Source organism: Isoptericola nanjingensis, from assembly GCF_050311635.1.
In the GTDB taxonomy this organism is placed as follows: Bacteria; Actinomycetota; Actinomycetes; order Actinomycetales; family Cellulomonadaceae; genus Isoptericola; species Isoptericola nanjingensis.
Genome location: NZ_JBNOZL010000008.1, coordinates 1 through 56,644, shown reverse-complemented (window position 1 = coordinate 56,644; position 56,644 = coordinate 1). Strand labels below are relative to the sequence as shown.

At 73.3% G+C, this 56,644-nt stretch carries 49 protein-coding genes and 1 pseudogene (1 of these 50 cut by a window edge); 37 read left to right on the top strand and 13 right to left on the bottom strand.

Features of this window, described 5'->3' with window-relative positions; all coding sequences use genetic code 11:
- On the top strand, window positions 1–802 hold the 3' portion of the coding sequence (locus ACQP6G_RS16510) for a benzoate/H(+) symporter BenE family transporter (protein WP_429765859.1). The gene continues 434 nt to the left of window position 1, outside the view; only the last 802 of its 1,236 coding nucleotides appear in the window; the start codon falls outside the window, past its left edge; the stop codon is at window positions 800–802.
- The gene (locus ACQP6G_RS16505; protein WP_429765858.1) at window positions 784–1,095 is read left to right on the top strand and encodes a DUF3467 domain-containing protein; all 312 of its coding nucleotides are present in this window, start codon (window positions 784–786) and stop codon (window positions 1,093–1,095) included. The genes ACQP6G_RS16510 and ACQP6G_RS16505 overlap by 19 nt, the downstream gene beginning before the upstream one ends.
- A gap of 9 nt (window positions 1,096–1,104) precedes the next feature.
- Here ACQP6G_RS16505 and ACQP6G_RS16500 read toward each other — a convergent pair whose 3' ends face one another.
- Together ACQP6G_RS16500 and ACQP6G_RS16495 are read right to left on the bottom strand one after the other, a co-directional pair.
- Window positions 1,105–2,514, bottom strand: a complete 1,410-nt coding sequence (locus ACQP6G_RS16500) for an FtsX-like permease family protein (RefSeq protein WP_429765856.1) — start codon at window positions 2,512–2,514, stop codon at window positions 1,105–1,107.
- Complete coding sequence (locus ACQP6G_RS16495) at window positions 2,511–3,248, bottom strand: ABC transporter ATP-binding protein (protein ID WP_429765854.1); 738 nt, start codon at window positions 3,246–3,248, stop codon at window positions 2,511–2,513. The genes ACQP6G_RS16500 and ACQP6G_RS16495 overlap by 4 nt, the downstream gene beginning before the upstream one ends.
- A 158-nt stretch (window positions 3,249–3,406) precedes the next feature.
- Between ACQP6G_RS16495 and def the strand changes: the two genes are divergently transcribed.
- Window positions 3,407–4,093 (top strand): peptide deformylase, encoded by a 687-nt coding sequence (gene def / locus ACQP6G_RS16490; RefSeq protein WP_429765852.1) that lies wholly within the window; start codon window positions 3,407–3,409, stop codon window positions 4,091–4,093.
- A 22-nt stretch (window positions 4,094–4,115) separates the two neighbouring features.
- On the opposite strand, the gene ACQP6G_RS16485 is transcribed toward def, so the two are convergent.
- Together ACQP6G_RS16485 and ACQP6G_RS16480 are read right to left on the bottom strand one after the other, a co-directional pair.
- Entirely contained in the window at window positions 4,116–5,408 is a 1,293-nt protein-coding gene (locus ACQP6G_RS16485; protein ID WP_429765850.1) for an ABC transporter substrate-binding protein, read from the bottom strand.
- Between the two features lie 130 nt (window positions 5,409–5,538).
- Window positions 5,539–6,120, bottom strand: coding sequence for an alpha/beta hydrolase family protein (locus ACQP6G_RS16480; protein ID WP_429765849.1), 582 nt, complete (start codon window positions 6,118–6,120; stop codon window positions 5,539–5,541).
- 413 nt (window positions 6,121–6,533) lie between these two features.
- On the opposite strand from ACQP6G_RS16480, the gene ACQP6G_RS16475 reads away from it, so the two are divergent.
- The 7 genes from ACQP6G_RS16475 (at window position 6,534) to ACQP6G_RS16445 (ending at window position 15,066) form a co-directional block, all read left to right on the top strand.
- A complete protein-coding gene (locus ACQP6G_RS16475; RefSeq protein WP_429765848.1) occupies window positions 6,534–7,157 on the top strand; it encodes a pentapeptide repeat-containing protein in 624 nt (207 codons plus the stop codon).
- A 192-nt stretch (window positions 7,158–7,349) separates the two neighbouring features.
- Window positions 7,350–8,366 (top strand): glycoside hydrolase family 43 protein, encoded by a 1,017-nt coding sequence (locus ACQP6G_RS16470; protein ID WP_429765847.1) that lies wholly within the window; start codon window positions 7,350–7,352, stop codon window positions 8,364–8,366.
- Window positions 8,366–9,688, top strand: a complete 1,323-nt coding sequence (locus ACQP6G_RS16465; protein ID WP_429765845.1) for an oligosaccharide MFS transporter — start codon at window positions 8,366–8,368, stop codon at window positions 9,686–9,688. The genes ACQP6G_RS16470 and ACQP6G_RS16465 overlap by 1 nt, the downstream gene beginning before the upstream one ends.
- A gap of 67 nt (window positions 9,689–9,755) precedes the next feature.
- A complete protein-coding gene (locus tag ACQP6G_RS16460) occupies window positions 9,756–10,226 on the top strand; it encodes a hypothetical protein (RefSeq protein ID WP_429765844.1) in 471 nt (156 codons plus the stop codon).
- 134 nt (window positions 10,227–10,360) lie between these two features.
- Window positions 10,361–12,391: an ABC1 kinase family protein gene (locus ACQP6G_RS16455; protein ID WP_429765842.1), complete on the top strand. Its 2,031-nt coding sequence runs from the start codon at window positions 10,361–10,363 to the stop codon at window positions 12,389–12,391.
- A 28-nt stretch (window positions 12,392–12,419) separates the two neighbouring features.
- Window positions 12,420–13,823, top strand: coding sequence for a cystathionine beta-synthase (locus ACQP6G_RS16450; protein WP_429765840.1), 1,404 nt, complete (start codon window positions 12,420–12,422; stop codon window positions 13,821–13,823).
- Window positions 13,824–13,848: 25 nt separating this feature from the next.
- The gene (locus ACQP6G_RS16445) at window positions 13,849–15,066 is read left to right on the top strand and encodes a cystathionine gamma-synthase (protein ID WP_429765839.1); all 1,218 of its coding nucleotides are present in this window, start codon (window positions 13,849–13,851) and stop codon (window positions 15,064–15,066) included.
- A gap of 18 nt (window positions 15,067–15,084) precedes the next feature.
- On the opposite strand, the gene ACQP6G_RS16440 is transcribed toward ACQP6G_RS16445, so the two are convergent.
- Window positions 15,085–15,963 (bottom strand): universal stress protein, encoded by an 879-nt coding sequence (locus ACQP6G_RS16440; RefSeq protein WP_429765837.1) that lies wholly within the window; start codon window positions 15,961–15,963, stop codon window positions 15,085–15,087.
- 119 nt (window positions 15,964–16,082) lie between these two features.
- Window positions 16,083–16,769, bottom strand: a complete 687-nt coding sequence (locus ACQP6G_RS16435) for a hypothetical protein (protein WP_429765836.1) — start codon at window positions 16,767–16,769, stop codon at window positions 16,083–16,085.
- A 230-nt stretch (window positions 16,770–16,999) separates the two neighbouring features.
- On the opposite strand from ACQP6G_RS16435, the gene ACQP6G_RS16430 reads away from it, so the two are divergent.
- The 6 genes from ACQP6G_RS16430 (at window position 17,000) to ACQP6G_RS16405 (ending at window position 25,226) form a co-directional block, all read left to right on the top strand.
- A complete protein-coding gene (locus tag ACQP6G_RS16430; protein WP_429765835.1) occupies window positions 17,000–19,567 on the top strand; it encodes an ATP-dependent Clp protease ATP-binding subunit in 2,568 nt (855 codons plus the stop codon).
- Between the two features lie 407 nt (window positions 19,568–19,974).
- Complete coding sequence (locus ACQP6G_RS16425; RefSeq protein WP_429765834.1) at window positions 19,975–21,081, top strand: ABC transporter substrate-binding protein; 1,107 nt, start codon at window positions 19,975–19,977, stop codon at window positions 21,079–21,081.
- Window positions 21,078–21,965, top strand: a complete 888-nt coding sequence (locus ACQP6G_RS16420; protein ID WP_429765833.1) for an ABC transporter permease — start codon at window positions 21,078–21,080, stop codon at window positions 21,963–21,965. Before ACQP6G_RS16425 ends, ACQP6G_RS16420 begins: the two co-directional genes overlap by 4 nt.
- Window positions 21,941–22,729 carry an ABC transporter ATP-binding protein gene (locus tag ACQP6G_RS16415; protein WP_429765832.1) on the top strand — a complete coding sequence of 263 codons (789 nt, stop codon included), beginning with the start codon at window positions 21,941–21,943 and terminating at the stop codon, window positions 22,727–22,729. Before ACQP6G_RS16420 ends, ACQP6G_RS16415 begins: the two co-directional genes overlap by 25 nt.
- The gene (locus ACQP6G_RS16410; protein WP_429765830.1) at window positions 22,726–24,129 is read left to right on the top strand and encodes an LLM class flavin-dependent oxidoreductase; all 1,404 of its coding nucleotides are present in this window, start codon (window positions 22,726–22,728) and stop codon (window positions 24,127–24,129) included. Before ACQP6G_RS16415 ends, ACQP6G_RS16410 begins: the two co-directional genes overlap by 4 nt.
- The gene (locus tag ACQP6G_RS16405) at window positions 24,126–25,226 is read left to right on the top strand and encodes an LLM class flavin-dependent oxidoreductase (RefSeq protein ID WP_429765828.1); all 1,101 of its coding nucleotides are present in this window, start codon (window positions 24,126–24,128) and stop codon (window positions 25,224–25,226) included. Before ACQP6G_RS16410 ends, ACQP6G_RS16405 begins: the two co-directional genes overlap by 4 nt.
- 6 nt (window positions 25,227–25,232) lie before the next feature.
- Here the strand turns inward: ACQP6G_RS16405 and ACQP6G_RS16400 are convergent, their stop codons facing one another.
- Both ACQP6G_RS16400 and ACQP6G_RS16395 read right to left on the bottom strand, forming a co-directional pair.
- Window positions 25,233–25,913 carry an HAD hydrolase-like protein gene (locus ACQP6G_RS16400; protein ID WP_429765826.1) on the bottom strand — a complete coding sequence of 227 codons (681 nt, stop codon included), beginning with the start codon at window positions 25,911–25,913 and terminating at the stop codon, window positions 25,233–25,235.
- A gap of 50 nt (window positions 25,914–25,963) precedes the next feature.
- Window positions 25,964–26,968, bottom strand: a complete 1,005-nt coding sequence (locus ACQP6G_RS16395) for an NAD-dependent epimerase/dehydratase family protein (protein ID WP_429765825.1) — start codon at window positions 26,966–26,968, stop codon at window positions 25,964–25,966.
- A 160-nt stretch (window positions 26,969–27,128) separates the two neighbouring features.
- On the opposite strand from ACQP6G_RS16395, the gene ACQP6G_RS16390 reads away from it, so the two are divergent.
- From ACQP6G_RS16390 to ACQP6G_RS16365, 6 genes are all read left to right on the top strand, one after another.
- Window positions 27,129–28,193, top strand: coding sequence for a TRAP transporter substrate-binding protein (locus tag ACQP6G_RS16390; RefSeq protein WP_429765823.1), 1,065 nt, complete (start codon window positions 27,129–27,131; stop codon window positions 28,191–28,193).
- The gene (locus tag ACQP6G_RS16385) at window positions 28,190–28,693 is read left to right on the top strand and encodes a TRAP transporter small permease (RefSeq protein ID WP_429765821.1); all 504 of its coding nucleotides are present in this window, start codon (window positions 28,190–28,192) and stop codon (window positions 28,691–28,693) included. Before ACQP6G_RS16390 ends, ACQP6G_RS16385 begins: the two co-directional genes overlap by 4 nt.
- A gap of 10 nt (window positions 28,694–28,703) precedes the next feature.
- Window positions 28,704–30,008 carry a TRAP transporter large permease gene (locus tag ACQP6G_RS16380; protein ID WP_429765819.1) on the top strand — a complete coding sequence of 435 codons (1,305 nt, stop codon included), beginning with the start codon at window positions 28,704–28,706 and terminating at the stop codon, window positions 30,006–30,008.
- 59 nt (window positions 30,009–30,067) lie between these two features.
- Window positions 30,068–30,907, top strand: coding sequence for a 5-dehydro-4-deoxy-D-glucuronate isomerase (gene kduI / locus ACQP6G_RS16375; protein ID WP_429765817.1), 840 nt, complete (start codon window positions 30,068–30,070; stop codon window positions 30,905–30,907).
- A 37-nt stretch (window positions 30,908–30,944) separates the two neighbouring features.
- A complete protein-coding gene (locus ACQP6G_RS16370) occupies window positions 30,945–31,694 on the top strand; it encodes an IclR family transcriptional regulator (protein WP_429765815.1) in 750 nt (249 codons plus the stop codon).
- Window positions 31,695–31,806: 112 nt separating this feature from the next.
- Complete coding sequence (locus tag ACQP6G_RS16365) at window positions 31,807–32,556, top strand: SDR family oxidoreductase (RefSeq protein ID WP_429766285.1); 750 nt, start codon at window positions 31,807–31,809, stop codon at window positions 32,554–32,556.
- Between the two features lie 65 nt (window positions 32,557–32,621).
- Here ACQP6G_RS16365 and ACQP6G_RS16360 read toward each other — a convergent pair whose 3' ends face one another.
- Complete coding sequence (locus ACQP6G_RS16360; protein WP_429765813.1) at window positions 32,622–33,392, bottom strand: IclR family transcriptional regulator; 771 nt, start codon at window positions 33,390–33,392, stop codon at window positions 32,622–32,624.
- 67 nt (window positions 33,393–33,459) lie between these two features.
- On the opposite strand from ACQP6G_RS16360, the gene eda reads away from it, so the two are divergent.
- On the top strand, window positions 33,460–34,113 hold the full coding sequence (eda, locus tag ACQP6G_RS16355) for a bifunctional 4-hydroxy-2-oxoglutarate aldolase/2-dehydro-3-deoxy-phosphogluconate aldolase (protein WP_429765811.1): 654 nt from the start codon (window positions 33,460–33,462) through the stop codon (window positions 34,111–34,113).
- A 30-nt stretch (window positions 34,114–34,143) separates the two neighbouring features.
- A complete protein-coding gene (locus ACQP6G_RS16350; RefSeq protein WP_429765809.1) occupies window positions 34,144–35,250 on the top strand; it encodes a sugar kinase in 1,107 nt (368 codons plus the stop codon).
- A gap of 115 nt (window positions 35,251–35,365) precedes the next feature.
- Here the strand turns inward: ACQP6G_RS16350 and ACQP6G_RS16345 are convergent, their stop codons facing one another.
- Entirely contained in the window at window positions 35,366–36,394 is a 1,029-nt protein-coding gene (locus ACQP6G_RS16345) for a LacI family DNA-binding transcriptional regulator (protein ID WP_429765807.1), read from the bottom strand.
- Window positions 36,395–36,653: 259 nt separating this feature from the next.
- Here ACQP6G_RS16345 and ACQP6G_RS16340 point away from each other — a divergent pair, with 259 nt between their 5' ends.
- The 9 genes from ACQP6G_RS16340 to gap all read left to right on the top strand — a co-directional run bounded on the left by ACQP6G_RS16340 (window position 36,654) and on the right by gap (window position 47,146).
- Complete coding sequence (locus ACQP6G_RS16340) at window positions 36,654–37,649, top strand: ABC transporter permease (protein WP_429765806.1); 996 nt, start codon at window positions 36,654–36,656, stop codon at window positions 37,647–37,649.
- Between the two features lie 5 nt (window positions 37,650–37,654).
- A complete protein-coding gene (locus ACQP6G_RS16335; protein WP_429765805.1) occupies window positions 37,655–38,563 on the top strand; it encodes a carbohydrate ABC transporter permease in 909 nt (302 codons plus the stop codon).
- 76 nt (window positions 38,564–38,639) lie between these two features.
- Window positions 38,640–40,310 carry an ABC transporter substrate-binding protein gene (locus ACQP6G_RS16330; protein ID WP_429765804.1) on the top strand — a complete coding sequence of 557 codons (1,671 nt, stop codon included), beginning with the start codon at window positions 38,640–38,642 and terminating at the stop codon, window positions 40,308–40,310.
- A 3-nt stretch (window positions 40,311–40,313) separates the two neighbouring features.
- Window positions 40,314–41,864 carry a GH39 family glycosyl hydrolase gene (locus tag ACQP6G_RS16325; RefSeq protein ID WP_429766283.1) on the top strand — a complete coding sequence of 517 codons (1,551 nt, stop codon included), beginning with the start codon at window positions 40,314–40,316 and terminating at the stop codon, window positions 41,862–41,864.
- Window positions 41,864–42,550, top strand: coding sequence for a DUF624 domain-containing protein (locus ACQP6G_RS16320; RefSeq protein WP_429765803.1), 687 nt, complete (start codon window positions 41,864–41,866; stop codon window positions 42,548–42,550). Before ACQP6G_RS16325 ends, ACQP6G_RS16320 begins: the two co-directional genes overlap by 1 nt.
- A gap of 33 nt (window positions 42,551–42,583) precedes the next feature.
- Window positions 42,584–44,662: a beta-galactosidase gene (locus ACQP6G_RS16315; protein ID WP_429765801.1), complete on the top strand. Its 2,079-nt coding sequence runs from the start codon at window positions 42,584–42,586 to the stop codon at window positions 44,660–44,662.
- 94 nt (window positions 44,663–44,756) lie between these two features.
- Window positions 44,757–45,041 carry a response regulator transcription factor gene (locus ACQP6G_RS16310; protein WP_429765799.1) on the top strand — a complete coding sequence of 95 codons (285 nt, stop codon included), beginning with the start codon at window positions 44,757–44,759 and terminating at the stop codon, window positions 45,039–45,041.
- 29 nt (window positions 45,042–45,070) lie between these two features.
- Window positions 45,071–46,042: a GlxA family transcriptional regulator gene (locus tag ACQP6G_RS16305; RefSeq protein ID WP_429765798.1), complete on the top strand. Its 972-nt coding sequence runs from the start codon at window positions 45,071–45,073 to the stop codon at window positions 46,040–46,042.
- A 105-nt stretch (window positions 46,043–46,147) separates the two neighbouring features.
- Window positions 46,148–47,146: a type I glyceraldehyde-3-phosphate dehydrogenase gene (gap, locus tag ACQP6G_RS16300; RefSeq protein WP_429765796.1), complete on the top strand. Its 999-nt coding sequence runs from the start codon at window positions 46,148–46,150 to the stop codon at window positions 47,144–47,146.
- Window positions 47,147–47,169: 23 nt separating this feature from the next.
- Here gap and ACQP6G_RS16295 read toward each other — a convergent pair whose 3' ends face one another.
- From ACQP6G_RS16295 to uxaC, 3 genes are all read right to left on the bottom strand, one after another.
- On the bottom strand, window positions 47,170–49,317 hold the full coding sequence (locus ACQP6G_RS16295) for an alpha-glucuronidase (RefSeq protein WP_429765794.1): 2,148 nt from the start codon (window positions 49,315–49,317) through the stop codon (window positions 47,170–47,172).
- An 81-nt stretch (window positions 49,318–49,398) separates the two neighbouring features.
- Window positions 49,399–50,532, bottom strand: coding sequence for a mannonate dehydratase (locus ACQP6G_RS16290; protein ID WP_429766281.1), 1,134 nt, complete (start codon window positions 50,530–50,532; stop codon window positions 49,399–49,401).
- Window positions 50,533–50,642: 110 nt separating this feature from the next.
- On the bottom strand, window positions 50,643–52,061 hold the full coding sequence (gene uxaC, locus ACQP6G_RS16285) for a glucuronate isomerase (protein WP_429765793.1): 1,419 nt from the start codon (window positions 52,059–52,061) through the stop codon (window positions 50,643–50,645).
- Window positions 52,062–52,241: 180 nt separating this feature from the next.
- Here uxaC and ACQP6G_RS16280 point away from each other — a divergent pair, with 180 nt between their 5' ends.
- The 4 genes and pseudogenes from ACQP6G_RS16280 to ACQP6G_RS16265 all read left to right on the top strand — a co-directional run.
- Window positions 52,242–53,255 (top strand): LacI family DNA-binding transcriptional regulator, encoded by a 1,014-nt coding sequence (locus ACQP6G_RS16280; RefSeq protein WP_429765791.1) that lies wholly within the window; start codon window positions 52,242–52,244, stop codon window positions 53,253–53,255.
- A gap of 58 nt (window positions 53,256–53,313) precedes the next feature.
- Complete coding sequence (locus tag ACQP6G_RS16275) at window positions 53,314–54,795, top strand: mannitol dehydrogenase family protein (protein WP_429765790.1); 1,482 nt, start codon at window positions 53,314–53,316, stop codon at window positions 54,793–54,795.
- Between the two features lie 324 nt (window positions 54,796–55,119).
- Entirely contained in the window at window positions 55,120–56,436 is a 1,317-nt protein-coding gene (locus ACQP6G_RS16270; protein ID WP_429765789.1) for an ABC transporter substrate-binding protein, read from the top strand.
- Window positions 56,433–56,644, top strand: a pseudogene (locus ACQP6G_RS16265) (ABC transporter permease); the annotation flags it as partial. The gene ACQP6G_RS16270 and the pseudogene ACQP6G_RS16265, both read left to right, overlap by 4 nt.

Genomic DNA, 56,644 nt, shown 5'->3' with positions numbered 1-56,644 from the left:
CGCGCCGCTGCTCGTCGGGCCGGTGATCGTCGTGTGGCTCGTCCTCGCCCGCCTGGCGCCGCGGTGGGCCACGCCCGTCGCCTTCGGGCTCGGCGTCGTCCTCGTCCTGGCGGCGGTGGCCGCGGGGGACGCCACGCTCGGGCTCCGGCCGCCGGGCCTCGTGCTGACGCCGCCCGAGCTCACGCTGCCCGCCGTCGTGGGCATCGCCCTCCCGCTGTACGTCGTGACGATGGCGTCGCAGAACGTGCCCGGGGTCAGCGTCCTGGCCTCCTTCGGCTACGCGGTCCCCTGGCGCGAGACGCTGCTGGTCACCGGGGCCGGAACGATGGTGGGGGCGTTCGCCGGCGGCCACGCGGTCAACCTGGCCGCCATCACGGCGGCGCTGCCGGCGTCGGCCGAGGCGCACCCCGACCCCCGGCGTCGCTGGGTCGCGACGCAGAGCGCCGGGTGGGCCTACCTCGTCCTCGCCGTCCTGTCGCCGCTGGTCACGGCGCTCGTCGCGGCGTCCCCGGCCGGGGTGTTCGAGACGGTCGCCGGCCTCGCGCTGCTCACCACCCTCGGCACCGCCCTGGCGGCCGCCCTCCGCGACGAGTCGCACCGGGTCGCCGCGACGGCCACGTTCCTCACGGCGGCCAGCCCCCTCGTGGTGCTCGGTGTCGGGTCCGCCTTCTGGGCCCTCGTCGTCGGGCTGGTGGTGTGGGCGCTGCTCGTCGCGCGGCCGCCGCGGCGCGCCCGTCGCCGGGTTGTTGGCGACCGGGCCGCAGGGGGACGACAGTGGGGGCCATGGCGAACAACGAGGTGAAGTTCAAGATCGACGTCCCCGCCGAGCTCGAGGGAGGTGTCCCGGCGGACTTCGCGTCGCTGTGGCACACGTCGACGTCGTTCGTCATCGACTTCGTCGCCGCCACCAAGCCGCCGCAGCCGGTGACCGACCCCGACACCGGGGCGGTCACCGGCCGCGTGGTGCCGGGCAAGGTGGTCTCCCGGGTACGCATCCCGCCGCAGCAGGTGTTCGAACTGGCGCGGGCGCTCACCCAGCAGCTCGACGCCTGGGAGCGGGAGACCGGGAAGAAGACCGACGGCTCCGCCGGCTGACCCGCGACGTCAGAGCGCGCGCTCGGGCCGGGCGAGGATCCCCGGCACGAGGCGGGCGCTGAGCGCCGCCGCGCCACGGACGGACAGGAACCCGAGCGCGAAGACGGCCAGCGCGGTGACGATCGCGACGGGCTGGACGAAGATCGCCATCCCGACCAGCGGGAAAAGCAGCACGGCCGCGCAGAGCGCCGAGCCGCCGGCCACCATCCACAGGGCCGACATCACGGCGCGCCGCGCGGCCTCGCTCATCACCTCGCGCGGCACGCCGAGCCGGTCGAGCGAGACGTGCACGGCGGCCCGGTCGAGCGTCGAGGCGGCCTGGTTGATGCCCACCGAGCACGCGACCATGAGGAACGACACCGCCACGGTGACGAGGACGCCGGTGGAGACGTCCTGCATGAGCCACCGCTCGTCGGGGTCCATGCCCTCGGTCGACGTCATGTCCGCCATGGCGAGCCCGACGGCGCCGAAGACGCCGACGAAGCTGGTCATCGCCACGCCGCTGACCTGCCGCCACGCCGCCTTCGGGTCCTCGAGCACCATGCGCGCGGCGAGCAGGCGAGGCACCGTCTGCGCCTTGCGCGCCTGGCGCCGCGCCCGCACGCGCACGAACCACGGGCCCAGGGCGTCGAGGGCGAGCAGCATGCCGCCGAAGATCGCCGCGAGCGTGCCGACGATCGCGACGATGCCGCCCATCTCGCCGAGCACGCCCAGCACCTGCATGAGCCCCAGCCCGACGACGAGCACGCCGACGGCGATCACGACGCGCACCCAGTGCGCGGTGCCGGCCTTCTGCCGCGTCCGCACGCCCAGCGGCGTCACGACGACGGCGCGCAGGCCGACGACGGCGCTCGCCGCGGCCAGCAGCGCCACGCCGAGCACGGCGAGCGGCAGCCACCACCAGGGCACCCACATCTGCGCGCCGAGCGCCTCGCCGCGGAAGTGCAGCAGCCCCACGAGCGGCGCGAGGACCGCGTAGAGCACGACGCCGAGGACGGCGCCGGCCAGCGCCGTCACCGCCGCCTCGAGCACGGTGAGCGCGGTGATCGTGCCGGTGGTCGCGCCGAGCAGGCGCAGGGACGCGAGCCGCTCGTCGCGCCGTCGGGCGGCGAGGCGGGCGGCGGACGCGCCCACCGTGGCGAGCGGCACGAGGAGCAGCACGACGGCGATGACGGCGAGCGTCTCGTAGGTGGAGGCGAGCTCGTCGTCCCAGCCGAAGAAGGCCTGCGCACCGCCCAGCACCACGAGCAGCAGGGCCGTGACCACGGCGAAGCTCGCCACGGGCAGCGCGGTGGCCAGGCGGTCGTCGTCGCGTCGCCGCCGGAACAGCGGGGCGAGGTGGACGGCCGTCGCGAGGGCTCCGGTCGGCCGCGCGCCCGGCACGGCGGTCGGCGCGGGTGCCGGGGCGGTGGCGGTCATCGCGACACCTCGGCGGCGGGCGCGGGGGTGCCCGAGGTGGCGGCCGGGGCCGCCGTGTCGGAGACGACGCGGCCGTCGCGCAGGACGACGGTGCGGGCGCAGCGGCGCGCGACGTCGGCGTCGTGCGTGACGACGACGAGCGTGCGGCCCTGCGCGGTGGCGGAGAGCAGCAGGTCGAGCACCTCGACGGACGTGGCGGAGTCCAGGGCGCCGGTGGGCTCGTCGGCGAAGATCAGCCGGGCGCCCGTCACCTGGGCGCGCGCGATCGCGACGCGCTGCGCCTGGCCGCCCGACAGCTCGCCGAGGCGCCGCTGCTCCAGGCCCGCGAGGCCCAGGTACTGCAGCCACTGCGCGGCCTCCGCCTCGGCCTGGCCGCGCGGCACCCCGCCGAGCATCCGGGCCACGGCCACGTTCTCGAGCGCCGTGAGCTCGTCGAGCAGCAGGCCCTGCTGGAACACGAAGCCGAGCTCCTCGCGCCGCAGTCGCGACCGGGCCGCGTCGTCCAGCGACTCGACCCGCACCAGCCCCTGCCCCGACGCGAAGGTCACCGACCCGGCGGTCGGCCGCAGGATGCCCGCGAGGCAGTGCAGCAGCGTCGTCTTGCCGGAGCCGGACGCGCCCATGATCGCCACCGACTCGCCCGCGGCGATGTCGAGGTCCACGCCGTCCAGGGCGGGCGTGACCCCGCCGGGGTACTGCATCGTCAGGCCACGCGCGCTCAGCAGAGGTGTCATGACACCTACGGTGCCCGCGGCGGGCCGCCGGCCGCGTCGGACCATGAGCGGATTCCTCCCGGACCGGGGTCCCCCTGGGGTATGACGCGCCTCCGGGGGACCCCGGAGGTCAGGCGGTGGGGGGCCCGGCCCTGCCGCCCTCGCCTAGGCTCTGTCCCATGGCTTGGAGCTTCGGTCGACGTCGGCCCACCACGTACCTGCTGGGGGAGCCGGCCGACCCGTACCCGGCCCAGGCGCCGGAGGCGGCGCGCGGCCGCGTGCTGCGGATCACCGAGATCGGCGAGCCCGTGCTGCACGCGCCGGCGGCGACGGTCGAGGAGTTCTCCACCCCGGAGCTCGCGCGCCTGATCGACGACATGTTCGCCACGATGGAGAATGCCGAGGGCGTGGGGCTGGCGGCGCCGCAGGTCGGCGTCGGGCTCCGCCTGTTCGTGTACGACGTCACGGACGAGCGCGGCGACCGGCACGTGGGGCACGTGGTCAACCCGGTGCTCGAGGTGGACGCGGACGCCGACCCCGAGACCGAGGACGAGGGCTGCCTGTCCGTGCCCGGCGCGTACGAGCCGCTGGAGCGGCCCGGCGCCGCCACCGTGCGCGGCGTCGACCAGCACGGCGGGCCGGTGCAGCTCTCGGGCCGCGGGTTCCTGGCCCGCGCCTTCATCCACGAGGCGCAGCACCTGGACGGCACCCTGTACTGGGACCACCTCTCGCCCGAGCTCCAGGCGGACGCGCTGCGCCAGCGCGACGAGGAGCGCCCGGACATCCTCGCCGGCCGGCACGAGCTCGCCGTCGAGCTGGGCAAGCGGCCCGCCGAGTACCCGGAGAGGCCCGCGGGCGGCCGCTGAGCGACCGTCCGCGGGCGGTCGCTCAGCCCAGCATCCCCGGGGCGATGGAGAAGAACTCCTTGACGCCGTCGTCCAGGCTCGTGCTGCCGAACCCGATGTCCTGCGCGATGCGGGTGAACTCGACCTCCACGGCGCCGGCGCCCTCGGGCGGCGGCGGGGGAGTGTCGCCGGCCACCTCGGACAGCTGCGTCCAGTAGTCGAGGATCTCCTTGTCGAGCCCCTCCGGCTCGAGCGCGTCGAGCGCCGGCTGCGAGATGGGCGCACCGCGCGACAGGCCGAACTCCTTGCTCACGGCGGGGTCGTTGGCGATGAAGTCGATGAACTTCGCCGCCTCCTGCGGGTGCTCGCTGCTCGCCGACATCGACAGCTCGAGCGACGGCTTGAGGTAGAGCCCGCGGTTGCTCGCGTCGTCGGCCGGGGGGAGCGTCATCGCGAAGTCGCCGGCCGCGCTGCCCTCCGAGAAGCGGACGAGGAAGTTGTAGAAGCTCAGCTCGCTGGCCGTGATGCCTGAGCCGAGGGGGTCCGCGCCGTTGAGCTGCTCGGCCCGCTTGGGGTCGATGAACCCGCCGTCCTCGAACAGGGGCGTCGCTCGCTCCCACCAGGTCGCGAGGTCCGCCTCGGTGAAGCCGAGCGCCCCGTCGGCGGTGAACAGCGCCTTGCCCTGCTGCGCGAGCCAGATCTCGAACACCGTCCAGATCTGGGTGTACTGCACCGAGCCGCTCACCTGCGGGTCGGCGTCCGCGCCGGCCTTGCCGACCTGCGACAGGACCGCGTCGTACTCGTCCCACGTCAGGTCGCCGGTGGGCACGTCCACGCCCAGGTCCCCGAGCAGCCCCGTGTTGAAGAAGGTCGCGATGCCGCCCGTGCTGGTCGGGATGCCGACGATCTTCCCGTCCACCTTGGCGGCCGGCATGACCGTCTCGGGGAACGTGGAGATGTCGATCGTGCCGTCCTGCGTGAACTCGTCGAGGGGCGCGATCTGGCCGCTGCTGCCGTACTGCGACAGATAGGTCACGTCCATCTGGAACACGTCCGGCAGGCTGCCGCTCGCGGCCTCCGTGTTCCGGGAGGTCCAGTAGTCGGCGAACGACGCGTACGACGACTGGACGGTGACGTGCGGGTTCTTCTCCTCGTACAGGTCGATCGCCTTCTCGTACCGCTCGGCGCGCGACGCGTCGCCCCACCACGCGAAGGTGAGGGTGACGTCCTCACCGTCGCCGCCCGAGGCGTCGCCGCCGCTGCAGGCGCCGAGCGCGGCGACGGCGCCGACGGCGAGGAACGCGACGCCGGAGCGTCGGAGCTTTCTCGTGGACATGAGGGCCTCCTTGCACACATGTGCCGTCGGTCGACGGTCGTGACGTGTCAGATGCTGGCAGGCCGACGGTCGTGCCGAGCGCGAGCGGACAAAAGCGCGCATCGGTGGACATGCGAGCGGGAGGGGACGGTCAGAGCGTGCGCGCCCAGTCCGCGACGGCGGCCGCGACGTCGTCGTCCTTGCCCCGGACGTCGTGCGCGCCGGGCAGGATGACGGCCGTGACGGGACCGGGGATGGCCGCGGCGTGCTCGGCCAGCTCGTCGGGGCTCCCGAACGGGTCGCGGTCGCCGGAGACGAACAGCACCGGCACCGCGAGGTCGGGGAAGTGGTCGACGCGCAGCTTCTCGGGCTTGCCCGGCGGGTGCAGCGGATAGCTGAGCAGCACCAGCCCTGCGGCGGGCAGGCCCTCGGCCACCGCCATCGAGCACATCCGCCCGCCGTACGAGCGGCCGCCCAGCAGGAGCGCGTCGGTCCCGACGCCGAGCGACCCGGCGAACCGTTCCGCCTCGGCCCGCAGGTGCGCGACGGCGACGGGAGGCCGGTCCGGCATCCGCTTGCCCGCCAGCCGGTACGGGAAGTCCAGACGCTCCGTGGGCAGCGGCGGGTCGAGCGCGGCCAGCCGCCGCTCCACCGCCACGAGCGTGTGGTGGTCGCGGCTCGCGCCCGCGCCGGGCGTCAGGACCAGGCCTCGGGGCGTCGTCGTGTCGGGCACGGGACCAGTGTCACCCGCGCCGCCGAGGGACCACCCGTCCACCGCGGGGGAGTGCGGAACCCCGCGAGGTAGTACGGGACCTGCCGAGGTAGTACGGAACCCCGCGAGGTAGTACCGGACCTGCCGAGGTAGTACGGAACCCCGCGAGGTAGTACCGGACCTGCCGAGGTAGTACGGAACCCCGTGAGGTAGTACTGGTGCCCGCGAGGTAGTCCCGGGCGGGCCGTGCCGTGCGCGCGATGTCGGATCGAGACGCGAGGTCAGGTACTACCTCGCCGGTTCCGGTACTACCTCGCCGGTTCCGGTACTACCTCGCCGGTTCCGGTGCTACCTCGCCGACTCGGGTGCTACCTCGCGGAGGCCCCTGGCCGGCTCGTGCAGGGGGTGTCGCCGGGGCGGGCTAGCGTGCGGGGATGAGCGACGTCGAGCGGGGGCCCGTACCGGACGCGATCGAGCCGGGCAGCACCGTGCGGGGAGAGGACTGGTACGGCCGGGACCTGTCCGGCGGCACCTTCGAGCGGGTGGAGCTCGTGGAGGTCGACCTCACCGAGGTGACGGCCACCGGCGCCACCTTCGTGGAGTGCACGTTCCGCGGTGCGCGGTTCAACGCCTCGGTGTGGCGCGAGACCGCGTTCACGGGGTGCACGTTCAGCCGCACCAACCTGTTCGACGCGTCGTTCGAGGGCTGCAAGCTCGTGGGCTCGCGCTTCGACGACTGCCGCTTCGACCTGCTGCGGGCGGAGCGCGGCGACTGGTCCTTCGTCACGCTGCGGCGGGCGGCGATGGACGGCGTCCACCTCGAGGGCCTGCGGATGCGCGAGGCCGACCTCGACGGGGCGCGGCTGGCCGGTGCCACCGTGATCGGGGTGGACCTGTCCGGCGCGGAGCTGGGCGACGTCGACCTGCGCGGCGCCGTCCTGCGGGGCACGGACCTCTCGGCCCTGGACCCGCGTGCGGCGCGCCTGACCGGTGCGGTGATCGACCACGCCCAGGCCGTGGTCCTCGCCGAGTCGCTGGGGCTCGTCGTCACGCCCTAAGCCGCCTCGGGCGCGCGCGACGCGTGGGCCTCGTCACACCGCGCTCCCCTTCGTCCAGGTCATGGCGCCGTTGTCGGCGCCGACGTCGCGGACGTCACTCCGGTCACTGGTTTACATCGTTTACATTCTTGGTGGAGCAGCGCTCGATGCGCTCTGCCGGACCAGTGCAGGACACCGGAGGATGAGACACCAATGACGGACCAGGTCACGGTCAACCCGATCGTGCTGCAGCGCGCCGACCCGTGCGTGCTCCGGCACGAGGGGACCTACTACTTCACGGGCTCGCACCCCCGGTACGACCGCATCGTGCTCCGGCGCGCCGACCGCCTCGAGGACCTGCAGAAGGCCGAGGAGGTGACCGTCTGGGAGCGGCACGCCACCGGGCCGCAGTCGCAGCTCGTCTGGGCGCCCGAGATCCACCGCGTGCACGGCGCCTGGTACATCTACTACGCCGCCGCCCCCGTGGACCACGGCACCGTGGACGCGCCGAGCGAGAACGAGACGTTCAACCACCGCGTCTTCGTGCTGGAGAACACCGCCGACGACCCCTTCGAGGGGGAGTGGGTGGAACGTGGCCAGGTCGACACCGGCTGGGAGTCGTTCGCCCTGGACGCCACGAGCTTCGTGCTCGGCGGCGAGCAGTACCTCGTCTGGGCGCAGCAGGACCTCACGGTGCGCGGCCACTCCAACCTGTACATCGCCCGCATGGCGAACCCGTGGACGCTCGCGACCCCGGCCGTCGAGCTGACCCGTCCCGAGTTCGACTGGGAGACCAAGGGCTTCTGGGTCAACGAGGGCCCGTCCGTCCTCGTGCGCGGCGGCCGCGTGTTCCTCACCTACTCCGGCGCCGCCACGGGCATCGACTACGCGATGGGCCTGCTCACCGCCGACGCCGACGCCGACCTCCTCGACCCGGCGTCGTGGACCAAGAGCACCGAGCCCGTGTTCGTCAGCGACCCGTCCGCGGGCCAGTACGGGCCCGGCCACAACTCGTTCACCGAGACGCCCGACGGCGACGCCGTCCTCGTCTACCACGCACGCACCTACACCGAGATCTCCGGCGACCCGCTGTGGGACCCGAACCGCCACGCCCGCGCGCAGGTGCTGGCCTTCGACGCCGACGGCGACCCCGTGTGGGGCACGCCGGTGCCCGACACCCGCCCCACCCCCACCTCGACCGAGGTCCTCCCCGCTGACGGAGCGTTCTGATGAGCACCACCACCGCGACGCCCGACGGCGCCACCGCCACGCCTCGCGCCCGCGACTCCCTGAAGAAGCTCGCGTTCTGGAACTTCGGCGGGCTGTTCTTCTTCTACTTCGCCATCTGGCAGCTCGTGATGACGTTCCTCGCGCCCTGGCTCGAGGAGCAGCTGGGTATGTCGTCGGGCAACATCGGCCTCCTCCAGTCGATGATGGCGCTCACGGCCCTGTGCCTGCAGCCGTTCTACGGCTACATCCAGGACCGGCTCGGGTTCCGCAAGAACCTGTTCGCGTTCGTCGTCGTCATGGGCGCGCTCATGGGCCCCTTCTTCGCGTTCGTCTTCCCGGCGATCGTGGACGCCAACCAGGTGCTGGGCGCGCTCGTCGGCGGCGTCTTCCTGTCGCTGGTGCTCAACTCGGGCGTCGGCGTGGTGGAGGCGTTCAACGAGCGCAACTCCCGGGCCAACGGGTTCGAGTACGGGCACGTGCGGCTCTTCGGCTCGCTGGCCGGCGCGACGGCGTCGCTCGTGGGCGGCTTCATCTGGGCGGCCAACCCTGACAACATCTGGTGGGTCGGCACGTTCTCCGCGATCGTCCTCGGGGCGCTGCTGTTCGCGGCCCGCACGCCGAAGGCGGACTCCGCGGCGCAGGCCCAGGTGGCCGCCGAGACCAAGGAGCGGCCGAAGGTCAGCAAGGACACGCTCAAGCACCTGCTGCGCGACCGCTCGTTCGTCGGCTTCATGGTGCTGATGTTCGGCACGGCCGCGCTCTACGACGTCTTCGACGGGCAGTACGCGATCTACTTCGGCCACCACGTGACCGGCTCGGGCGACCCGCAGGTGCTGTTCTCCCGCGTCGTGTTCGTGCAGATCCTGCTCGAGGCCGCCGTCATGGTGGCGATGCCGTTCATCATCAACAAGATCGGCGCCAAGCGGGGCCTGCAGATCTTCGCCCTCGTCCTCGTGGTCCGCGTGGTGGGCTCGGCCCTCTTCACGTCGACCGAGATGCTCATCGTGTGGCGCCTGCTGGCCTCGATCGAGATGCCGCTGATGCTGGTCTCGGTGATGAAGTACATCACCCGCATGTTCGACGTCCGGATCTCCGCCACCGCCTACATGGTCGGCTTCAACACGGCCAAGCAGGTCGGCGTCTTCATCTTCTCGTGGGTCTTCGGCCTGTCGTACGACGCGATCGGGTTCTCCTCGTCATACCTCGTCATGGGGGCCGTGGCCCTGGCCGTCCTCGTCGTCGCGAGCTTCCTGATGCGCAACGACAAGGGGCGCCCCGACCCCGTGGGCCCCGCCGCCGAGCCGGCCGCCCTCCCCGCCTGACCGGGTCCGACCTGTTCGGCGTCGGCGGCGGCGGGCGGCAGAGGCCCGGCGGTGCCAGGGTGGGCGCATGACCGCACCGCTCGTCGTCCGCTCGCTGGCGCTGGGGGTGGCCGCGGGGTCGCGCGCGACGCTCGGCGTCGCCGGCCCGCTGCTCGGCCCGGTGCCGGCGCACCGGCCGCCCACGCACCGCCTCCGCCGACCGGCCACGCTGCCGCGCCTGCTCGCGGGGCTCGCCGTCGCCGGCGAGCTCGTGGGCGACAAGCTGCCCACGACCCCGAGCCGCCTCGACCCGCCCGGGCCCGACGTCCGGGCGGCGAGCGGCGCCACCGGCGGGCTGCTGCTGGCGCTCCGGCACCACGCCCCGGCGCCGTCGGTCGTGGCGGCGATCGTCGCCGGGGCGGCGGGAGGCGTCGTCGGCACCGGCGCGGGGGCGGCGTGGCGCGCCGCCGTCGCGCGCCGCGGCTGGCCGGACCTGCCCGCCGCGCTCGCCGAGGACGCCGTCGCCCTCACCCTCGCCACCTGGGCCACCCGCGCCTGACCCGCCCCGATGTCGACCATGCAGCGGCGCACGTCCTCCGCCATGAGAACGAGCGCCACCGCATGTTCGGCACGACGGGCCGGGGCCGGGTCCGGAAGAGTGGGCGTCATGGTGCGGGTGACGACGGGGCGGTCATGGACGCGGTAGGCGGCGTGGTGGGCGCGATCTTCGCGTTCGTGTCGACGGTGGCGATGCTGGCGCTGCTCGCCTGGACGGCGCGGCGGGTGATGGGCGCGCCGGTCGGCTGGGTCAGGGCAGGGCTCGTCTCGCTGGTGGCGATCTCGGTCGCGTCGGCGGCGCTCACCAGCGGGCTGCGCGCGGCGGGCTGGTGGAGCGGCGACGGCGCGCTGGAGGTCGACCCGTGGGTCGCCCTCGTCGGGATCGTCCTCGTCTTCTGCTGGGCGTTCGTGCTGGGCCTGTGCGTGCTGCTCGTGCTGGAGCTGCTCGTGCCCACGGGCACGCTGCCCACCCCCTGGCGCGCCGCCCGGCGGCTCCGGCAGGGGCGCCGCGAGACGCGCCGGTACGCGCAGGTCGTGGCGATCGGCGTCCGGCACGGCCTCGGCGGCGCGTTCGGCCGGAACCGGCGCGACGGCGCGACGTCGCGATCGGACGTCCGCCGCCTCGCGGTCGGGCTGCGCGACACCCTGTCCGACGCGGGGGTCACGTTCGTGAAGTTCGGCCAGATGCTCTCCACCCGGCGCGACCTGCTGCCCGACGCCGTCACCGAGACCCTCGCGACGCTGCAGAGCGACGTGCCGCCGGCGCCGTGGGACCAGGTGGAGGCCGTCGTCGAGCGGTCGCTCGGGCGCCCCGTGGCGGAGGTCTTCGGGTCCTTCGACCCGCAGCCGCTCGCCTCCGCGTCGGTAGGGCAGGTGCACGCCGCTCGCCTGCTCGACGGACGCGACGTGGTGGTGAAGGTGCTGCGCCCCGGCGCCCGCGAGCAGGTCGCCGTCGACCTCGCGATCCTCGGCCGGCTCGCCCGGCGCCTCGAGCGGGACACGGCGTGGGGCCGCAGCCTCGGCGTCGTCGCGCTGGCCGACGGCTTCGCCGCGTCGCTGCGCGAGGAGCTCGACTACGCCGTCGAGGCGGAGAACACGCGCGCCCTGCGCACCGCGCTGGACGTCGTGACGCACGACGGCGCGTCGTCGGGCCCGCTGGTCGTCGTGCCGCAGGTGGTCGACGGGCCGTCGAGCGACACGCTGCTGGTGCTGGAGCGCCTGGACGGCACGCCGGTCGGCCAGGCCCGGGAGGTGCTGGCCGGGCTCGACGACAGGGCGCGCGCCGCGCTCGCCGACCGGCTGCTGCGCGCCGCGCTCGACCAGCTGCTCGTGGCGGGCACGTTCCACGCCGACCTGCACCCGGGCAACGTGCTCGTGCTGGCCGACGGTGGCCTCGGCCTGCTCGACATGGGGTCGGTCGGGAGGCTCGGCGAGCCCGAGCGCATCGCCCTCGGCGCGCTGCTGCTGGCGATCGACAGCGACGACGCGATCGCCGCCACCGACGCCCTGCTCGAGCTGCTCGACGCGCCGCCCGGGCTCGACGCGCGCCGCCTCGAGCGCGAGGTCGGCCGGCTGGTGCTCCGGTTCCGGGCGGGAGCGGGGGCGGGCGCGGCGTTCGCCGGCCTGGTCCGGGTCGTGACGTCGGCCGGCATGGCGGTGCCGCCGCAGGTCGCGGCCGCGTTCCGCACCTTCGCGTCGCTGGAGGGCACGCTCGACCTGCTCAGTCCCGGCTACGACCTGGTGGCCGGCGCCCGCGACCACGGCCGACCCCTGCTGCACCGGCTCGTCACGCCGGAGGCCGTGCGCCGGAAGGCCACGCAGCAGCTCCTCGGCTTCGCGCCCGAGCTGGAGCGGCTGCCCCGCCGCGTGACCCGCCTCGTCCGGGACCTGGAGGAGGGACGGTTCACCGTCACCGTGCGCGCGTTCTCCGACCCCGCCGACCGGGCGTTCCTGTCCGGCCTGGTGCAGCAGGTCATCATGACCCTCGTGGCTGTGGGCGCCGTCGTCGGCGCGGTGGTGCTGTTCGTCGCCGACGGCGGGCCGATGCTCGCTCCGCAGCTGCCGTGGTTCACGGTGCTCGGCGCCGCGCTGGGCTTCGTCGGCACCGTGCTCGCGGTGCGGGTGCTCGTCGTGGCGTTCCGCGGCACCACGCGGGACCGGTGGTGAAAGCCCCACAGAGGGGCATGATCGGCTCATGAGATACGCGGAGCACATCTCGGAGCTCGTCGGGCACACCCCGCTCGTGCGGCTCACCCGGGTCACGGACGGCCTCAGCGCGACGATCCTCGCCAAGGTCGAGTACGTGAACCCCGGCGGGTCGGTCAAGGACCGCATCGCGCTGAAGATGGTCGAGGCGGCGGAGGCGTCCGGGGAGCTGCGGCCCGGCGGCACGATCGTCGAGCCGACGTCGGGCAACACCGGCGTGGGCCTCGCGCTCGTCGCGCAGCGGAAGGGCTACGACTGCGTCTTCGTCTGCCCGGACAAGGTGAGCGAGGACAAGCGCGACGTGCTGCGGGCGTACGGCGCGCGCGTCGTCGTGACGCCGACCGCCGTCCCGCCCGACCACCCCGACTCCTACTACTCGGTCTCCGACCGGCTCGTGCAGGAGATCGACGGGGCCTGGAAGCCGAACCAGTACGCCAACCCGAACGGCCCGCTGTCGCACTACGAGTCCACCGGGCCCGAGGTGTGGACGGACACCGACGGCCGCGTGACCCACTTCGTCGCGGGCGTCGGCACGGGCGGCACGATCACCGGCACCGGCCGCTACCTCAAGGAGGTCTCGGCGGAGCGGGCCGACGGCGGCCCCGTGCGGGTCGTCGGCGCCGACCCGGCGGGCTCGGTCTACTCCGGCGGCGACGGCCGGCCGTACCTGGTGGAGGGCGTCGGCGAGGACTTCTGGCCGGGCGCCTACGACCCGACCGTGCCGGACGAGGTCATCGCCGTCACCGACGCGGACTCCTTCGCCATGACGCGCCGGCTCGCGCGCGAGGAGGGCCTGCTCGTGGGCGGGTCGTGCGGGATGGCGGTGGAGGCGGCGCTGCGGCTCGCGCGCCGGCTCGAGGACGAGGACGCGGCGGCGGCGGCGGAGGCCGTGATCGTCGTCCTGCTGCCCGACGGCGGTCGCGGCTACCTGTCGAAGATCTTCTCCGACACGTGGATGCGGTCGTACGGGTTCCTGCCCGACGAGGAGGGCGTCACCGCGGGCGACGTCCTGCGGGCCAAGGACGGGCGGCTGCCCGACCTGGTGCACACCCATCCCAGCGAGACGGTGCGCGACGCCATCGAGATCCTGCGGGAGTACGGCGTCTCGCAGATGCCCGTCGTCGGGGCGGAGCCGCCCGTGAAGATCGGCGAGGTCGCGGGGTCGGTCACCGAGCGCGCGCTGCTCGACGCCGTGTTCTCCGGCCGCGCCACCCTCGCCGACCGTGTCGACGCGCACATGGAGGCCCGCCTGCCGCTCATCGGCGCCGGCGAGGGCGTGGAGGCCGTGCGCGCCGCGCTCACCGACGCCGACGCGCTGCTCGTCGTCGAGGACGGCGACCCCGTCGGCGTCCTCACCCGCCACGACCTCCTCGGGTTCGTCGCGGGCCGGTGACCACGCTCGTGCGTAGTCTGACCGGGTGAGCAACAGCGAGCACAACGACTGGACCCGCACCGGCTTCTCGACCCGCGCCATCCACGCGGGCCAGGACCCGGACCCGACGACGGGCGCCGTCGTGCCGCCGATCCACCAGGTCTCCACGTACAAGCAGGACGGCGTGGGCGGCCTGCGCGGCGGGTACGAGTACTCCCGCTCCGCCAACCCGACGCGCACCGCGCTGGAGGAGGCGCTCGCGGCGGCGGAGTCCGGGGGCCTGGACCCGGCGCAGGGCTTCGCGTTCGCCTCCGGCCTGGCGGCGGAGGACACACTGCTGCGCGCGGTGCTGCGCCCGGGCGACCACGTGATCGTGCCCGACGACGCGTACGGCGGCACGTACCGGCTGATCGCTCGGGTCTTCGGGCCGTGGGGGATCGCGCACACCCCGGTCGACCTGTCCGACGTCGAGGCGGTCCGGGCCGCGGTCCGGCCCGAGACCAGGGTGCTGTGGGTCGAGACGCCGACCAACCCGCTGCTCGGCATCAGCGACGTCGCTGCGCTCGCCGGCGTCGCGCGGGACGCCGGCGCGCTGCTCGTCGTCGACAACACCTTCGCCACCCCGTACTTGCAGCAGCCGCTCGCGCTCGGCGCGGACGTCGTCGTGCACTCGACGACCAAGTACATCGGCGGGCACAGCGACGTCGTCGGGGGAGCGCTCGTCGTCGCGGCGGGCGCGGTGCTGCCGGGCGGGCTCGAGTCGCCCGCGGGCGGCACGGACGTGGCGGGCGCCGTCGGCTTCCACCAGAACTCGTCGGGGGCCGTCGCGGGACCGTTCGACGCGTGGCTGACCCTGCGCGGGCTCAAGACGCTCGCGGTCCGGATGGACCGCCACCAGGCCAACGCGGCCGCGGTCGCGGCCTTCCTCGTCGACCACCCGGCCGTGACCGAGGTGCTCTACCCGGGCCTCGCGTCGCACCCGGGGCACGACGTCGCCGCCCGCCAGATGACCGGGTTCGGCGGCATGGTGTCGTTCCGGGCGGGCAGCGAGGCGAAGGCTCTCGACGTGTGCGCGCGCACGCAGGTGTTCACGCTCGCGGAGTCCCTGGGCGGGGTGGAGTCCCTGGTCGAGCACCCGGGGCGCATGACGCACGGCTCGGTCGCGGGCACGTCGCTCGAGGTGCCCGACGACCTCGTCCGCCTGTCCGTCGGGATCGAGGACGTCGAGGACCTGGTCGCCGACCTCGGGCAGGCGCTCGCCTGACGAGGGCGGGTACGGCGGTCAGCCGCGGACGACGGTGACGGGGCAGGGCGCGAAGTCGAGCACCTGCCGGCTGACCGAGCCGAGCAGCAGCCGGTCGAAGCCGCCGAGGCCGCGCGCCCCGACGACGAGCCGCTCGGCGCCCTGCGCCGCGAGCACGAGCTGCTTGGCGGCCTGGCCGTGCACCACCCGGCGGGTCAGCCGCTCGGGCGGCAGCGTCACGCCGGCCGCCCGTACCGCCTCGGCGAGCGAGTCGGCCGCGAACTTCTCGTAGTCGTCGACGGGCGGCGCCCAGCCCCACGACCCCGGCAGCGGTGCCAGCGTCGTGATCTGCCACGCGAAGACGGCGTCGATCGACGCCCCCGTGCGGCCCGCGACCTCGCACGCGTGCCGCAGCGCGGCGACGCTCGGGGCGGACGTGTCGACGCCGACGACGATGCGCGGCGCCGCCTCGGCGGGCACGTCGTCCTCCGGGGCGCCGTCGGGGTTGCCGTGGCGCACCACCGTGACGGGGACGACGGCGTGCTCCACGACCGTCGTCGACACCGAGCCCAGCACGGCCCGGCCGAGCCGGCCCCGCCGGCGGCGGCCGAGGACCAGCATGTCGGCGTCGGCGCCGAGCTCGAGCAGCCGGTCGGCCGCCGGGCCGGGGAGGGCCGAGACCGTCCCGTCGACGTCGACCCCCGTGCGGGCGCGGGCCGCGTCGAGCAGCCCCTGCGCCTCCTCGCGCACCGGGGCGAGCGCCGCCTCGTGCGCGGCGGCGTCGGCGCCCTTCCCGGCGCCCGCGTCGACCATGACCAGCGTGAGCGGCACGGCGGCCGCGGCGGCTTCCCGCAGCGCCCAGTCCAGCGCCTCGTCCGACTCGACCGAACCGTTGACCCCGACCACGATGCCGCGCATCGGCCACCCCGACTCTCTCGTCGTGCGTCCGCCGCCCCCGCCACGACCCGCGGGACGGCCCTGGCTTGCAGCATAGGTCGGGCGTCGTCGCCCGTCAGGGCGAGGTCACGGGACGTCGATCACGCGCCGCCGTCAGCACGACGTCGGCCCGACAGGAGGGCGTCGACGGGCCGGGTCACGACCTCCACCCGGTCGACGAGGTCGGCGGGGCCCGTGACCACGAGGGCGCGGTCGGCCGCCGCCACGTACACGGCGGTGGTCTCGCGGGCGGTGACGCGCACGCAGCCCGCGTCGTCGCCGTCCACGACGAACGTCCCCGTCGTCAGCGGGGCCTCGTCGACCTCGGCGACGAGGGCCCGCATGGCGCTGCGGTAGTCCTGGAACGAGTCCGCGAAGTCCGACCCGTCGTCCGCCGCGGCCTCGTCCCCGCCGTCGGACGGCGCGGCCTCGACGGGTGCGGCGATGTCGGCGTGCAGGGGTGCGGCGAGGGCGCCGCTGCACGCGGCGCGGACGACGTCCTCGACGTCGGCGTCCGCGACCCGGGTGCGCAGGGTCTCGACCTCCAGCGCCTCACCCGTGAACGACCGGTAGGCGCGCACGAACCGCTCGGACGTCGGGTCGTCGGAGTCGGCGGGCCCGGTGAGCGACTGGTCCTCCAGGTCGAGGCCCCAGGTCAGCGGGTCGTGCACCTCGCCGAGGACGCCGGAGAACTGCGCCAGCCGCGCGTCGTCACCGTTCCAGGCCCGCCGGCCCGCGTCGTGGCCCGCCCCGCCCGTGGCTCCAGGCTGCTGCTCGATCTCGTCCATCGGTACCCCCTGGGTGGAACCTCTGCGGCGACCTCCGCGGCGGCGACCGCCTTTCCCCGAGCCTGGACCGCCTCGCCCGCGGCTGGCAATCCGGCACGCCGTCACGCCCCTGGCGAACATGGGCTTACCGAGGGGTGTCGGCGAGTTGGGAGCGCATAGAGTCGTAGCGGTCAGGCTGTAGCCGTCAATCCGACGGGGTGCAGGTAACGCCGCTCGTGAGGGAGCAGCACATGTTCGAGAGATTCACCGACCGAGCCCGTCGGGTGGTCGTCCTTGCTCAGGAAGAGGCAAGGATGCTCAACCACAACTACATCGGCACCGAGCACATCCTGCTCGGACTCATCCACGAGGGTGAGGGCGTCGCCGCGAAGGCCCTGGAGTCGCTGGGGATCTCGCTCGACGGCGTCCGCACCCAGGTCACCGAGATCATCGGCGAGGGCCAGCAGGCCCCGAGCGGGCACATCCCGTTCACGCCGCGCGCCAAGAAGGTGCTGGAGCTGTCGCTCCGCGAGGCGCTGCAGCTCGGTCACAACTACATCGGCACCGAGCACATCCTGCTCGGCCTCATCCGCGAGGGCGAGGGCGTCGCCGCCCAGGTCCTCACGAAGATGGGCGCCGACCTGAACAAGGTGCGCCAGCAGGTCATCCAGCTGCTGAGCGGCTACCAGGGCAAGGAGCCCGTGGCCGCCGGCGGCCCGCAGGAGGGGCAGCCGTCCGGCTCCGCCGTCCTCGACCAGTTCGGCCGCAACCTCACCCAGGCCGCGCGCGAGGGCAAGCTCGACCCGGTCATCGGCCGCTCGACGGAGATCGAGCGCGTCATGCAGGTGCTGAGCCGCCGCACCAAGAACAACCCGGTGCTGATCGGCGAGCCGGGCGTCGGCAAGACGGCCGTCGTCGAGGGCCTCGCCCAGGACATCGTGCGCGGCGACGTGCCGGAGACGCTGAAGGACAAGCAGCTCTACACGCTGGACCTCGGCGCCCTGGTCGCCGGCTCCCGCTACCGCGGTGACTTCGAGGAGCGCCTCAAGAAGGTGCTCAAGGAGATCCGCACCCGCGGCGACATCATCCTGTTCATCGACGAGATCCACACCCTCGTCGGGGCGGGCGCCGCCGAGGGCGCGATCGACGCGGCGAGCATCCTCAAGCCGATGCTGGCCCGCGGCGAGCTGCAGACGATCGGCGCCACGACGCTCGACGAGTACCGCAAGTATGTCGAGAAGGACCCGGCCCTGGAGCGCCGCTTCCAGCCGATCCAGGTCAACGAGCCGTCGCTCGAGCACGCCATCGAGATCCTCAAGGGTCTGCGCGACCGCTACGAGGCGCACCACCGCGTGTCCATCACGGACTCCGCGCTGGTCTCCGCCGCGCAGCTCGCCGACCGGTACATCAACGACCGGTACCTGCCGGACAAGGCGATCGACCTGATCGACGAGGCGGGCGCGCGCCTGCGCATCCGCCGCATGACGGCGCCGCCGGAGCTCAAGGCCCTGGACGAGGAGATCGCGGAGGCGCGCCGGGACAAGGAGTCGGCGATCGACGAGCAGGACTTCGAGAAGGCCGCCGGGCTGCGGGACAAGGAGAAGCAGCTCACCGCCCAGCGCGCCGACAAGGAGAAGGCCTGGAAGTCGGGCGACCTCGACTCCGTCGCGGAGGTCGACGACGAGCTCATCGCCGAGGTGCTGGCGATGTCGACCGGCATCCCGGTCGTCAAGCTCACCGAGGAGGAGTCCAGCAAGCTCCTGCACATGGAGGACGAGCTGCACAAGCGCGTCGTCGGGCAGAACACGGCCATCAAGGCGCTGTCCCAGGCGATCCGTCGCACGCGTGCCGGGCTCAAGGACCCGAAGCGACCCGGTGGCTCGTTCATCTTCGCCGGCCCCACGGGCGTCGGGAAGACGGAGCTGGCCAAGGCGCTCGCCGAGTTCCTCTTCGGGGACGAGGACGCGCTGATCCAGCTCGACATGTCCGAGTTCTCGGAGAAGCACACCGTGTCGCGGCTGTTCGGCTCGCCCCCCGGGTACGTCGGTTACGACGAGGGCGGCCAGCTCACGGAGAAGGTGCGGCGCAAGCCGTTCTCGGTGGTCCTGTTCGACGAGGTCGAGAAGGCCCACGCGGACATCTTCAACTCGCTGCTGCAGGTGCTCGAGGACGGTCGCCTGACCGACTCGCAGGGCCGGGTGGTCGACTTCAAGAACACCGTGATCATCATGACCACCAACCTCGGCACGCGGGACATCGCCAAGGGCGTCCAGACCGGCTTCAACGCCGGCGGCGACCTGGTGACCTCCTACGAGCGCATGAAGGCGAAGGTCAACGAGGAGCTCAAGCAGCACTTCCGGCCGGAGTTCCTCAACCGCGTCGACGACGTGGTGGTCTTCCCGCAGCTCTCGCAGGACGAGATCATCGAGATCGTCGACCTGGAGATCGCCAAGCTGGACAAGCGTCTGCGCGACCGGGACATGGCCATCGAGCTCACGCCCGCCGCGAAGAACCTGCTGGCGGAGAAGGGCTACGACCCGGTGCTCGGCGCCCGTCCGCTGAAGCGGGCGATCCAGCGGGAGATCGAGGACACGTTGTCCGAGAAGATCCTGTTCGGCGAGCTCAAGGCCGGCGACCTCGTGCTGGTCGACGGCGCGGGCGAGGGCATCCTCGGGGAGTTCAGCTTCCGCGGGGTCCCCAAGAGCGAGCACGAGCGCGGGCCGGTCACGGTCGGCGCGGCGGCGGCGCTCGACGCCCCCACCGGCGTCTCGGTGCACGACCTGCCCCCGACCGGGCAGATGCAGGCCGGCGCGGAGTGACGCGCTGAGCCCACCGACCTGACGGTCGACGACGAAGGCCCCGGACCCCCTCACAGGGTCCGGGGCCTTCGTCGTGCCCGCGGGCGTCGGGGGCGACGTCTTGAATTCTGGTCCCGCATCGTGAGACTTTCCGGGGAACTCTCGCGCGGGGCTCGCGCGGCGCCTACCTTCCCCGCCATGCACGCCGACACGAACGGACTCCGGTCCCCGGGCACCCGCGCCGCGGGGGCCGTCGAGCCGTGCGCCCGCCGGGGCTGTCGGCCCTGTCGCCGCTGTCGCCGCTGACCCGACGCACGCCGTCGCCCCCGCCTTCCCGGCAGCAGAACCCGCTCGAGACCACCGCCCCGTCCGCCGTCGCGCGGTCGGGTGACGTGGCGTACCCCCGCACGCCCCGAGAGGACCCCGCCATGCCCCGAACGATCCCCTTCCGCCGCGCCCGCGGTGCCCGACGGACGGCAGCCGCCGTCGTCGGCCTCGTCGGACTGCTCGGCACCGCCGGCTGCGTCGCCGACGCCGCCGCGGACGGCCCGGGCGGCACGCTCGCCGCCTCCGACCCGCTGCCGTCCGCGGTGCCGGACGGCACGACGCTCGTCGTCGGCGACCCGACCACCGAGGTCGCGCTCGAGCTGGCCGGCGACGAGATCGAGCACGACTTCTCGTTCGACCTGGAGTGGGCCAACCTGTCCGGCGGCCCGCAGACCATCGAGGCGTTCCGCGCCGAGTCGCTCGACGTCGGCGCCGTGGCTGACATCCCGCCCATCCACGCGACGTGGACCGGCGTGCCGGTGTCGATCATCGCGACTCAGTACCGGGAGAACTGGCAGGAGGCGCCGATCTACGAGCTCGCCGGGCGGCCCGGCATCGCGCTCGGCTCCCTCGACGACCTGGCCGGCAAGCGGATCGCGTTCAGCCCCGGCCAGGCGCAGGGCGCGCTGGTGCTCAAGGCGCTGGCCGCGGCCGGCCTCACCCAGGACGACGTGGAGCTCGTCGAGCTGCCCAGCACCGGCGACGTGTACTCCACCGCGCTGGCAGCGGGAGAGGTCGACGTCGCACCACTGGGCGGCACGCAGCTGTTCCGCTACCTCACCAAGTACGAGGCCGACGGCGCGCAGTCGGTCAAGCACGGCCTGCGCGACGACGCCGGCCACCTGTACGCGCCGAAGGCCGTGCTCGAGGACCCGGCCAAGGCCGCCGCGCTCGACGAGTACGTCGAGGTGTGGGCCAAGGCGAAGGTGTGGGTCGCCGCGCACCCCGAGGAGTGGAAGCAGGGGTACTACGTCGAGCACGAGGGCCTGACCGAGGAGGACGCCCAGTACCTCACGGACCACGCGGCCGTGCCCGACATCCCTGCCGACCTCACCGACGGCATCGCCCGCACGCAGGAGACGGTCGACCTGCTCGCCGAGGAGCTGGACGAGGACCCGCTCGACGCCGCCGACCTCTTCGACCAGCGGTTCGTCGCGGCGCAGACCGCCGGCGTCGAGGCCCAGGGCGGGGCGGAGGCCGACCGATGACCGCCGTCGGCACCATCACCAGGGCGGGCACCGCGCCCCGCACGTCTCCGGGCGCGGCACAGATCGCCGGCGTCCGGCCCCAGGCACGGCCCGACGTCCGCCCCGCCGGTCGGCGGCTCGGGCTGGGCCGCCCGATCCCCGCGGCCGGGCTGCTCGGCGTCGTCGTCCTGGTCGGCGTGTGGGTGGCCGGCTCCGCCACCGGCCTCATCGACCAGCGGGTGCTCAGCGCCCCGTGGACCGTCGTCACGACCGCCGGCGACCTGATCGCCAAGGGCGACCTGCAGGAGAACCTGGGCGTCTCGCTGACCCGCGCGGCCCTCGGCCTGGCGTGGGGCGTCGCGGCGGGCGTCGTGCTGGCGCTCGCCTCCGGCCTGAGCCGGGTGGGCGACGCGCTGCTCGACGGCCCGATCCAGGTCAAGCGGGCCATCCCGAACCTCGCCCTGCTGCCGCTGCTCATCCTGTGGTTCGGCATCGGCGAGCCGATGAAGGTCATCACCATCGCGCTCGGGGTGTTCATCCCGATCTACGTGCACACGCACAACGGGCTGCGCTCCATCGACTCCCGCTACGTCGAGCTGGCCGAGACGGTGCGGCTGGGCCGGCCGCAGTTCGTGCGTCGCGTGGTGCTGCCGGGCGCGCTGCCCGGCTTCCTGCTCGGCCTGCGGTTCGCCGTCACGGGCTCCCTGCTGTCGCTGGTCGTCGTCGAGCAGGTCAACGCCACCGCGGGCATCGGCTACATGATGGAGCTCGCCCGCACCTACGGCCAGACCGAGGTCATCATCGTCGGCCTCGTGGTCTACGGCGTCCTCGGGTTCACCGCTGACGCCGCCGTCCGGTTGCTGCAGAGGAGGGCGCTCGCATGGCGACGCACGCTGGAGGACTGAGCGCCACGCCGGTCGCGACCGGCACGGACGTCGTCGCCGGGGCGCCCGCCGTCGCCGTGCGCGGCCTGGTGCGCGCGTACGGCGAGGAGCGGGTGCTCGACGACCTCGACCTGGAGCTCGCGCCGGGGGAGTTCGTCGCGATCCTGGGCCGCAGCGGCTCGGGCAAGTCGACGCTGCTGCGGGCGCTCGCGGGTCTGGACCACGGCGTCGCGGGCGTCGGCGAGGTGCGCGTGCCCGACCAGGTGTCCGTCGTGTTCCAGGACTCCCGGCTGCTGCCGTGGGCGCGGGTCCTCGACAACGTGGTGCTGGGCCTGGACGGCGTGGGCCGCCGGGACGCCCGCGACGCGGGCCGGGCCGCGCTCGCCGAGGTCGGCCTGGCCGGCCGGGAGCGGGCGTGGCCGAACGAGCTGTCCGGCGGCGAGCAGCAGCGCGTGTCGCTGGCCCGCTCGCTCGTGCGCTCGCCCCAGCTGCTGCTGGCCGACGAGCCGTTCGGCGCCCTCGACGCCCTCACCCGTATCCGCATGCACGAGCTGCTGCGCGACCTGTACGACCGGCACCGGCCCGCGGTGCTGCTCGTGACGCACGACGTCGACGAGGCGATCGTGCTCGCCGACCGCGTCGTCGTCCTCGACCGCGGCCGCATCGCCGTCGAGCGCCGCATCGACCTCGACGGGGCGCGGGACGCCGCCGATCCCCGCTTCGCCGCCATCCGCACCGAGCTGCTCGACGCCCTCGGCGTCGAGCGGAAGGACGTGACCGCATGACCCGCACCGCCGGCCGCGACGGCCACCGCCCCGGACCGTTCCACCTCAACGCGTTCCTCATGAGCACCGGCCACCACGAGGCGTCGTGGCGGCTGCCGGAGAGCTCCCCGGAGCACACGTCCACCAACATCGCCTACCTGCAGCGGCTGGCCCGCACGGCGGAGGAGGGGCTGCTCGACTCCGTCTTCTTCGCCGACGGCCCCGGCCTGCGCAGCGACGTCGGACGCCGCCCCGCCGGGTCGTTGGACCCGCTGATCGTGCTCACCGCGCTGGCGGCCGCCACGGAGCGCATCGGGCTCATCGCGACGGCCTCCACCACCTACAACTCCCCGTACAACCTGGCCCGGCGGTTCGCGTCGATCGACATCGTCTCGGGCGGCCGCGCCGGGTGGAACGTCGTGACGACGGCCGGGCCCGACATCGCGCGCAACTTCGGCCTCGACGACCAGCCCGCGCACGCCGTGCGCTACGAGCGCGCCGCGGAGTTCCTCGACGTCGCGGCCAAGCTCTGGGACTCGTGGGACGACGACGCCGTGCTCGGCGACAAGGAGCAGGGCGTCTGGGCGGACGCGGCGAAGATCCACGCGGCCCGGCACGTCGGCGAGCACTTCTCCGTCGCGGGCGCGCTCACCACCCCGAGGACGCCGCAGGCACGACCGCTCATCGTGCAGGCCGGGTCGTCGGAGGACGGCAAGGCGCTCGCGGCCCGGTACGCCGAGGCGGTCTTCACCGCGCACCAGACGCTCGACGACGCGCGGGCGTTCTACGCCGACCTCAAGGCCCGGACCGTCGCGGCCGGCCGCGACGCCGACGGGATCAAGATCCTGCCCGGTCTCGTCCCCGTGCTCGGGTCGACGGAGGCCGAGGCCCTCGCGGCCGAGCGTGAGCTCGACGAGCTCATCGTGCCCGAGTACGCGCGCCGCCAGCTCGCCGCGACGCTGCGCGTCGACCCCGACGACCTCCCGCTGGACCGGCAGCTGCCCGCCGACCTGCCCGACGAGGACGAGATCGAGGGCGCCAAGAGCCGGTACACGCTGATCGTGGAGCTCGCGCGGCGCGAGCGGCTGACCGTCCGCGAGCTGATCGGCCGCCTGGGCGGCGGCCGCGGGCACCGCACGCTGGCCGGCACGCCCGAGCAGGTCGCCGACGCCCTCCAGGACTGGTACGACGCCGAGGCGGCGGACGGCTTCAACATCATGCCCGCCGTGCTGCCGCGCGGGCTGGAGGAGTTCACGGCGCACGTCGTGCCGATCCTTCAGGCGCGCGGCCTGTTCCGCACCGCCTACGAGGGCACCACGCTGCGCGAGCACTACGGGCTGGAGCGGCCGGCGAGCCGCTACTCGTCGTCGGGCGCGTCGGTCGAGGCCGTCGAGCTGGCGACCGCGGGGGTGGGGGCATGAGCGCCGACGTCCTCTGGTACATCCCCAACCAGGTGCGCGCCGGCCACCGCGGCGACGTCGTCACGGCGGACCACAACAGCCTGGACACGCTCACCGAGCAAGCCCGCGCGCTCGAGGAGCACGGCTGGGACGGCGCGCTGCTCGGCACCGGCTGGGGCCGCCCGGACACCTTCACCGTCGCGGCGGCGCTCGCCGCCCGCACCACGACGTTCAACCCGCTGGTCGCGATCCGGCCCGGCTACTGGCAGCCGGCGCATTTGGCGTCGGCGGCCGCCACGCTCGACCACCTCACCGGCGGGCGCGTCCGGATCAACATCGTGTCCGGGCAGGACGGCGTCGCGCAGTACGGCGACACGGTCACCGACCGGGCGGCGCGGTACGGGCGGACCCGCGAGTTCCTGCAGCTGGTGCGCCGGCTGTGGACGCAGGACGACGTGACGTACGAGGGCGAGCACTACCGGGCGGACACGGCCTCGCTGCCCCTCAAGCCGGTGGTCCGCGAAGGGCGCGCGCACCCGACGCTCTACTTCGGCGGCGCGTCGCCGGAGGCGGAGGAGGTGGCGGCCGCCGAGGCCGACGTGCAGCTCTTCTGGGGCGAGCCGCTGGACGGCGTCGCCGAGCGGATCGACCGGCTGCGCGCGCTGAGCGAGCGGGTCGGCCGGGAGCACGCGCCGCTGCAGTTCGGGCTGCGCGTCACCACCTTCGTCCGCGACACCACCGACGAGGCCTGGCGCGACGCCGAGGCCAAGGTGGCGCAGCTCGCCGCGTCGTCCGGGGCGCAGGGGTGGCGGCGCGACGCCGACCACCGTGACGCCGATCATCGAGCGGCGGACCGGCCCGTCGCCGTCGGGCAGCAGCGCCTGCTCGACCTCGCCGCCCGCGGCGACGTGCTCGACGAGAACCTGTACACCGCCCCCGCCCGGGCCGGCGGCGGCGGCGCCGGGACCACGTGGCTCGTGGGCTCGCCGTCCGACGTCGCGAAGTCCCTGCGCCGCTACCAGGACCTCGGCGTCACGCACTTCGTGCTCTCCGACACCCCGTACCTGGAGGAGATCCGCCGCCAGGGCGAGCAGCTGCTGCCCCTGCTCCGCGACTGACGACTCTCAGGAGAGCCGGGCCAGGACGGTGTCGGTGAGGTCGGCGACGTCGTCCACCAGGGCGACGGCACCGGCGTCGACGAGCTCGCCGGGCGCGGCGTACCCCCAGGTGACGCCGACGCAGCGGATGCCGTGCTCGGCGGCGCCGTGCACGTCGTGCTCGCGGTCGCCGACCATGAGCGCCGGCCCGTCGGCCGGGTCGGCGGGGGAGGTGCGGCCGAGGGACGCGAGGGCCCGGGCGATCACCGTGGCCTTGGTCGACGTGCCCTCGTCGAGCGGGGCTCCGAAGACGCCATCGACCAGCTCCGTGATCCCGTACCGGTCGCAGATGGGCTTCGCGTACACCTCGGGCTTGGACGTCGCGACGGCGAGCGTGCAGCCGGCGGCCCGCAGCGCGCGCAGCACCTCGGGGATGCCGTCGAACACCCGGTTGTCGTACATGCCGCCGGCGGCGTACGCCTCGCGGTACGCGCGCACCGCAGCGTCCACGCGGTCGGCGGGGACGCCGTGCGCGGGGAACGTGTCGGTGATCGGCGGGCCGACGAACGAGCGCAGCGTGGCGTCGTCGGGGACGGGCAGCCCGAGGGCGCCGTAGGCGTGGCGGATGCCCGCGACGATGCCGGGGGCGGAGTCGGTGAGCGTGCCGTCGAGGTCGAGCAGGACGAGCGGGGAGGGGGAGCGGGTCACCCCGGCAGGGTACGTGCCGGGGTGCCCGCGCCGGTGCCGGTGCCCGGGCGTCAGACGGCGCGCGCGTGCGCGACCAGGCGGTCGAACGCGGCGTCGAGGGCGTCGTCCACCCGCTGCGCCTCCGGGTGCGCGTCGTGCCAGGCGATCTGCTCGACGGCGGCCTGGTCGTAGGTGATCGTCGTGCCGAACTCGGGCACCAGGGCGCGCAGCTTGGCGCAGTCGAACACCATCGAGTGGGCCTTGTCGCCCAGCAGCCCGGGCCCGACGTCGGGCAGCGCGCGGGCGATCGTCTCGGACGCGACGTGCACGAGCTCGGGCTCGTCGACGCCCGCGGCGGCCGCGAGCCAGCGGTAGACCTGGTCCCACGTCGGGGCGTGCGTCCCCATGATCTGGAACGCGTCGCCCACGGCGGCGGGGTGGCCGAGCAGGCCCACGAACCCGACCGCGAAGTCCTCCGTGTGGGTCAGCGTCCACAGCGAGGTGCCGTCGCCGTGCACGACGACGGGCTTCCCGGCGCGCAGCCGGGCGACGTCGGTCCAGCCGCCCGTGGTGGGCAGCAGCGTGCGGTCGTAGGTGTGCGACGGGCGCACGATCGTCGCCGGGAAGTCGCGGTCGCGCCAGGCCCGCACGAGGACGTCCTCGCCGGCGATCTTGTCCCGCGAGTACTGCCAGAAGGGGTTGCGCAGCGGCGTGGACTCCGTGACGGGCAGGCGCTCCGGCGGCGTCTGGTAGGCCGACGCGGAGGAGACGAAGACGTACTGGCCGACCCGTCCGGTGAAGCGCTCGACGTCGTGCGCCACGTGGTCCGGCCGGAACGCGCGGAACTGCGCGACGACGTCGAACTCCCGGCCCGCGAGGGCGGCGTCGACGGCGTCGTCGTCGGTCACGTCGGCCACGAGCGTCTCGACCTCCGGCGGCAGCGGCCGCGTCGTCGAGGTGCCGCGGTTGAGGACCGTGACGCGGTGCCCGAGGGCGGCGGCGCGGGTGACGCTCGCGGCGCTGATGACGCCGGAGCCGCCGATGAACAGGACGTCCTGAGGGCTGCGGATGCTCATGGGTCCATCGTGCCCGCCTCGCGGCCGCGAGGCCTCCGTCGGGCCCGCGGTTTGACAGGCAGCCCCGGCAACTGGTTCCGTACTGCAGAACTGAGTTCCGTGTGACGGACCATGAGGCACCGGGGGTGCCTCGCTCGACGAGGAGCAGAAGGAGGGGGCGATGAGGCTCAGACAGCTGGCCGCAGCGGGGGCTGCGGCGCTCGTGGCGGTGACGCTGACCGCCTGCGGCGCGGGGTTCACGACCGCGACGGCGGGGGGCGCGGCGTCCGACGGCGCGGGCGCACCGGAGGCGGACCGGGTCTTCAAGGTGGCGTTCAACCAGAACGCCGACCAGCCCGAGGCCGTGGCGATGACCCACCTGGGGGAGCGGCTCGCGGAGCGGACCGACGGCCGCTACTCGGTGGAGGTGTACCCGAACGAGACGCTCGGCGCGCAGAAGGACACCGTGGAGCTGGTGCAGTCCGGCGCGGTGGACCTCGCGCTGGTCGCCGGGTCGCTGCTGGAGAACATCAACGCGGACTTCGTGGCGCTGAACATGCCGTACGTCTACGACTCGCAGGCGCACCAGGAGGCCGTGCTCAACGACCCCGCGATCACCGGTGACCTGTACTCCTCGCTCGAGGAGCAGAACATCCGCGTGCTGGGGGGATTCTCCGCCGGCGTGCGCAGCGTCTACACGTCGGCGCACCCGATCGAGACGCCCGAGGACCTCGCCGGCCTCAAGATCCGCGTCATGGAGACCGACACCAACAGCCGGATGATGGACCTCATGGGCGGCGTCGGCACGCCCATGGGCCAGGGCGAGGTGTACACGGCCATCCAGTCGGGCGTCATCGACGGCGGCGAGAACAACGAGTCGATCTACCGCAACCTCAAGCACGACGAGGTCGCGCCGTACTACTCGTACACGAACCACCTCATGATCCCGGACTACCTCATCACCAACCCGGCCACCTTCGACGCCATGTCCGAGGCCGACCGCGCCGTGTTCCTCGAGGAGCTCCAGGCGGCCTACGACGAGTCGAGCCGCCTCACGACCGAGGTCATGACGGAGAGCCAGCAGGCCGCCGAGGAGGCGGGCGCCGAGTTCAGCTCGCCCGACGTCGCGCCGTTCCGCGAGGCCGTCGCCCCGCTGCTCGACGAGAAGCTCACCACGCCCACGTCGCGCGAGCTCTACGACCGCACGCGCGCCGTCGCGGAGCAGATGGCGGAGGAGGAGCGATGACCCGCGTCAAGAACGGGCTCGACGTCGTGCTGCGCTGGCTGTGCGTGCTGCTCCTGGGCGCGCTCGTGCTGGTCGTGGCGTGGCAGGTCTTCACCCGCCAGGTGCTGTCGGCGCCCAGCGTGTGGTCCGAGGAGCTCGCCAAGTACCTGTTCGTGTGGCTCAGCTTCTTCGGCACCGCCCTCGTGTTCGGCGAGCGCGGGCACATCGCCGTCGACTTCCTGGTGCGCAGGGCGCCCGAGCGCCTGCAGCGCGCGGCCGCCGTGCTCAGCCAGGTCGTGACGTTCGCGTTCGCCGCGCTGGTGCTCGTCTACGGCGGCTGGCAGCTCGCCCAGCTCACCTGGACCCAGGACGTGCCCAGCCTCCCGCTGATGGTCGGCTGGCTCTACCTGGTGCTCCCGGTCTCGGGCGTGCTCGTGCTCTTCTACACCGTCTACCACCTGGTGGCCGTCGTGCGTGGCGTGGAGAACGCCACGACCGACGGCGAGCCGGACGCAGTCTGAGGGGGCTCACATGGAGGTGGCAGCAATCGCCGGGCTGGTCCTGATCGTCGGGATCGTCGCCCTCCTCGCGCTGGGGATCCCGATCTCCGTGGCCGTCGGCACGTCGTCGGCGCTCGCCGCGATCACCGTGCTCGGCTTCGAGAACGGGCTCCTCACGTCCGCGCAGCAGATGTTCCGCGGCGTCAACAACTTCTCCCTGCTGGCGATCCCGTTCTTCGTGCTCGCCGGCGTGATCATGAACAACGGCGGGATCGCCCTGCGGCTCGTCAACTTCGCCAAGATGCTCGTGGGCCGCGCCCCTGGGTCGCTCGCCCAGACCAACGTCGCGGCGAACGCGATGTTCGGGGCGGTCTCCGGCTCGGCGGTCGCCTCCGTGGCCGCCGTCGGCTCGACGATGGGGCCGCTGCAGGCGAAGGAGGGGTACCCCAAGGACTTCGCCGCCGCGACCAACATCGCGTCCGCGCCGTCCGGCATGATCATCCCGCCCAGCAACCTGATGATCGTGTACTCGCTCGTGTCGAGCACGTCCGTCGCGGCGCTGTTCGTGGCCGGCTACGTGCCCGGCATCCTGTGGGCCGCCGTCTGCATGGTCATCGTGCACCTGTACGCCCGCAAGCGGCCCGAGCTGCGCGTGACCGAGAAGCTGTCGGGGCCGGCGAGGCTCAGGGTCGCCGGGCAGGCCGTGCCCGCGCTCCTGCTCATCGTCATCGTCATCGGCGGCATCCTGGCGGGCGTCTTCACGCCCACCGAGGCGTCGTGCATCGCCGTCATCTACTCGCTGGTCCTGTCGTTCGTGTACCGCTCGATCTCGGTGCGCGACCTGTCCGGCATCCTGCTCGAGTCGGCCCGCACGACGGCGATCGTCATGTTCCTCGTCGGGGTGTCCGCGGTCATGTCGTGGGTCATGTCGTTCGCGCAGATCCCGCAGCTCGTGACCGACGCCCTGCTGACCGTCAGCACCAACCCGTACGTGCTCATCGTGCTCATCGTGGTGCTGCTGCTGGTCATCGGGTGCTTCATGGACCCGACGCCGGCCGTGCTGATCTTCGCGCCGATCTTCCTGCCCGTGGTCACGGCGTTCGGCATGGATCCCGTGCACTTCGGGATCTTCATGGTGCTCGCGCTGTCCATCGGCACGATCACCCCGCCCGTCGGGCCCGTCCTGTTCGTCGGTGCCAGGGTGTCGGGCATGTCCATCGAGAGCGTCATGCGGCGCCTGGTGCCGTTCTTCGTGGCCCTGGTGCTCCTGCTGCTGGTCGTGGCCATGACGCCGGCCCTGTCGCTCTGGCTGCCCGGGCTCCTCGGGCTGGCCTGACCGCGCCGCCGGCACCGCCCACGCCCGTCCCACCGTCCACCACCGATTCGGAGGTTCCCATGGAACAGCGCTACGCCACGGCCCCGGAGCAGATCCCGGGCATGACCACCCAGGACCTGCGGGACCGCTACCTCGTGCCCGACCTGTTCGTCGACGACGAGATCCGCACGGTCTACACCCACCACGACCGCGTGGTGCTGGGGGGCGTCAGCCCGGTGTCCGCGCCGCTGACCCTGCCGGGCTACCCGGAGATCCGCTCGGAGCGGTTCTTCGACCACCGTGAGGCCGGCATCGTCAACGTGGGCGGGCCCGGCACGATCACGGTGGACGGCACGGAGCACCGCCTCGCGCACGGCGCGTGCCTGTACGTCGGGCGCGGCGCGGCGGACGTCGTGCTCGCGTCCGACGACGCGGCGGGGGAGGCCGGGCCCGCCCGGTTCTACCTCTTCTCCGCGCCGGCGCACACCGCGTACCCGACCGCGCTCGTCGAGCCCGGGCAGGGGACCGTGCGCGAGCTCGGCGACCAGGTCACGTCCAACCGCCGCACGCTCAACCAGTACATCCACGAGAACGGCGTGCGGTCGTGCCAGGTGGTCATGGGCGTCACGACGCTGCACCCGGGCAGCATGTGGAACACGATGCCCGCGCACACCCACGACCGGCGCACGGAGTGCTACCTGTACTTCGACCTGCCGGCCGAGGCGCGCGTCGTGCACCTGCTGGGCGAGCCCACCGAGACGCGGCACATGGTCGTGGCGGACCGCGAGGCGATCATCTCGCCCAGCTGGTCGGTGCACTCCGGCGTCGGCACCGCCGCATACTCCTTCGTGTGGGCGATGGCCGGCGAGAACCAGGCGTTCGACGACATGGACGGGTTCGACGTCGCGACCATGCGCTGAGGACGCGCGGACGCGCAGGGACGAGGAGGAACGGTCGATGAGCGAGGCGACGACGGCCAGCGAGAAGACGCTGCTGGTGCTCGAGGCGGCGATGACGCACGGGCGCTTCAGCGAGATCGTGGCGGCGGTGGACCTGCCCAAGGCGACGGTGCACCGCATCCTCGCCACGCTCGTCGACCGGGACTTCATCCGGGTCGCCGACGGCGGGACGCACGTGCCCGGCCCGAAGATCCTGTCCCTGGCCGGGGCGGCGTACGACCGGGTGGACGTCTCGACGATCGTCCAGCCGTACGTCGACGACCTCGTGCGCCGCGTGCAGTGCACGGTGCACGTCGGCGTGCGCAGCGGCGACGAGATCATCTACCTGGTCCGCACCGACTCGGACAAGCCGTACCGCATGCCGTCGCGCGTCGGCGCGTCGATCCCGCTGCACACGTCCGCGATCGGCAAGTCCATCCTGGCGCGGCTCGACGACGACGCCGTCGAGCGGTTCGTCAACCGCGCCGGGCTGCCGCGCCGCACGGCGCGCAGCCTGGCCACGCTGGAGGACCTGCGCGCGGAGCTGGCGGACATCCGCCGCGACGGGTACGCGTTCGACCGCGAGGAGAACGTGCCCGGCGTGGTGTGCATCGGCACCGCCGTCCGCGACCACTCCGGCCACTCCAACTACGGACTGTCGATCTCGTCGCTCGCCCTCGAGCACACCGAGAGCCAGCTCGCCGCGATGGCGGACGACCTGCACAAGACGGCGGCCGACATCACCCACGCGCTCGGGGGCGACCGGTAGGGCCCAGCGCCCCGCCCGCCCCGGGCCCGACGAAGGAACGAGACACGTGAGCACCAGCACCACCGACCGCCCGACCGCCCAGGCGCCCGGGCTCGACCCCGCCGTCGCGCGCCTGTTCAGCCTCGAGGGCCGCACCGCGGCCGTGACGGGCGCCAGCAAGGGCATCGGCCTCGCGATCGCGACACTCCTGGCCCGCGCGGGCGCCGAGGTGATCGGCATCAGCACGACGATGCCCGACGGCGACTCGGACACCCGCCGCGCGGTCGAGGCCGCCGGGCGCCGGTTCACCCCGGTCGCGACCGACCTGTCCGACCGGGACGCCGTCGCCGCCCTCGCCGCGACGCTCGTCGAGCGCGAGGTGGACGTGCTGGTCAACAACGGCGGCACCATCCGCCGCGCCCCGGCCGCCGAGCACCCGGACGCCGACTTCGACCACGTGCTCGAGGTGAACCTGCGGTCCGCGTGGATCCTCTCGCGCGAGGTCGGTCGCGCCATGCTGGCCCGCGGGCACGGCAAGATCATCGGCACCGCGTCGATGCTGAGCTTTCAGGGCGGCGTCAACGTGCCGGGCTACACGGCGTCGAAGTCGGCGCTCGCGGGCCTGACCAAGGCGCTCGCCAACGAGTGGGCCGGCCGCGGCGTCAACGTCAACGCCGTCGCCCCCGGGTACGTGGCCACCGCCAACACGGGCGCGCTGCGCGCCGACGAGGACCGCAACGCCGAGATCCTCGCCCGCATCCCCGCGGGCCGCTGGGCCACGCCGGAGGACATCGCCGGCGCGGTGCTGTACCTCGCCTCGCCCGCGTCGGACTACGTGCACGGCGCGATCATCCCCGTCGACGGCGGGTGGCTGGCGCGCTGAGCCGGGCACGGACCACCTCGACGTAGCGATTCGTCGTCGTCCCACACGGGGACGACGACGAATCGCTACGTCGAGGGCGCCGGAACGGTCAGGCCGGTCGGGAGCACCCGCGGCAGCAGGTCGCGGAGCGCAGCCACGCGGGCGTCGCGGGCGGGTCCGGTCATGCGCTCGACGGGCGCGGTGATGCTGACCGCCGCCACCGGCCGGCCCGCGCGCAGCAGCGCGACGGCGACGCACGCGATGCCGGGCTCGTTCTCCTCGGTCTCGGTGGCGTACCCGCGCTCCCGCGCCGCGGCGAGGGCCGCCCGGAGCGTGACGTCGGGGGTGACGTCGGGGGTGGCGTCGGGCTCGCCGCCGTGCCCGGGCGACGGTGCGCCGTCCGGCGTGGCGGCCAGGAGCGCCCGGCCCAGCGCCGTCGTCGCGACGGGGATGCGCCGCCCGACGGCGGACCACACGCGCAGCGGGCGCTGCGGCTCGACCTTGTCGAGGTAGACGACCTCCTGCCCGGCGAGGGCGCCGAGGTGCACGAGCTCGTCGACCTCGTCGCGAAGCGCCTCGAGCGCCGGGCGCAGCAGGCCGGGCAGGTTGTCCTCGGCGAGGTACGCCGCGCCGAGCGAGAGCACGGCCGCCCCCAGCGTGTAGGCGCCGTCGGCCCGCTGGTCGGCGTACCCGCGGTGGCGCAGGGCCGCGAGGGTGCGGTGCAGCGTCGACTTGTTCGCGCCCACCTCGGCGGCGAGGTCGGCCAGCGCGACCCCGCCGGCGCCTGCGCGCGCGAGCGCGTCGAGGGTCAGCAGCGCCTTGTCCACGCTGCCGAGCGGGCTGGGGGGTTGGGTCATCGGTGCTCGTCCTCTATGGTGTTCCGTAGTGAACAACGTGCGTTCACCATAGCGAAACGGAGCCAGGATGTCTTCCCCCTCGACCCCGGCCGGCGACGTCGTCGCCGCCCTCGGCGCCCACCGCCTCGTGCCCGTCGTCGTGGTCGACGGCGCCGACGAGGGCGCCCGCCTCGCCGACGCGCTCGTCGCCGGCGGCCTCCCCGTCGCCGAGATCACCCTGCGCACCGCCGGCGGCATCGACGCGATCCGCGCCGTCGCGCGGACCCAGCCCGACGTCGTCGTGGGCGCGGGCACCGTCACCACCGTCGACCAGGTCGACGCCGTCGTCGACGCGGGGGCGCGCTATATCGTGTCGCCGGGGCTGTCGGCCGCCGTCGTGCGCCGGGCCCAGGAGCACGGCGTGCCGGTCCTGCCGGGCGTCGCCACGCCCAGCGAGATCATGGCCGCGCTCGACCTCGGCCTCGACGTCGTCAAGCTCTTCCCCGCCTCCGTGGTCGGCGGCCCCGCCGCGATCAAGGCCTTCTCCGCGCCGTTCCCCGGCCTGCGGTTCGTGCCGACGGGCGGCGTGAGCGCCGCCAACCTCGGCGACTACCTCGGCCTCGCCCCGGTGCTCGCTGTCGGCGGCTCGTGGATGGTCGAGAAGTCCCTCGTCGCCCAGGGGGACTGGGCCGAGATCACCCGCCGCACCGCCGAGGGCGTCACCCTCGCGCAGCCCGCCTGAGTCGGCCCGCAGAGCCTGCAAGGAGACACGATGACCAACCCGTCCATCACCACCCGCCCGGCCGCCGAGTGCCGCTACGACGCCGTCGCGCTCGGCGAGGTCATGCTGCGCCTCGACCCGGGCGACCGCCGCGTGCGCACCACCCGCTCGTTCGACGTCTGGGAGGGCGGCGGCGAGTACAACGTGGCCCGCGGCCTGCGCCGCGCGTTCGGCCTGCGCGGCGCGATCGTCACCGCCCTCGCGGACAACGAGGTCGGCCGCCTCGTCGAGGACTTCATGCTCACCGGCGGCCTCGACACCTCCTGGGTGCAGTGGCGCGAGTACGACGGCATCGGCCGTAGCGTCCGCAACGGCCTCAACTTCACCGAGCGCGGCTTCGGCGTGCGCGGTGCCGTCGGCGTCAGCGACCGCGGCAACACCGCGATCGCGCAGATGAAGCCCGACGACGTGGACTGGGACGCCCTGTTCGGCTCCGGCGTGCGCTGGCTGCACACCGGCGGCATCTTCGCCGCGCTATCCGAGTCGGCCGCCGACGTCGCCGAGGCGGCCATGACCGCGGCCAAGAAGCACGGCACGATCGTGTCGTACGACCTCAACTACCGCCCCTCCCTGTGGAAGGGCATCGGGGGCGTCGAGCGGGCGCGCGAGGTCAACCGCCGTCTGGCGCACCACGTCGACGTGATGATCGGCAACGAGGAGGACTTCACCGCCTCGCTCGGCTTCGAGGTGGAGGGGGTGGACGAGAACCTCACCGACCTCGACACCGGCGCCTTCCGCGCGATGATCGGCACCGCCGCCGAGGCCTACCCGAACTTCCAGGTCATCGCGACGACGCTCCGCGGCGTGAAGTCCGCGTCCGTCAACGACTGGGGCGCCATCGCCTGGTCGCGCGCCGAGGGCTTCGTCGAGGCCACGCACCGCGCCGACCTGGAGATCTTCGACCGCGTGGGCGGCGGCGACTCGTTCGCCTCCGGCCTCGCCTACGGCCTCATGGAGCTCGACTCGTTGCAGCAGGCCGTCGAGTACGGCGCCGCGCACGGCGCGCTCGCCATGACCACGCCCGGTGACACGACGACGGCAACCCTCGCCGAGGTCGCCAAGCTGGCCGGCGGCGGCAGCGCGCGCGTCCAGCGCTGACGCCGAGATAGAGAAGCGAATTCCACGAGATAGAGAGGGGCGGACCGAAGCCGGCTTCGGTCCGCCCCTCTCTATCTCGTGGAATTCGCTTCTCTATCTCGGCGACCGGGGTTCTCTATCTCGCGGGGGACGCGGTGGACTCCCGGACGACGAGGCCGGTGGCGAGGTTGACCCGCCGGGCCATCGGCGTCTCGCCGCGGGCGAGGTCGAGCAGCAGCCGGGTGGCCGTGGTCGCCATCTCGACCAGCGGCTGGCGCACGGTGGTGAGCGCGGGCGTGGTCCAGTTCGCGAGGGGCAGGTCGTCGTACCCGACGACGGACAGGTCGCGCGGCACGGAGATGCCGCGCTCCTGCGCCGCCCGGAGCAGCCCGATCCCCTGCATGTCGGACCCGGCGAAGACGGCGGTCGGGCGCTCGGGCAGGTCGAGCAGCTCGCTGCCGGAGCGGTAGCCGGACTCCACCTCGAAGTTCCCCGACCGCACCAGCGCGGGGTCGAAGCCGATCCCGGACTCCTCGAGCGCCGTGCGGTAGCCGTCGAGGCGTGCGCGGGCGCACAGCATGGTGCCCGGGCCGGAGATCGCGGCGATGCGCCGGTGCCCCAGCTCGAGCAGGTGCCGCGTCGCCGCGAGCCCCCCGCTCCAGTTGTCCGACCCCACCGTGGGCACGTCGGGCGGAGGCTCGCCGTCGGTGTCGATGACGACGTAGGGGATGCCGCGCGTGGTGAGGCGCGGCCGCTGCGAGGAGCTGAGGCTGGCCGCGACGAGCAGCACGCCCAGCGGCGGGCGCGAGAGCGTCGTCTCGAGCCAGGTGGACGGCGGGCGGTGCTTCCCGCCCAGCTCGGACAGGATGACGCTCACCCCGGCGGCCGCGGCGGCGTCCTCCACGCCGCGGATGATCTCCGTGGACCACGCCGAGCCCACCCGGTGGAAGACGAGGTCCACGAGCCCCGCGCCGACCGGTGGGGTCGCCGCCCGGCGACGCCGGTAGCGGTGGCGCTCCAGCGCGGCCTCCACGCGGTCGCGGGTGGCCGGCGCGACGTCGGTCCTGCCGTTCAGCACCTTGGACACCGTGGGCGCGGACACGCCGAGCTCCCGGGCGATCTCGGCGATCGTCGGCGTCGTGCCCTGCGGTGTGGGGGTGCTCATCGTCCGTCCTGTCATGGCGCGGCGTCGCGCTCGATCGATCGACCGCAAGTTTCGGCTCGACCGTACACGACGTCGGGCGTGCTCTCGACGTTTCCAGGCGCCGTGATCAGACCGTGATCGGCCGGGCGCTTGACCATCACCGAAGGCTCCCCCTACTCTCGGCGGCAGTTGGAGAACGTTTTCAATGACGAAACTTTCGGATCGTCGGCGCGAGGTTGCGACCGGCGGACCGCACGACGACGTGACGGCTGGGGGACTCATGGCGCAGGCCGCAGGGATGGTGACGACCGTCCCACCGATCGACGACGCACCGTTGTCACCACCACCGCGGGACGAACCGCGGCGGCGGACGCGCACCACGTGGCGCCAGGCGCTGCGCAAGGACTGGCGGCTGTACTCGTTCGTCGTCCTGCCGGTGCTGTTCTTCCTGATCTTCAAGTACGTGCCGATGATCGGGAACGTCATCGCGTTCCGCCGGTTCCGCCCGGGCGGCAGCCCGCTGGGCGACGAGTGGGTCGGCTTCTACTACTTCGACATGTTCATCCACAACCAGCAGTTCTGGCAGGTGTTCGGGAACACCGTGATCCTGGGCCTGCTGACGCTGGTGATCTGCTTCCCGCTGCCGATCGTCCTCGCGCTCATGCTCAACGAGCTGCGCTCGCGGCGCTTCAAGAAGATCGTGCAGACGATCTCGTACCTGCCGCACTTCATGTCGATCGTCATCGTCGCGGGCCTCGTGCTGCAGCTCACCGCCGTGAGCGGCACGGTGAACCAGGTCGTGGAGGCGTTCGGCGGCGACGCGATCGCGTTCATGCAGCAGCCCGACTGGTTCCGCTCCATCTACGTGAGCTCGGAGGTCTGGCAGACCGTCGGATGGGGCACGATCCTCTACCTCGCCGCGCTGACGACGGTGGACGACCAGCTCTACGAGGCGGCCCGGATCGACGGCGCCAACCGCTGGCAGCAGACCTGGCACATCACGCTGCCGGGCATCCGCCCCACGATGATGGTGCTGCTCATCCTCAACATCGGCTCCTTCATGGCGGTCGGGTTCGAGAAGGTCCTGCTGCTGCAGAACCCGCTGATCTACTCCACGGCGGACGTCATCTCGACGTACCTGTACCGCGTGGGCATCCAGTCGGCCCAGTTCTCCTACGGCACGGCGATCGGCCTCTTCGAGGCGCTCATCGGTCTGGTCCTCGTCCTCACCGCGAACTTCGTCTCGCGCCGCACGGTAGGAGCCTCGCTGTGGTGACCGGCATGCCCACCCCCGACCTCGCCGCCGTCCGGACCGAGGCCACGACCGTCAAGGACACGGCCGGGTACCGCACCTTCAAGGTGGTCAACGTCGTCGTGCTGCTCCTGGTGTGCGCCGTGACGCTGTACCCGTTCGTGAACCTCGTGGCGAAGGCGTTCTCCTCGGAGGGCTTCATCGCCGCCGGCGAGGTCAACCTCCTGCCGCGGGGCTTCAACGTCGAGACGTTCCAGTACGTCATGGGCGACGCGATGTTCTGGACCAACTACAAGAACACGGTCGTCTACACGGTGGTCGGCACGTTCGTGTCGATGGCGCTCACCACCCCGTACGCCTACGCCCTGAGCCGCCGCCACCTCAAGGGCCGCACGTTCTTCATCGGCATCGCGGTCTTCACGATGTTCTTCAGCGGCGGCCTGATCCCGAACTACATCCTCGTCGCCGACGTGCTGGGGATGCGGAACACCCTCTGGGCGATCGTGCTGCCCGGCGCCATCTCGGTGTTCAACCTCCTGGTCATGAAGTCGTTCTTCGAGAACTTCCCGAGCGACCTCGAGGAGGCGGCCGCGATCGACGGCCTCACGACGTACGGGATCTTCTTCCGGATCGTGCTGCCGCTGTCCAAGGCGGTGCTGGCCACGATGACCCTGTTCTACGCCGTCGGCCTGTGGAACTCGTGGTTCAACGCCTTCCTCTACCTGGACCAGAAGGAGCTGTTCCCGGTCACCGTCTACCTGCGGAACATGATCGCCGCGGCGTCGCCGGCGGCCGACCCGACGCAGGACGCCGTGCAGATCGGCGCGAACATCCAGTCCGTGACGATGCTGCTCACCGTGCTGCCGATCATCTGCTTCTACCCCTTCATCCAGAGGTACTTCGTCTCCGGCGTGATGCTCGGCTCCGTCAAGGGCTGACGGGCCGGCCATCACCCGCACCGCACGCACCACATCCCGCTCGAGAGCGACGACGCTCGTCACACGAGGAGAAGACATGAGGAACACCCGGATGCGGGCGGCCGTCGCGGCCGTGTCGCTGACCACCCTGGCCCTGGGCCTCTCTGCCTGCGGCAGCGGGGGAGACGACGACGGCGGCGACGGCGCGAGCCCGGACGCGGCCGCCACCATCGACGCGGAGCACTCCGTCGGCGCGATGGAGGACTTCGCGGCGGGCACGTCGTTCAAGGCCACCGAGCCGGTGGAGCTCTCGCTGATGTACCGCGACCACCCGGACTACGAGGTGCAGGACGACTGGTCGGTCTTCCAGCACCTCGAGGACGACCGCAACGTGACGTTCTCCCGCACCGACGTCCCCCTGGCGGACTGGGACCAGAAGAAGGCGCTGCTCATCGGGTCGGGCGAGGCGTCGGACCTCATGCCCGTGACGTACCCGGGCCAGGAGACGCAGTTCGTCTCGGGCGGCGCGATCCTCCCGGTGTCCGACTACCTCGAGTACATGCCGAACTTCGCGCAGAAGGTGGAGGACTGGGGCCTGCAGGACGAGATCGACAACCTGCGCCAGGACGACGGCAAGTACTACATCCTGCCGGGCCTGCGGGAGATCCCCGACGTCCAGTACACGGTGATGATCAACGACGACATGTGGAAGAAGGCGGGGATCACCGAGGACCCTGCCACGTGGGACGAGTTCACCGAGGACCTGGCGAAGGTCAAGGAGGCGAACCCCGGCCTCGACTACGCCTACTCCGACCGCTGGACCGACACCACCACGCTCGGCGCGCTGCTCAACGTCATGGGCCCGAACTTCGGCGCCGCCGGCGGCTGGGGCTACAACAACACCTGGTTCGACCAGGACTCCGGCGAGTACGTCTTCAACGGCACGAGCGACGAGTACAAGCAGCTCCTCGAGACGGTGCACGGCTGGGTCGAGGCGGGCGTCATGGACCCGGAGATCACGCAGTCCGACGACCAGGCCCGGCAGAAGTTCGTGTCCGGCAAGTCCGCCGCCGTCACGAGCAACACGCAGGAGATCACGGCGTACCGCACGGCGATCAAGGACGGCGGGAAGGACATCACCACCCGGCTGCTCACCATCCCGGGCGGCCCGGCGGGCAGCAACCTCGCCGCGAGCCAGCTCTCCAGCGGCCTGATGATCTCCAGCAACGCGGCGGAGCAGCCGTATTTCAAGGCCCTGCTCCAGTACGTCGACTGGCAGTACTACTCGGACGAGGGCATCGAGTTCGCCCAGTGGGGCGTGGACGGCGAGACGTACTCGAAGGACTCGGACGGCACCCGCACGCTGAACGACGACATCAGCTGGAACGCGATCAACGCCGGCGCGCCGAAGAAGCTCAACACCGACTTCGGCTACAGCAACGGCGTGTTCCTGCTGGCGAACGGGTCCACGCAGGACCTGCTCGAGTCCGTGATGTCGGACGAGGTCGAGGAGTGGACCCGGTCCGTGCTCGACGCCAAGGAGGTGCTGCCGGTGGCCCCGGCGCCGCGCCTCAACGAGATGGAGCTCGAGCAGAACTCGCTGCTCGACACGCAGCTCAAGGACGCCGTCCAGTCCGCGACGGCCGCCTTCATCACCGGCCAGCGCTCGCTCGACGACTGGGACGCGTACGTCGCCGAGATCGAGGGCCTCGGCGCCACGCAGCTGGTCGAGACCGTCAACACCGCCCTGGCGCGCCAGGAGGGCTGAGCCCTGACCACCGTCGTCCCCGACGCGCCCGCCGCCACGCTCTCCGACGCGTGGCGGCGGTGCGTCGGCACCGGCCGCCTCAACCTCGCGCTGCGTCAGGACTACCAGGACTCGCTCGCCGTGGTGCAGCGGGAGATCGGGTTCCGCCACGTGCGGGGCCACGGCCTGCTGTCCGACGACGTCGGGATCCACCGTCCCTACGACGCGGCGGGCCACCGCGGCACGCGGTACGCGTTCACCTACGCCGACCAGGTCCTCGACGCGTGGCTCGCGCAGGGCATCCGGCCGTTCCTCGAGCTCGGGTTCATGCCGTCGGCGCTCGCGTCGGGGGAGCAGACCGTGTTCTGGTGGAAGGGCAACGTCACGCCGCCGCGCGACCACCGCGAGTGGGCGGCGCTCGTCCAGGCGGTGCTGCGGCACGCGATCGACCGCTACGGCCTCGAGGAGGTGCGGCGGTGGCCGGTCGAGGTGTGGAACGAGCCGAACCTCGTGCAGTTCTGGGAGGGCGCGTCGCAGGAGGCGTACCTCCGGCTCTACGAGGTCACCGCGGCCGCCGTGAAGGAGGTCGACGCCGACCTGCAGGTGGGCGGGCCGGCGATCTCCCCCGGCGCGGACGAGTGGTGGGCACCGTTCGCGGAGTTCGTCGAGCGCCGGGACGTCCCGGTGGACTTCGTGTCCTTCCACGCCTACACGAGCGGGCCCGCGCAGCACGTGCCGTTCGGCACCTACCAGACGCTGCGGCATCCCCGGAACCTGCTGGACCAGTTCGCCGCCCCGGCGAAGCTGCTGGCGGGCACCCGCCTGGAGGGGCTGCCCGCCCACGTCACCGAGTTCAGCACCAGCTACCGCCCGGACAACCCCGTGCACGACACGGCCTACCAGGCGGCGTCGCTGGCGCCCGTGCTCTCCGAGGGCGGCGACCTCGTCGACTCCTTCTCCTACTGGACGTTCTGCGACGTCTTCGAGGAGGAGAACGTGCCGACGTCGGTCTTCCACGGCGGCTTCGGGATGCTGGGGCACCGGCAGCTGCGCAAGCCGGTGTTCCACCTCTACGCCTTCATGGCGCGGATGGGCGGGGACGTGCTGCACCGGGGCCTGGACCACCTGGTGACGCGCGACGGCGGCGGCCGGGTGACGGTGCTGGCCTGGCAGCCCGTGGGCGGCACCGACGACGCCTCGGAGGCGGACCGGCACGAGCTGCGGCTGAGCGTCCCGGTCGGCGGCGCCGCGGTGCGCCGGGCGTCGGTGCACCGCTCGCGCGTGAACGACGACGAGGGCAACGCGTTCAGCGCGTGGCGTCACCTGGGCCGTCCGGCGTCGCCGACCGCGCGGCAGCTCGACCTGCTGCACGAGGCGTCCGTGCCGGGGCGCTCGCACACCTCGCTCGAGGTGTCGGGCGGCCGGGTCGACCTGGCGCTCACGCTCGCCCGGCACGAGGTGACGCTGGTGGAGATCGACCCGGTGCACGACGAGACGCCATCCTGGCTCGACGACGCACGGATCCTCGGTCGAGAGCACAGCCGAGAGCAGGACCGCGCCGGGGAGGTGTCCTGATGGCGGCGGCGGCCGGGGCGCCCCGTGAGTTCGGGGACGGCGTCCTGGGCCGGATCACGGCTCGCGTCTACTGGTACGCCGTCGTGGGGGCGCTCGTCGCCCTGGGCTGCGTGCCCACGCTGGTGCTGCTCGCGCTCCTGGACCGGTCCACCGGCAACGCGCTGCTGGTGCCGCTGTGCCTGGTGCCGGCGGCCCCGTTCCTGGCCGCGGGGCTCTTCGCCCTGCACGCGCGGGCGGGTGCCGACGAGCCCGTGCCGGGCCGCACGTTCGTGCGCGGACTGCGGCTGGGCTGGCTCGACGCGCTGCGGCTGTGGGTGCCGGCGACGGCGGTGCTCGGCGTCGTCCTCACGTCGGTGCTGCACCGCGAGGCCGCCGGCATCTCCGCGGCCTACGCCGTCGTGCTCGGCCTGGTCGGGCTCGGCGTGCTGCTCTGGGCGGTGCAGGCGCTGGTGCTCGCGTCCCTGTTCTCCTTCCGGGCCCGCGACGTGGCCCGGCTGTCCGCCTACTACCTGGGCCGGCGGCCGCTCGTCGCCGTCGGCCTGCTCGCGCTCGTCGTCGTGGCGGGCGGCGTGGTGTGGGTGGCGGGCGAGCTGGTGCTCGCCGTCGTCGCCGCCGCGTGGCTCGCCTTCCTGCTGCGCGTCGCGCAGCCCGTGCTCGACGACGTCCGCGCACGCTTCGTCGCCTGACCCGCATCACCGACCTCCGGAGGAAACGTCGTCATGTCCGCCCACCTGCCCGCCGGACGCAAGATCCGCTATGGCGGCGACTACAACCCCGAGCAGTGGCCGCGGGAGGTGTGGGAGGCCGACCACGCCGCGTTCGACCTGGCGTCGATCGACACGGTGACGCTCAACGTCTTCTCCTGGGCGACGCTGCAGCCCGACGAGGACGCGTACGACTTCGCGCTGCTCGACGCGATCGTCGAGCGCGCCGTGGCCGCGGGCCGCGACGTCGTGCTCGCGACGTCGACCGGGGCGCTGCCGCCGTGGCTCGCCCACCGCCACCCCGAGGTGGAACGCACCGACTTCCAGGGCCGGCGGCACGTGTACGGGCAGCGGCACAACGCGTGCCCCAGCTCGCCGGTGTACCGGCGGCTGTCGGCAGAGCTCGCGGGGCGCCTCGCCGAGCGCTACGCGGGCACGCCCGGGCTGGTCGCGTGGCACGTGGGCAACGAGTACGGCGGGTTCGACGGCGGCTGCTGGTGCGACCTGTGCGCCGCGGGCTTCCGTGAGTGGCTGCGCGCGCGGTACGGCACGCTGGAGCGTCTGAACGACGCCTGGAACGCGGCGTTCTGGTCGCACACGTTCAGCGACTGGGAGCAGGTCGTGCCCCCGAACATGCTCAGCGAGCACTGGCGCGGGCCGGACCACACGGCCTTCCAGGGCATCACGCTCGACTACCGGCGGTTCATGTCCGACGCGATGCTGGCGAACTATCGCGACGAGAAGGCGCGCATCCGCGAGCACGACGCGACCACGCCCGTCACGACCAACTTCATGGGCATGTTCCGGCCGATCGACTACCACCGCTGGGCCGAGGACCTCGACTTCGCGTCGTGGGACAACTACCCGCCCGGCCAGCGGGAGCACGCCCGCATGGCCCTGGCCCACGACGTCATGCGCGGGCTCAAGGACGGCGCGCCGTTCTGGGTCATGGAGCAGACGCCGACCATGACCGCCTCCCGCGACGTCAACCCGGTGAAACGACCCGGCGTGCTGCGGCTGTGGTCGTGGCAGGCGGTGGCGCACGGCGCGGACGCCGTCCTGTACTTCCAGATGCGGCAGTCGAAGGGGGCGTGCGAGAAGTACCACGGCGCCGTCCTCGACCACGCCGGCCGCACGGACACCCGCGCGTTCCGGGAGGTCGCGGCCCTCGGCGCCGAGCTCGACGCGCTGGGCGACGCCGTCCTCGGGGCGCGCACCCCGGCCCGCGTGGCGCTGCTCTTCGACTGGGACTCGTGGTGGGCCGCGGAGATGACGGACGGCTTCAACCGGCACGCGCGCTACGTCGACACGGTGCTCGCCTACTACCGCGCGCTGTGGCAGGCGGGGGCGCAGGTGGACGTCGTGCCGGTCACCGCGGACCTGGCCCGCTACGACGTCGTGCTCGCGCCCATGCTGCACGTGCTCAAGGGCGACGTCGCCGAACGGCTGGAGGGCGTGGTCGCGCGCGGCGGCTCGGTGCTCGCGTCGTACTGGTCCGGCCGTGCGGACGAGGACGCGAACGCGTTCCTCATGGACGCCCCCGGCCCGCTCGGTCGGCCGTTCGGCGTGCGCGTCGAGGAGACGGACTCCGCCGAGCCGGGCGTCACCAACCCCGTCACCCTCAAGGACGGCACGGGCGACGACGTCGTCTCCGACGCCGCGCTCGTCTTCGAGGTGCTCGTGCCGCAGGGCGCGGAGGTGGTCGGCACGTACGGCTCGGAGTTCTATGCGGGCACGCCCGCGGTCACGCGCCACCGCCCCGGGGGCCCGGACGACGGGGAGGACGGCGGCGAGGCCTGGTACGTCGCGACCGCCCTCGACGACGCCGGCACGGGCTGGGTGGTGCGCCAGGTCCTCGCCCGGCACGGCCTCGTCGGGCCCTATGCCGACGCCGAGGACGTCGAGCTGGCGGTCCGCGAGGGCGCCGACGGCGCGCGGACGGCGTTCGTCCTGAACCACGCCGGCGTCGCCGTCGACGTCGCCGCCCATGCCTCGGGCACGGACCTGCTCACCGGTCGCCGGATCGAGGCGGGGGAGCCCCTTCACCTGGAGCCGACCGACGTCGTCGTCCTCCGCGAGGACCCGCCGAGATAGAGAAGCCGGACCCGCGAGATAGAGAAGGGACGGACCGAAGCCGGTTTCGGTCCGTCCCTTCTCTATCTCGCGGGTCCGGCTTCTCTATCTCGGCGTGCCGGTGACGGTGTCGCCGCTCGAGGCCGTGCGCGCCGCCGTGCGCGGGGACGCGCTGCTGTCGCCGGCCATCACGCGCCGGCTGATCAGCGAGTTCGTGGCCCGCCCCCCGGACGCGATCGCCCCCGACGGCCTCGACCTGGTGCTCAGCCCGCTCACCGCGAAGACGCACGTCAGCCGGGCCATGACCAAGCTCGGCGCCCGCGACCGCGCCCAGCTCGTCGTGTTCGCGTACGAGTCGGGGATCGTCTCCCCGCGCTCGCGTCCCGCCGGCCGCGCGTGACCGCGCCCGCGCTGCCTACGCTGCGTCCTGTGCCGGAACCGACCGACCCGCCGGAACGCCGCCGCCGCGTCGCCGTCCTCGTGCTGGAGGGCGCCAAGCCCCTCGACGTCGGCATCCCCGCGCAGGTCTTCACGACGCGCCCGAGCATGCCCTACGAGGTGCGGGCCTGCGCCGCGGCTCCCGGGCTCGTCGCCGGCGGGGACGGGCTCTCCTACCACCTGGACCACGGCCTCGAGGCGCTGGCCTGGGCCGACGTCGTGTTCCTCCCCGGGTACCGGCACCCGGACCGCGACGACCCGCCGCCCGCCGTCGTCGACGCGCTCCTGGCCGCGCACGACCGCGGCGCGCGACTGGCCGCCATCTCGACCGGCGCGTTCGCGCTCGCGGCCACCGGCCTGCTCGACGGCCGACGCGCCACGACGCACTGGCACTACACGCGAGCGCTGGCGGCCAAGCACCCGGGCGTGCGGGTGGACGAGAACGTGCTGTTCGTCGACGAGGGCAGCGTGCTCACGTCGGCGGGCGCCGCGTCGGGCATCGACCTGTGCCTGCACGTGCTGCGCGGCGACCTGGGGGTGGCGGCGTCGAACCACGCGGCCCGCCGCCTCGTCGCGGCGCCGTACCGCAGCGGCGGCCAGGCGCAGTACGTGCCGCGGAGCGTGCCCGAGCCGCTCGGCGAGCGGTTCGCCGCCACCCGCGAGTGGGTGCTGCACCACCTGACCGAGGACCTCACCCTCGAGGACCTGGCCCGGCACGCGGCCGTCTCGCCGCGCACCTTCTCGCGCCGGTTCGCCGACGACACCGGATACACGCCGATGGCCTGGGTGCTGCGGGTGCGCGTGGACGTGGCACGGGAGCTGCTGGAGCGCTCGGAGCGCAGCGTCGAGCAGGTCGCCGCCGACGTCGGGCTGGGGACGGGCGCGAACCTGCGCGCGCACTTCCGGCGCATCCTCGGCACGACGCCCAGCGAGTACCGGCGCACGTTCGCCCGCGGGGAGTGAGGCCCTCCCCGGGCGTGGCGAGATCCTTGCGGACCGTGGCGCGCGCGCCGGTGTTCTGCCCGTGCGACGGCGGCGAGCCTGGTGGCGACACGGAAGGAGGGTCACATGACCCGCATCGCCATCAACGGGTTCGGCCGCATCGGGCGCAACGTGGTCCGCGCGCTGCTCGAGCGCGGCAGCGACCTGGAGCTCGTCGCCGTCAACGATCTCACCGAGCCCGCCGCGCTCGCCCGGCTGCTCGCCTTCGACAGCACCGCCGGGCGCCTGGGCCGCCCGGTCACCGCCGAGGACGACGCGATCGTCGTCGACGGTCACCGCGTCGCCGTGCTGGGGGAGCGCGAGCCCGGCACCCTGCCGTGGCGCGAGCTCGGCGTCGACGTCGTGCTCGAGTCCACCGGCCGCTTCACCTCCGCCGCCGCGGCACACGCCCACCTCGACGCCGGGGCGCGCAAGGTGCTCGTGAGCGCGCCGTCCGCCGGCGCGGACGTCACGCTCGCCCCCGGCGTCAACACGGGCGCCTACGACCCGGCCGCGCACACGATCGTCTCCAACGCGTCGTGCACCACCAACGCGCTCGCGCCGCTCGCGTCCGTGCTCGACGACCTCGCCGGCATCGAGCACGGGTTCATGACCACCGTGCACGCCTACACCCAGGAGCAGAACCTCCAGGACGCCCCGCACCGCGACCCCCGCCGCGCCCGCGCCGCCGCCGTGAACATCGTGCCCACCACGACCGGCGCCGCGAAGGCGATCGGGCTGGTGCTGCCGCGCCTCGACGGGAAGCTCTCGGGCGACTCGATCCGGGTGCCGGTGCCGGTGGGCTCGATCGTCGAGCTGAACGCCGCCGTCGCGCGCGACGTGACGCGCGAGGACGTGCTCGCCGCCTACCGGGACGCCGCACGGGGACCGCTGGCCGGGGTGCTCGAGTACTCCGAGGACCCCCTGGTGTCGTCGGACGTCACGGGCAACCCGGCGTCGTCGATCTTCGACTCCCTGCTGACGCGCGTCGACGGCCGGCACGTGAAGGTCGTGGCCTGGTACGACAACGAGTGGGGCTTCTCCCACCGGGTGGTCGACACCCTGGAGCTGCTCGCCGCGGGCTGACCCGGGCACGTCGGCCGCTCGGCTCAGAAGATCGTGCGGCCGTGGGCGTCGGGGATCCCGGACTTCCGGAAGAAGTACGTGTTCAGCTGGTCGCGCCACTCGACGGCCGACCGCAGCTGCTCGGCGAGGCGCTCGCGGACGCGGGCGTCGACGTCGGCCGGGAGCGCGCCGGGGACGAGGTCGGCCAGCGACTCCCACGCCGCGACGGCCTCGCGCACCCGCTCGACGCCCGCGAAGTGCGTGTCGTAGACGTGCTGGACCACGGTGACGCCGGAGCGCAGCACGTGCGTGTACGGCACGTGGTGGAAGAACAGCAGCAGCTCGTCGGGGCAGGTCGCGAGGTCCTCGTAGACGTCACGCCAGGGCTCCGGGTACTGGCCCGTGAACCCGGTGCCGGTGGCCCGGGTGCGGTCCACGCCGATGCCGTCGCGGTCGGCGAAGTGGTAGGTGCCCCACGGCGTGTACTCGTAGCCGTCCACGTCCGGGCCGTAGTGGTGGCCGGGGCGCACCATGAACCCGACGCCCAGCGGCGCGGTGTACGACTCGTAGGTGCGCCACGAGTCGTCGAGCACCGCGTGCAGCGCCTCGCGGACCCGCGGCTCGAGGCCGCCGTCCGGGCCGGCGAAGGTCAGCCCGACCCACTCGTCGAGGATGGCCGCGGGCTCGAGCGTCGGGTCCCACGCCAGCCGCCCGAAGGCGTACAGGTTCGCCTGCGCCAGCGGGTGGCCGGTCCAGAACCGGTCGTCGCCCACGTTCGAGACGGCGGCGATCCCGCCGCCCCCGGCGTCCGCGACGGCGGCCGGCGCGGACGGGCCGCGCCCGGCGACGACGTCGCGCACCGCGGCACCGTCCTCGCCGGCTCCCCAGGGCCGGAAGCCGAGGTTCTCGCTCCACCAGGGGGCGAGGTAGCACGCGTGCCGCTGCTGGCCCGTGTACTCCTGCGTCACCTGCAGCTCGAGGGCCAGCCGGGTGGCCGGCATCCCCGCGAGGACCGGCGAGACCGCCTCGCGCGTCTGGAAGTCGATCGGGCCGTGCTTGACCTGCACCACCACGTTGTCCGCGAACCGGCCGTCCAGCGGCGCGAAGTGGTCGTACGCGGCGCGGGCGCGGTCGGTGGTGCGGTCGCGCCAGTCCTGCGTGTGGTCGTAGACGAACGCCCGCCAGTGCACGACGCCGTCGTGCGGCGCGACCGCCTCGGCCAGCAGGTTCGCGCCGTCGGCGTGGTCGCGCCCGTACGCGAACGGGCCCGGCTGGCCCTCCGAGTCGGCCTTGACGACGAACCCGCCGAAGTCCGGGATCGTCGCCCAGACGCGGTCGGCGGCGGCGCGCCACCAGGCACGCACGTCGTCGTCGAGCGGGTCGGACGTCGGCAGCCCGCCGAGCGTCATCGGCGCGGCGAAGCTCACCGCGAGGTGCGTGCGCACGCCGTAGGGCCGCATCGCGGCGGCGACCCGCGCGACCTCCGGCAGGTCGTCGGTGAGCAGGCGTGCCTCGCGCGCGTGCACGTTGACGTTGTTGATGCAGACCCGGTCGACGCCCGTCGCGGCGAGCAGGCGCGCGTAGGTCGTGACGCGGGACAGGTCGTCGCGCACCCGGCCGTCGGCGTAGAAGATCGACCCGCCCGAGTACCCGCGCTCGACCTGCCCCATCACCGGGTGCACGTCCACGTTGTCCCAGTGGTCCAGCACGCGCAGCGCGAACGCGGGGGCGTGCCGCTCGTCGACGTCGGGCCCCGTGAACGCCGTCTCGCCGTGCCGCACCACGTGGAACCAGCCGTGCAGCAGCGCCGTCGGCGTCTCGGCCGTGACGGTGACTCGGCCGCCGTCCCGCACGATCCGGAACCCGTCGCCGCCCGAAGTGTCAGGGCCGCGCGCAGGAAGACGTGCACCTGGCCCTGACACCTCGTGGACCAGGGCGAGGAGGAGGTCGGGGGAGCCGTCGGGGTCGACGACGGCGCCGCCGTGGGCCGCGGTCGCGCGCTCGAGCTCCGCGCGCAGCGTGGCCACGACCTGGGGGGAGCTGTCAGAACCAGGCGGTGCCACACCGCCGCGCTGTGGCTCTGCCGGCTCGGGCGTGGCGACCGCCACGCGGCGGCGGCCGGCGGCGGCCAGCGCGCCGTCGGGCAGCCAGGCCGGGTGCGGTGCGGGATCGACAACGATTTCGGAAGTCACCGGCGGGCCCCTCGGGTCGGTGGTGGGAGGTGGAGAGAGGCCGCGGGCCCGGGACGTCGGCGTCCCGGCCCGCGGCGGTGCTCAGCGGTCGGTGGGGGCGGTGTAGCGGAACGCGTCCCACGCGCCGAGCAGATACTGGATGCCCAGCGCACGGTCGTACAGGCCGTAGCCGGGGCGGGGCTTGTTCGTGGTGTTCTCGTCCCAGAGGTGGCGGCCGTGGTCGGGGCGGACGTAGCCGGTGTACCCGGCCTCGGCGTACGCCTTCATGATCCCGGTCGTGTCGACGTCGCCCTCGCACGCCCGGTGCCCCACCTCCGTGAAGTCGCCGTTCGGGAAGTGCTTGATGTTCCGCACGTGGGTGAAGTGGATGCGGTCCATGAACCGGCGCACGGTGTCCGCGGCGAGCGGCGCCTGCGCCGGGTTCGCCGAGAAGCTGCCGAGGCACAGCGTGAGGCCGTGGTTCGGGCTCGGGTGCAGGTCCAGCACGCGCTGCAGGTCGTCCGGCGTCGACACGACGCGCGGCCAGCCGAAGACGTCGAACGGCGGGTCGTCCGGGTGCACGCCCAGCTTGATCCCGGCCTCCTCCGCCGCCGGGACCACCGCGTCGAGGAAGTACCGGTAGTTCGCGTACATGTCCTCGTGCGTGACGCCCTCGTACGCGGCGTTGAGCTCGGTGAAGCCCGCGAGCCGCTCGGGCTCCCAGCCGGGCAGCGTGAGGCCGTGCGACCCGGCCTCCATGTCGGCGATGAGGCCCTCGGGCGTCATCCGGTCCACGACCGCCTTCTCGAAGAACAGCGCGGTCGAGCCGTCGGGCAGCGGGTGCCACAGGTCGGTGCGCAGCCAGTCGAAGACGGGCATGAAGTTGTAGCAGACCACCTTCACGCCGGCCCGGCCCAGCCGCCGGAGCGTCGTCACGTAGTTCTCGATCGCCTCGTCACGGCTCAGCCCGAGGACGGTGCGTCCCAGCTTGATCGACTCGTGCACGTTGACGGACTCGACCACCTCGGCGTCGAGCGTGCAGGTCACGCCGCGGGCCCGGGCCTCGTCGGAGAGCCCGGAGATGCGCGCCACCTCGGCGTCGATCTCCTCCTGCTCCCACACCTCGCCGGCCAGCTTGTGGTGCAGGCTCCACACGATCGTCTCGACACCGGGGATCTGCCGGACGTGGTCCAGCGTGACCGTGTCGTTGCCCTCGCCGTACCAGCGGAAACCCATCTTCACTGCGTGACTCCTCGTGCTCGTCGTCCTGCCCCTCCACCTGCTGTGAGCGGGCGTCTGGCCCCGTTCTCGACGTCCGTCCGGGCCAAACGCCCGCTCACAGCGGTTCAGGGGCGGGAGTAGGCCGCCTGGGGCAGGCGGTAGGTCAGATCGGTGGCCACGTCGACCGCCTCGTCCAGGTCGAGGCGGTGCTCGGCCACCAGGCGGGCCAGGTAGCCGGCGTCGACGCGCCGGGCCAGGTCGTGCCGGGCGGGGATGGAGCAGAACGCGCGGGTGTCGTCCACGAAGCCGCTCATGTTGCTGAACCCGGCCGTCTCGGTCGCCGCCTCGCGGAACCGCCGCATCGCGTCGGGGGCGTCGAGGAACCACCACGGCGCGCCGAGCCGCAGCGACGGGTAGACGCCGGCCAGCGGCGCGAGCTCGCGCGAGTACACGTCCTCGTCCACCGTGAACGCGATCATCCGGAAGCCCGGGTGGTGGCCGAAGGCGTCCAGCACGGGGCGCAGCGAGTGCGTGAACTCGGTGACCACCGGGATGTCGTAGCCCTTGTCCGGGCCGAACGCGGCGAACGGGGCGCTCGCGTGGTCGCGCAGCACGCCGGGGTGCAGCTGCATCACGAGGCCGTCCTCCGCCGACATCGCGGCCATCTGGAACAGCATGTGCCCGCTGAACGCCTGCGCCTCGGCGGCCGTGACCGTGCCCGCGAGGGCCTTGTCGAGGATGCGCGCGGCCTCGGCGTCGTCCAGCGGCGTCGTGTCGGCGTACAGGTGGCCGTGGTCGGTGGCCCGCGCGCCCGCGGCGACGAAGCGCTCGCGCTGCGCGCGCAGGGCCTCGAGGTAGCGGTCGTACGACGTGACGTCGACGCCGGCCGCCTCGCCGAGCCGCTCGACGTCGTCGCGCCAGGTCGCGCGGTCGACGTGCAGCAGGGGGTCGGGCCGGAAGGTGGGCAGCACGCGGTCGCCGTAGCCGTCGGCGGCGAGCTTCGCGTGCGCGTCGAGGGTCGCCCAGGCGGGGTCGGTCGTGGCGATGACCTCGATGTTGAAGGCGTCGAGGAGTGCGCGGGGGCGGAACTCCTGCTCGGCGAGGCGCGCGGCCACCTGGTCGTACAGGGCGTCGGCGGTCTCGGCCGACGGGCGCTGCGTGACGCCGAAGATCTCGACGAGCACGTGCTCCAGCCAGTAGCGGGTGGGCGTGCCGCGGAAGTGCTTCCACCCGGCGCAGAACCGGCGCCAGATCTCGCGCGGGTCGGTCTCGACGGTCTCGTCGTCCGTGGATCCGACGCCGAGGCGGGGCAGGGTCTCGCCCTGGGAGACCAGCATCCGCGTGAGGTAGTGGTCGGGCACGACGACGAGCTGGGCCGGGTCGCCGAAGGGCGCGTCGTCGGCGAACCACTCGACCGGCACGTGGCCGTGCATCGAGACGATCGGCAGTTCCTGCACCGCGGCGTAGATCTCGCGGGCCAGTACCCGGGATCCGGGGTCGGCGGGCAGCGCCCGGTCGGGGTGCAGGGTCCAGCGCTCGCTCACAGGAGCTCCTCAACGTCGAGACGGGATGCGAACGTTTGCATCGTAGCCTGCCGACTGCCGAGCACGGAATCCCCAAGGCATCCGCGGCCGGGGGCAGACACGGCGAGCCGGGATGTGCGACGATCTGGCAAACGTTCGCATCGTCCGGGTGCGAGCGGCGGGCTCGAGGAGACGGTGGTCGTGGTCACGGTGCACGACGTCGCGCGGGCGGCCGGCGTGTCGATCTCGACGGTCTCGCGCGCCCTGACCGACCCGCAGCGGGTCGCCGTGGCGACGCGCGACCGGGTGACGTCCGCGGCGCGCGAGCTCGGCTACCGACCCAACCGGGCGGCCAGCGTGCTCCGCGCGGGACGGTCCGGAGCGCTCGGGCTCGTGGTGCCCGACCTCGCCAACCCCTACTTCGCGGCGATCGCCAAGGGCGCCCAGGCCCAGGCGCGCGAACGCGGCGTCGGGCTCTTCGTCGTCGACTCCGACGAGGATCCCGAGCTCGAGACCGAGGCCGTCTCGGGCCTGGCTCCGCAGACCGACGGCATCATCCTGTGCTCGCCGCGCGCGGTGGAGCGCACCGTCGAGGCGCTCGAGGGGCGACCGGTGGTGCTGGTCAACCACCATGTCGACGGGCTGCCGTCGGTCGTCGCCGACCACGAGGCGGGCATGCTGCGCACCCTCGAGCACCTGCGGGCGCTGGGCCACGCGAAGGTCGCCTACGTGGGCGGGCCCGCCCGCTCGTGGTCGGACAGCCGCCGCCGCGCCGGCCTGCGTGCGGCCGCCGCGCGGCTGGGTGACGTCGAGCTCGTGGAGCTCGGGCCGCACCGGCCGCAGGTCGCGGGCGGGCACGCGGCGGCGGACCTCGTCGTCGCCACCCGCGCGACGGCGGTCGTGACCTTCAACGACCTCGTGGCCGCCGGCCTGGTCGAGCGCCTGCGGGTGCGCGGCCTCGACGTGCCCGGCGACCTGTCCGTGGTCGGCTGCGACGACGCGTACGTCGCGGAGCTCCTGGCCCCGCCCCTCACCACCCTGCGGACCGACCTCCGCGACTCCGGCCGCGTGGCCGTCGACCGCCTGGTCCTGCGCCCGGGCAAGGACGACGGCGCCCTGCAGGGCGACGTGACGCTCCCCGTCGAGCTCGTCGTCCGCGGATCGACCGCACCCCCGCGCGCCGCGGCGCCGCGGCCCGCCCCCGACGCCCCCTGACCACCCCGACCGACACGGACGCACCACCCCGGCGACGCCGCCGGACGACGGAGGAACCATGACCGACCGCCTGCACCGCTCCCACCTGCCCGCCCGTCTCGAGGCGCCGGTGACCCCCGACCAGGTGGGCATCGTGCACCTGGGGATCGGGGCGTTCCACCGGGCGCACCAGGCGGTGTTCACGGAGCTGGCCGCCCGCGCCACGGGGGACCGCCGCTGGGGCATCCTCGGCGTCACACAGCGGTCGGCCTCCGTGCGCGACCAGCTCCGGCCGCAGGGCGGCGCCTACTCGGTGCTCACCGCGGGCACGCACGGGACCCGGCTGGACCTGGTCGGGGCGGTGCTCGACGTCGCCTGGCCGGCGGAGGAGACCACGCGGGTGCTGGAGACGATCGCGGCGCCCACGACCCACGTCGTGACGCTGACCGTCACCGAGAAGGGGTACGCCCGCGGCGCGGACGGCGGGCTCGACGTCGAGCGGGTGCGCCCGGACCTGGACGCCCTCGCCGCCGGCGACGCCGCCGTCCCGGGCGCGACGGCGGTCGGGCTGCTCGTGCGCGGGCTCGCGGCCCGGTGGCGTGCTGCGGAGGCAGCGGGGGAGCGGCGACCGATCACCGTGCTGACCTGCGACAACATGGTCGACAACGGGCACGTCCTGGGGAGGCTCGTGGGCGAGGCGGTGGACGCGGCTCTCCCAGGGGAGCAGGGTGACGGGCTGCGGTCGTGGCTGGCGACCGACGTCGCGTTCCCGTGCTCGATGGTGGACCGGATCGTGCCCGCGACGACGCCCGCGCAGCGGGACGCGGTGGAGCGCGAGCTCGGCGCCCGCGACGAGGGCCTCGTCGTCGGGGAGCCGTTCCGCCAGTGGGTGATCGAGGACCGGTTCGCCGGCCCGCGCCCCGCCTGGGAGGAGGCGGGCGCGACGTTCACCGACGACGTCGCACCCTGGGAGCAGGCCAAGCTGCGCCTGCTCAACGGCACGCACTCGCTGCTCGCCTACGCGGGTCGGCTGGCGGGACACGCGACGCTCGCGGAGGCGGTGACCGACCCCGTGCTGCACGAGCGCGCCCGCGCCTTCATGCTCGACGACGCGCTGCCGACGCTCACCCCGCCCGACGGCGCCGACCTGCGCGCGTACGCGGAGTCGCTGCTGGAGCGGTTCGCCAACCCGGCCACGGGCCACACCACGGTCCAGGTGTCGATGGACGGCACCCAGAAGATCCCGTTCCGCTGGGGCGGCATCGTCGCGGACCGGCTCGCGGCGGGCGCGGTCCCGGCCGGCGCGGCGTTCGCTCTCGCGGCGTGGAGCGAGGTGGTGCGCCGGGAGGCGGTCGCCGGCCGGCTCGTCGACGACCCGCGGGCGCAGGAGCTCGCCGACGTCGTGGCCGGGGCCGGGGACGGTGATCCGGCGGCCGCGGCCCCGGCCGACGTCGCGCGGGCGCTGCTGGCGCTGCCGGGCCTGCTGCCGGAGGGCGTCGGCACGGACGCCGGGCTCGTGGACGCCGTGCTGGCCCAGGTGCCGGAGCTCGCGGAGGTCTGAGCCCGAGGAAACGTGGGCGTGCGGGGCGGCGGCCCCTCTCTCCTGCGGGTTCGTCGGACGGCGCCGCCGCCACGTAGGCTGCCGGCCGGATGTGAGCGATCACACGTGTGCGGGTCGCCGGGGCCCTCGCCGGGCCGCGACGGGTCGTCGCCGCGGGAACACGTCAGGGCTCGTTGCGAGATCGTGATGTGACTCGGAGCACCCCGGGGCTGGACAACGCTTACCGAATCCTGTTTTATCGATTCAGTCGGCAGCCGTACGAGGGGTCAACGGGGCGTCCTCGTCGCCGACGATCGTGGACGATCGACGAGCGAGGAGGCTCACATGAGGATCACGCGGAAGGCCGCCGGCGCGGCCGCGGCGGCGGTCGCCGTCGCCCTCACCCTGACCGCCTGCGGAGGCGGCGCCGACCCTGCGGAGCCGGGCTCCGCGGAGAAGGTGAGCACCGACGAGGACATCACCATCTCGCTCGCCTGGTGGGGCGAGCCCGCCCGTGCCGAGATGTACGAGAAGGCGGTGGACCTCTTCGAGGAGAAGCACCCCAACATCACGGTGCAGACCCAGTTCCAGGACTGGGACGGCTACTGGACCGCGCGCGCCACCGAGGCCGCGGGCGGCGCCCTGCCGGACGTCATCCAGATGGACCTGTCCTACCTGCGCCAGTACGGCGCCACGGGGCAGCTCCTGGACCTGGGCGGCCAGGTGGGCGTCAACCTGAACACCGACGGCGTGGAGGACTCGCTCCTCACCTCCGGGCAGATCGACGGCGCGCAGTACGGCGTCCCGACGAGCACCAACACGCTCGCCACGTTCTACAACGCCGACCTGCTCAAGAAGGTGGGCGTCGAGCCGCTCGCCGAGGGGTACACCTGGGACGACTACAGCAAGTGGATCGAGAAGGTCACCGAGGCGGGCGCCGGCGAGGACCCGTCCCTGTACGGCGGCGGCGACTTCACCGCGACGTTCTGGTTCTTCCTGCAGTGGCTCATCCAGCAGGGCGTCGAGCCGTTCAGCGAGGACGGCAAGCTCAACTTCGACGAGGCGCAGATGACCGAGTGGCTGAACCTGGGCCAGGGGCTGCGCGACTCCGAGGCGATCTACCCGATCAAGAAGAACAAGCAGCTGGAGCCGCTCGGCGGGTTCCACGTCAACGAGGTCGCGTCCGAGTCGACGTGGGACAACTTCCTGGCGGGCTACGTGGCCGAGTCCGGCGAGGACATCCAGATGCTGCCGATCCCGTCCGGCGAGAACGGCCCGTCGCAGTTCTGGAAGCCGTCGATGCTGCTCTCCGCGTCCGCGCAGACCCAGCAGCCGGAGGCGTCCGCGGCGCTCATCGACTTCCTCATCAACGAGCCCGAGGTCGGCAAGATCTTCGGCACCTCGAAGGGCGTGCCCGCCGTCCAGGCGCAGATCGACGCGATGGACGTCGAGCCCGGCTCGGTGGACGAGCAGGTCGTGAAGTACGAGGAGCAGGTGGCGGACGTCGTCACCGAGCCCGCCCCGGTCCCGGTCGAGGGCTTCGGCGAGATCGAGGCGGAGTTCAAGCGCCTCGGTGAGGAGCTCGGGTACGGCAACATCACCGTCGACGAGTTCGTCACCCAGTGGTTCTCCTTCGCCGACAGCGCGGTGAAGCAGTCGTGACTGCGGTGACCTCGGGCACCACGCTCGACACCGCTCGGGGGACGCAGAACGCGTCCCCCGAGCGGGGGCGCGCCAAGCGCCGCCGTGAGGCGGGTGCGGGGTTCGCGTTCTTGTCGCCGTGGTTGGTGGGGTTCGTGGTGTTGACGGCGTTCCCGATGGTGGCGTCGTTGTATCTGGCGTTCACGGACTATGACTTGTTCCGGCCGCC

Excerpts from the sequence above, each read along its gene's own strand:
- ACQP6G_RS16505 (WP_429765858.1), top strand. The coding sequence starts at position 784 with ATGGCGAACAACGAGGTGAAGTTCAAGATCGACGTCCCCGCCGAGCTC.
- ACQP6G_RS16500 (WP_429765856.1), bottom strand. The coding sequence starts at position 2,514 with ATGACCGCCACCGCCCCGGCACCCGCGCCGACCGCCGTGCCGGGCGCG.
- ACQP6G_RS16495 (WP_429765854.1), bottom strand. The coding sequence starts at position 3,248 with ATGACACCTCTGCTGAGCGCGCGTGGCCTGACGATGCAGTACCCCGGC.
- def (WP_429765852.1), top strand. The coding sequence starts at position 3,407 with ATGGCTTGGAGCTTCGGTCGACGTCGGCCCACCACGTACCTGCTGGGG.
- ACQP6G_RS16485 (WP_429765850.1), bottom strand. The coding sequence starts at position 5,408 with ATGTCCACGAGAAAGCTCCGACGCTCCGGCGTCGCGTTCCTCGCCGTC.
- ACQP6G_RS16475 (WP_429765848.1), top strand. The coding sequence starts at position 6,534 with ATGAGCGACGTCGAGCGGGGGCCCGTACCGGACGCGATCGAGCCGGGC.
- ACQP6G_RS16470 (WP_429765847.1), top strand. The coding sequence starts at position 7,350 with ATGACGGACCAGGTCACGGTCAACCCGATCGTGCTGCAGCGCGCCGAC.
- ACQP6G_RS16465 (WP_429765845.1), top strand. The coding sequence starts at position 8,366 with ATGAGCACCACCACCGCGACGCCCGACGGCGCCACCGCCACGCCTCGC.
- ACQP6G_RS16460 (WP_429765844.1), top strand. The coding sequence starts at position 9,756 with ATGACCGCACCGCTCGTCGTCCGCTCGCTGGCGCTGGGGGTGGCCGCG.
- ACQP6G_RS16455 (WP_429765842.1), top strand. The coding sequence starts at position 10,361 with ATGGACGCGGTAGGCGGCGTGGTGGGCGCGATCTTCGCGTTCGTGTCG.
- ACQP6G_RS16450 (WP_429765840.1), top strand. The coding sequence starts at position 12,420 with ATGAGATACGCGGAGCACATCTCGGAGCTCGTCGGGCACACCCCGCTC.
- ACQP6G_RS16440 (WP_429765837.1), bottom strand. The coding sequence starts at position 15,963 with ATGCGCGGCATCGTGGTCGGGGTCAACGGTTCGGTCGAGTCGGACGAG.
- ACQP6G_RS16435 (WP_429765836.1), bottom strand. The coding sequence starts at position 16,769 with ATGGACGAGATCGAGCAGCAGCCTGGAGCCACGGGCGGGGCGGGCCAC.
- ACQP6G_RS16430 (WP_429765835.1), top strand. The coding sequence starts at position 17,000 with ATGTTCGAGAGATTCACCGACCGAGCCCGTCGGGTGGTCGTCCTTGCT.
- ACQP6G_RS16425 (WP_429765834.1), top strand. The coding sequence starts at position 19,975 with ATGCCCCGAACGATCCCCTTCCGCCGCGCCCGCGGTGCCCGACGGACG.
- ACQP6G_RS16420 (WP_429765833.1), top strand. The coding sequence starts at position 21,078 with ATGACCGCCGTCGGCACCATCACCAGGGCGGGCACCGCGCCCCGCACG.
- ACQP6G_RS16415 (WP_429765832.1), top strand. The coding sequence starts at position 21,941 with ATGGCGACGCACGCTGGAGGACTGAGCGCCACGCCGGTCGCGACCGGC.
- ACQP6G_RS16410 (WP_429765830.1), top strand. The coding sequence starts at position 22,726 with ATGACCCGCACCGCCGGCCGCGACGGCCACCGCCCCGGACCGTTCCAC.
- ACQP6G_RS16405 (WP_429765828.1), top strand. The coding sequence starts at position 24,126 with ATGAGCGCCGACGTCCTCTGGTACATCCCCAACCAGGTGCGCGCCGGC.
- ACQP6G_RS16395 (WP_429765825.1), bottom strand. The coding sequence starts at position 26,968 with ATGAGCATCCGCAGCCCTCAGGACGTCCTGTTCATCGGCGGCTCCGGC.
- ACQP6G_RS16390 (WP_429765823.1), top strand. The coding sequence starts at position 27,129 with ATGAGGCTCAGACAGCTGGCCGCAGCGGGGGCTGCGGCGCTCGTGGCG.
- ACQP6G_RS16385 (WP_429765821.1), top strand. The coding sequence starts at position 28,190 with ATGACCCGCGTCAAGAACGGGCTCGACGTCGTGCTGCGCTGGCTGTGC.
- ACQP6G_RS16380 (WP_429765819.1), top strand. The coding sequence starts at position 28,704 with ATGGAGGTGGCAGCAATCGCCGGGCTGGTCCTGATCGTCGGGATCGTC.
- kduI (WP_429765817.1), top strand. The coding sequence starts at position 30,068 with ATGGAACAGCGCTACGCCACGGCCCCGGAGCAGATCCCGGGCATGACC.
- ACQP6G_RS16370 (WP_429765815.1), top strand. The coding sequence starts at position 30,945 with ATGAGCGAGGCGACGACGGCCAGCGAGAAGACGCTGCTGGTGCTCGAG.
- ACQP6G_RS16360 (WP_429765813.1), bottom strand. The coding sequence starts at position 33,392 with ATGACCCAACCCCCCAGCCCGCTCGGCAGCGTGGACAAGGCGCTGCTG.
- eda (WP_429765811.1), top strand. The coding sequence starts at position 33,460 with ATGTCTTCCCCCTCGACCCCGGCCGGCGACGTCGTCGCCGCCCTCGGC.
- ACQP6G_RS16350 (WP_429765809.1), top strand. The coding sequence starts at position 34,144 with ATGACCAACCCGTCCATCACCACCCGCCCGGCCGCCGAGTGCCGCTAC.
- ACQP6G_RS16345 (WP_429765807.1), bottom strand. The coding sequence starts at position 36,394 with ATGAGCACCCCCACACCGCAGGGCACGACGCCGACGATCGCCGAGATC.
- ACQP6G_RS16340 (WP_429765806.1), top strand. The coding sequence starts at position 36,654 with ATGGCGCAGGCCGCAGGGATGGTGACGACCGTCCCACCGATCGACGAC.
- ACQP6G_RS16335 (WP_429765805.1), top strand. The coding sequence starts at position 37,655 with ATGCCCACCCCCGACCTCGCCGCCGTCCGGACCGAGGCCACGACCGTC.
- ACQP6G_RS16330 (WP_429765804.1), top strand. The coding sequence starts at position 38,640 with ATGAGGAACACCCGGATGCGGGCGGCCGTCGCGGCCGTGTCGCTGACC.
- ACQP6G_RS16320 (WP_429765803.1), top strand. The coding sequence starts at position 41,864 with ATGGCGGCGGCGGCCGGGGCGCCCCGTGAGTTCGGGGACGGCGTCCTG.
- ACQP6G_RS16315 (WP_429765801.1), top strand. The coding sequence starts at position 42,584 with ATGTCCGCCCACCTGCCCGCCGGACGCAAGATCCGCTATGGCGGCGAC.
- gap (WP_429765796.1), top strand. The coding sequence starts at position 46,148 with ATGACCCGCATCGCCATCAACGGGTTCGGCCGCATCGGGCGCAACGTG.
- ACQP6G_RS16290 (WP_429766281.1), bottom strand. The coding sequence starts at position 50,532 with ATGGGTTTCCGCTGGTACGGCGAGGGCAACGACACGGTCACGCTGGAC.
- ACQP6G_RS16275 (WP_429765790.1), top strand. The coding sequence starts at position 53,314 with ATGACCGACCGCCTGCACCGCTCCCACCTGCCCGCCCGTCTCGAGGCG.
- ACQP6G_RS16270 (WP_429765789.1), top strand. The coding sequence starts at position 55,120 with ATGAGGATCACGCGGAAGGCCGCCGGCGCGGCCGCGGCGGCGGTCGCC.